This is a genomic window from Clostridium sp. ZS2-4 (assembly GCF_026719745.1).
GTDB lineage: Bacteria > Bacillota > Clostridia > Clostridiales > Clostridiaceae > Clostridium_H.
Genome location: NZ_JAPPRQ010000011.1, coordinates 1 through 57671 on the forward strand (window position 1 = coordinate 1; position 57671 = coordinate 57671).

The window sequence follows — 57671 nt, forward strand, 5'->3', positions numbered from 1 at the left end:
ATATTACTTGGTCTTCCAGAATTTTCTCTTCGGGTATCTCTTAATCCTACAATCCCATTTTTCCTATACGCTTTTATCCACCTGGCTGCCGCCTGTTCATAGCGCCTCACACCTAGTATTTCAACATTAAATCCAGCATTTATGAAAATAACTCGTGGAGTAATTCCTCTTAAATATTCTTCGATAAATATTCTTTTAAACTCGTCAGAGTATGTTATTGACTTCTCGCTAACGCGTTTTACATAAGGGTTACGATTTAATCTTTCAATAGATTCTTTTGAGAATGTAATTTTACTCATATTAAAGACCTCCATATTTAATGATAATTATACATAAAAAAGCACCTATAAACTAGACACTTTTTTTAGTGTCCAATCTATAGGTACCATTTTAGTTATTTATTAACTTTTTAGTATTTTTTTATTTTGCGATAATAATAATTTTTTTATACACATATATATAATAAAATTTACCAATTAAAGTGGAGGGTAAAATGAATATTATTGTAACAGGTGGAGCAGGGTTTATTGGATCAAATATAGTTGATAGATTAGTTCAACTAAATCATAATGTTGCTATTATTGATAATTTGTCAACAGGAAAAGAAGAAAACATAAATATCAAGGCTAAATTTTATAAAGTAGATATTAGAGATAATAAAAAGATACTTAAAGTTTTTGAGGATTTTAAGCCAGAAATATGTATACATCATGCAGCTCAAATAGATATTCAAACATCTATTAGAAATCCCAGATTTGATGCTGAAGTAAATATAATTGGAACTATAAATGTATTAGAAGCATGCAGGATAAATAAAGTTAAAAAAATTATATATGCATGTTCAGCAGCTGTTTATGGGAATCCTAAGTATCTTCCTATTGATGAAAGACATAAAACAAATCCCATTTCATATTATGGCATTTCAAAGCTTACACCAGAGTATTATATGAAAGTTTTTAGTGAATTTTATGGTATTAAATATTCAATATTAAGATATGCAAATGCATATGGAATAAGACAAGCTTTTAAAGGAGAAGGAGGTGTTATAGCGATATTTTTAAATAAAATAATAAAAAAAGAAATTCCTGTGATTTATGGAGATGGAGAACAAACAAGAGATTTTATATATGTAAAGGATATTGTAAATGCTAATATTGCTGCATTAACTAGAGGAAATAATGAAGTGATAAATATTTCTACTAATAATAAAATTAGTATAAATGAGTTAGTAAACTATATAAGGATTATATCCAAAAGAGATTTAAATCATATATATGCCAGTAAAAGAGATGGAGATATACTGCATAGCTATATTAATAATGAAAAAGCTAAAACGCTGCTTAATTGGGAACCGGAGTATTCCATAGAAGAAGGATTAAAAGAAACGTATGAATATTACAAGGGTTTATATAATGGAGGAAAACAACCCCCTTATATATAAAAAATATATGTTTTTTATAAACCGACTAATCACATAAATACTTTAGTATGAATATAATATATTTGTATGACACAATACAAATTGTAAAAAAATATGAAGAAATGGGGGAGTCCATGAAGATTGTTTCGGTTTTGTTAAAATATGATTATGGAATACCAGAACGAGGAGAATCAGGAGAAAAAAGAGTTTTTATACCTGCACTAAGAGAAGTTTGTGATAATTTGGTTCCATTTTGGTTAGAAGAGCATAGTTTTTTTACAGATCGAAATATTTTACAAAAAGAAATAATTGATTTTGTAGATAAAGAAAACCCTGATGTAGTTTGTTTTTGTTTGTTGAGAGATGAGGTTAGTCTTGAAACTATTTCAAAGCTTTCAAAAAAATATATAACAATAAATTGGTTTGGAGATGACCAGTGGAGATTTGATGATTTTACAAAATACGTAGCACCTAAATTTACTTATTCTGTTACAATAGATAAATTTTGTTTAGAAAAATATAAAAAAATAGGATATAAAAATGTGATATTCACTCATATGGCGATTTGTGATTATGTTAAAGATTTAGACTTAAAAAATGTAGATTATAAATATGATATTTCTTTTGTAGGCGGTAAAAATACTGTTAGAGAGTGGATAGTAAATTGTTTAAGAAGAAAATATAATGTAGAATGTTTTGGTGCAGGATGGCAAAATGGAAGAGTTAGTTATGATGAGTTTAAAGATATTGTGGTACATTCTAAAATAAATTTAAATTTATCAAATTCGGTTTGTCATGATATAAGATATATAACAGCTTCTGAAAAGAATAAACAAGAATATGTGAGAAGTAGAAAAAGAGTAGAACAGATTAAAGGAAGAAATTTTGAGATACCTTGTTTTGGAGGATTTCAATTATCTAAATATGCACCTAGTATTGAAGATTATTTCGATATAGGTAAAGAAATTGTAGTGTATAATAATATAGATGACTTAGAATTATATATTGAATATTATTTAAACCATGATTTAGAAAGAAGAAAGATACTAGAAGCAGGATATAAAAGAGCTAAAAATTATACGCATATTGAATCATTTAAAAAAGTATTTAAAAAAATCAAAGAAACATATAAGGACGAAAATTAATTTAGAAAAGAAAAAGAATAATATTAAAAACACTTAAAAAACAATAGCTTATAAGGTTATTGTTTTTTTATGCACACTTATTTACAACAATTAATATAATTATTATGAAAACAAATTTAAAATATTTGACTATAAAGTTAAGTATATGGAGAACTTTATGAAGATTGTGTATTCATTTTAGGAGTGATTTTATGTTATGTGCGTTAATTATGGCAGGAGGTAAAGGGACTAGATTTTGGCCTATTTCAACTGAAGCCAGGCCCAAACAATTTTTAAAGCTTTTTGGAGAAGACACAATGATTCAAATGACTGTAAAAAGATTGAGAAAATTAATTCCTATAGAAAGGATTTTTATAATAACGGAAAAGATATATATACATTTAGTAAAAGAGCAATTACCAGAATTACCACAAAGAAATATAATCATGGAACCGATTGGGAAAAATACAGCACCGTGTATAGCTCTTTCAGCTTTTTATATTAAGAAAATATGTAAGAATTCAACTATAGCTGTATTACCTGCTGACCATCTTATAGTAAATGAAGAAGAGTTTATACAAACATTAAAGGCTGCTGATGAATTTGTAGAGAGAAGAAAGGATGCCATAGTAACTATAGGGATGAAGCCTAATAGAGCAGAGACAGGATATGGATATATAAATTATAGTGACATACACTGTGCAATTAATGGATATGAAATAAGAAGTGTAAAGAGATTCGAGGAAAAACCTAATAAAGAAAAGGCAGAACAATATTTAATGGAAGGACATTACCTTTGGAATGGGGGAATGTTTATATGGAAAACATCAAACATTATAAGATTAACAAAATTATATTTAGAGAATACTTATAAAATTTTAAAAGAAATATCAGAGTTATCAGATGAAGATTATCAAAAAGCTTTGGAAGAAAAATATACTGAAGTTGACAGCGTATCCGTAGATTATGGAATTATGGAAAAGGCAGATAATATTTATGTTATTCCAAGTGCATTTGGTTGGGATGATGTAGGAAGTTGGAGTGCATTAGAAAGATGTAAAAAAAAGGATTGTGATGGGAATATAACTATAGGGAATGTAAAAAGTATAGATGGAAGAAATAATATAGTAGTTTCTAATAGCAAATCTATTATTATTGATGGAGCAAATGATATTTATGTAGTTGAAAATGATGGAGTAATAATAATTGGTAAAAAGAATAGACTGGTTAATATAAAAGAATTAAAAGAAACAGTAGGTTAGAATGGGGGATAAGGCTGTGAAAAAAGCTTTAATAACAGGTATAACAGGACAAGACGGTTCATATTTGACAGAGCTTTTATTAAAAAAAGGTTATGAAGTTCATGGAATAATTAGAAGAGCAAGTATATTTAATACAAAAAGAATAGATTATTTATTTGAAAATCCTAAAATAGGAAATGTAAAATTATTTCTTCATTATGGTGATTTAACAGATTCAAGTAATTTGAATAGATTAATTGAAAAAATAAGACCAGATGAAATTTATAATTTAGGGGCTCAAAGTCATGTTAAGGTTTCTTTTGATGTTCCAGAATATACAGCTGAGGTTGATGCATTAGGTACACTAAGAATATTAGATGCTATAAAAGAATGTGGAGGTAAGTGTAAGTTTTATCAAGCTTCTACATCTGAACTTTTTGGGGGGATTCCAGGAACAGCTCCTCAAAATGAAAATACTTCTTTTTATCCCAAAAGTCCATATGCTGCTGCAAAGTTGTATTCATATTGGATAACAGTAAATTATAGAGAGGCTTATGGTCTTTTTGCTTGCAATGGAATATTGTTTAATCATGAATCAACAAGAAGAGGCAAAACTTTTGTTACAAGAAAGATTACAAGAGCAGTAGCTAGTATTATTGCAGGCAAACAAGATGTTCTTTTACTTGGTAACTTAGATGCTAAAAGAGATTGGGGTTTTGCTGGTGATTATGTAGAAGGTATGTGGTTAATGCTTCAAAAAGAAAAGCCAGGAGATTATGTTCTAGCAACGAATGAAACTCATACAGTAAGAGAGTTTGTTGAAGCTGTATTTAAAGAAGTTGGAATAGATATAATGTGGAAAGGAAGTGGAATAGAAGAAAAAGGTTATGATAAGAAAACAGGTAAAATTTTAGTTGAAGTTAATCTAAATTATTTTAGACCTTCTGAGGTTGAAGTGCTGTTAGGAGACCCTTCAAAAGCTGAAAAAGAATTGGGGTGGAAGAGAAAAGTAGATTTTAAAGAATTAGTTCATATGATGATTGAAGCTGATTGTGAAGAAATAACAGGAAAAGGGTTAGATTATATAAGACGGAAATTTGAGTAAAAAATAAAATTTCATATTTTAGGGGAGTGTGGCTTTTATGATTAATTTACCATTAGCTACAACAACATGTGAAATTTTTATATTGGATGAAACTAATAAAAATTGTGAAATTGCTCTTGTTGATGAGTTATTTAAAAAGTACAACGTTAAAGTAGTTAAGATGGTATGTAGCGAGAATCTCATTCCCTTAATAGAAAGAAATCCTGACACAGCTTCGCTAGAAGCTATATCTATATTGAGGTTATGATATTGAACAATTACATGATTACACTTTTTATCGCCACATTTGTATCGATTATAGTGCTTATATTCATGGTGAAGATAAGTTGATTTACCACATTTAGGACACTTTGGATATTTACTTTTCAACTTATTGGTGACGGAGTCAGGTGCAAACTGACGTTTATATTTTTTACATTGATATTTTTGATTAGCCTGCTTATCCAATCCGAACTTATATAGTTTATCCGAATGGCAACGAGGGCATTTTACATTTGTTTTGTTCATTGTTCTTCTCTCCTTTTCATGGGGGATATTTGGTTGTTAGCAAACTTATTATATTTTCTAGGATTGAGAAGAGCAATGTTCATATAACTTAACAGATCGAGAATTTTTATAAGGAGATGTAGTATGAAGAAAAATAGTAAAATTTATGTTGCGGGACATAAAGGTCTTGTTGGTTCAGCTATAATAAGAAATTTAAAAGAAAATGGTTATACAAGTATAATAGGTAAAACTCATGCTGAACTTGATTTAATAGATCAAGCAGCGGTTAGAAACTTTTTTAAAGAAGAAAAACCTGAGTATATATTTTTAGCTGCAGCTAAAGTTGGAGGAATACATGCTAATAATATGTATCCAGCTGATTTTATATATGAAAATTTACAAATTCAAAATAATATAATAAAAGCGGCTCATGATTTTAAAGCTAAAAAGTTAATATTTTTAGGAAGTTCATGTATATATCCCAAAATGTGTCCTCAACCAATAAAAGAAGAATATTTGCTTTCAGGATATTTAGAATTTACGAATGAAGCTTATGCTCTTGCAAAAATTTCAGGACTTAAAATGTGTCAATTTTTCAAAAGGCAATATGGAGAAAATTTTATAAGTGTTATGCCTACAAATCTATACGGCCCTAATGACAAATTTGATTTAGAAACTTCACATGTTGTGCCAGCACTTATAAGAAAATTTCACGAAGCTAAAATGAATAATAAATCTTATGTTGAAATATGGGGTACTGGTAAACCATTAAGAGAATTTTTATATGTAGATGATATGGCAGATGCTTGTGTGTATTTAATGGAGAATTATGATGGTGAAGAACATATAAACATAGGAACTGGTAAGGATATGAGTATAAAAGAACTCGCAGAAATTATAAAAGAAATAGTAGGATTTGACGGTGAATTGAGATTTAATAGAGATAAGCCTGATGGAACACCTAAAAAATTGCTAGATGTATCAAGATTAGAGAAGTTAGGATGGAAATATAAAACGGAACTGTATGATGGATTAGTGAAAACTTATAGTTGGTACTTGGATAAAATTTAAAGTACTAAAAGTCATAAATAAAATAATTGTATTAAAGAAATCATTAAGAATACCTTAATTAGGTATTCTTTTTTGAATGATTATGTAAGTAGAAGAATAATATATTTTAATCACATAAATTTTAATACAATAATATACTGTAATGGAGAAATGTAAGCATAAAAATTTATTTAAAGAAACATTAATTTTGAAAAATATTAAATAAAATTGTAGGTGATATTATGAAAGTTGTAATACTTTGTGGAGGTAAGGGTACAAGAATGCGTGAAGAAACAGAGTATCGTCCAAAACCTCTTGTTAATGTAGGGGGCAAACCGATTATATGGCATATAATGAAACTATATTCACACTTTGGATTTAATGATTTTATACTATGTTTAGGGTATAAAGGTGAAATGATAAAACAATATTTTATGGAAATGTATTGGAGAAATAATGATATTACATTAAATACTGTTAATAATAATTTAATATGTCATAACTCTAAAGAGGAACAGTGGAATATAACAATGTTAGATACAGGGTTTGAAACTTTTACTGGAGGTAGAATAAAAAAGATAAAAGATTATATAGAAGAGGATGAATTTATGTTAACATATGGAGATGGATTAAGTAATATTAATATACTTTTAAATTATCACAAGAAAAAAGGAAAAATTGCAACTCTGACAGGTGTGCATCCTACTTAGCCTTTTGGAATACTAAAAGTAAAAGATGGTATAGTAACCTCCTTTAGTGAAAAGCCTGTATTAAAAGATGTTATAAATGGAGGGTTTATGGTTCTAAATAGAAAAATCTTTAATTATTTTCCAAAAGATGACTGTGCTTTTGAAGAAGTACCATTAAAAAATTTAAGCAAGGCTAATGAACTTGCTGTATATGAACACAAAGGTTTTTGGACTGCAATAGATACTTTTAAGGATGTAAAGCGAGTAGATAAACTTTGGGAATTTGGGAAAGCTATAAATTTAATTGATGGAAAAGATATTACTATTATAACCACAGGTAATATGCTTGAAGAAGGTATAGAAATAGCTAATAAACTAATGGAAAAACAAATATCAGTAAACTTAGTAAGTATACACACAATAAAACCTTTAGATGAAGAGAACATTAAAATATGGATTAGTAACAAATTCAGGTTCATCAGCTAATTTAATAGCCTTGAGTGCTCTCTGTTCTCCTAATATTGAAAATCCAATCAAACCTGGTGACGAAGTAATAACTACAGCAATGACATTTCCAACAACATTTAATCCAATTATTCAAAATAATTTAATTCCTGTAGTAATTGATATTGAAGAAGGAACTTATAATATAGATGCTTCAAAAATAGAAAGTGCTATTTCAAATAAAACTAAAGCTATAATATTTGCTCATACTTTAGGTAATCCAGCAGAAATGGATAAGATAATGGAGGTAGCTAAAAAATATAATCTTTATGTAATAGAAGATACTTGTGATGCTTTAGATTCTAAATATGATAATCAACTTTGTGGAACATTTGGTGATTTTTCCACCTACAGCTTTTATGCTGCTCATCATATGACTATGGGAGAGGGAGGAGCAGTTCTTACTAATAATATAAACTTATATAAACAAGCTTTGTCCATAAGAGACTGGGGAAGAGCTTGTTATTGTCAGACTGGAGAACCAAATCCAAATGGTGCCTGCGGTAAACGCTTTAAGCATAAATATGAAAATTTATCGTATGGATATGATCATAAATATGTTTATAGCAATAAAGGATGTTATTTACAGGTAATATATTAAAACATCCAGCTTATAAAAATATAAACTATAGAGTTACAGATAAATTAGATAATACAAATAATGTATTGACAAACACATTATTTGTAGGCGTTTATCCTGGATTAACGGATGAAATGCTTCAATATATAATTGAAGTTGTTGACAGATTTATGATTAATTTAATTAATTAAAATTTTATATAGAAGAATTTTCATTTCTAACATTTGTTAAAGCACTTCATATATGAATATTAACAAATTTAATATATTATCATACTATATACTAATAAATAAGAAGTACTTGAAATGTACAAAGGGAGTGCTTAAGTTGTCAAACAAAGAAAAATTATTAGAAAAAATACAGAATAAGATTGCAGTAATAGGTGTTGTAGGTTTAGGCTATGTTGGATTACCCCTTTCGGTTGAAAATGCCAAATCTGGATATAAAGTTGTAGGATTTGATGTTCAAGAAAAAAAAGTGAATATGGTGAATGAAGGGCACAATTATATAGGGGACATAGTAGATGCAGAACTTGAAAAATTGGTACTTGAAGGAAAGTTAAGAGCAACCACAGATTTTGATTTTGCAAAAGGTGTAGATGTAGTTTTAATATGTGTTCCTACTCCCTTAGATAAGTATCAACAACCAGATATAAGTTATGTAAAATCATCTACTGAGGCTGTTGGAAAATATATACATGAGGGGATGTTAGTGGTTCTTGAAAGTACTACTTATCCTGGTACAACAGAAGAATTGATATTACCTATATTAGAAGAAAAATCAGGATTGAAATGTGGAAGAGATTTTTATTTGGCTTTTTCACCAGAAAGAGTAGATCCTGGTAACTTAATATATAAGACAAGAAATACTCCTAAAGTAGTAGGAGGAGTAGGAAAAGATAGCACAGAAATAGCTGCTGCTTTATATAGAAATGTACTTGAAGGTGAAGTGCTTGAAGTGTCTAGTCCAAAGGTAGCAGAAATGGAAAAAATCCTTGAAAATACTTATAGAAATATAAATATTGGTTTAATAAATGAAATGGCAATTATTTGTAATAAAATGAATATAAACATATGGGAAGTTATTGAAGCTGCAAAAACAAAACCTTATGGTTTCCAAGCATTTTATCCTGGACCAGGATTAGGAGGACACTGCATACCGCTTGATCCATATTATTTAACATGGAAGGCTAGAGAATATGATTATCATACAAGACTTATAGAAACTTCAGGAGAAATAAATAATTACATGCCTCAATATATATTACAAAGGGCTTCAAAAATATTAAATAAATTTAAAAAGCCTTTAAATGGTTCAAAAATTTTAATATTAGGAATTGCATATAAAAATGATATAGATGATTATAGAGAAAGTCCTGCACTTAAAGTTATTGAAAACTTTAAAAAGGAAGGAGCATATGTTGAATTTAATGATCCATATATACCTTCTTATAGATACAAGGGAGAAGAGTATAATGGAGTAGAATTAACACAGGAAGTATTAAATAATGCAGATTTGGTTGTTATAACAACTGCACATAAAAAGTATGATTATAATTTTATACAAAAAAACTCTGAATTTATATTTGATACAAGAAATGCAACTAAGGATGTTGAAAATAAACAGAATATTGAATTGTTATAAGATATGAAAAAGCTAGGTTTATCCTGGCTTTTTATTGTATAAAAGAAAACTATAGATAAAAGAACTTGTATGGCTTCATAGCACATTTTATATTATTACTCATATTATAAATATTGAAGTAAGAATATTTTACTTTAATACAAAATAGGAAGTGAGAGACTTTGGCTAATAGTATAGTATTCCAGCATTCAGCCGAGCAGTTGAAAACATCAGTCTATGGTTATGATGGAACTAGTTATCATGCAATTAGAGTTAATTCTAATGGTGAATTAGATATAAATGTAGGAACCTTAACTAAGGTAGAAACAATTGGAACCTTAAATAAGATAACAGCAGTAGGAACAATAACTAAAGTAGCAACAGTAGGAACCTTAAATAAGGTAACAGCAGTAGGAACAATAACTAAAGTAGCAACAGTAGGAACCTTAAATAAGGTAACAGCAGTAGGAACAATAACTAAAGTAGCAACAGTAGGAACCTTAAATAAGATAACAGCAGTAGGAACAATAACTAAAGTAGCAACAGTAGGAACCTTAAATAAGGTAACAGCAGTAGGAACAATAACTAAAGTAGCAACAGTAGGAACCTTAAATAAGGTAACAACAGTAGGAACAATAACTAAAGTAGCAACAGTAGGAACCTTAAATAAGGTAACAGCAGTAGGAACAATAACTAAAGTAGCAACAGTAGGAACCTTAAATAAGGTAACAACAGTAGGAACAATAACTAAAGTAGCAACAGTAGGAACCTTAAATAAGGTAACAGCAGTAGGAACAATAACTAAAGTAGCGACAGTAGGAACCTTAAATAAGGTAACAGCAGTAGGAACAATAACTAAAGTAGCAACAGTAGGAACCTTAAATAAGATAACAGCAGTAGGAACAATAACTAAAGTAGCAACAGTAGGAACAATAAATGAATTAACTTCAATATCACATGGAACAGTTTTAATCCAAGGTTATGATGGTTCATCTAATAGAACAGTTCAAGTTGATACTAGTGGACTATTAAAGGTTAATCTTTATGATAGAAGATTTGTAGAAGTTTCTGAAACAGTAGCAGCTATAACAGCAACTGCAAAATATGGAACTGTTATAGATACTTCAAAATATCAAGATACTACTTGGTATATTAAGAGACTTGAAGGAGCAAGTGATACAGTAAATGTACAAATTTCAGTAGCACCAACTCATACTGCTACTTATGTAGATATTCAAGAAACAGCTACAGTAGTAAGTAGTACACCAAAAGTTATCACTGCGGATTATTATATGCATTATACAAAGATTAAATGTACTACTGGATCAGCAACGGACACTCATGGTGCAACTATACAGATTTGGTTCAACGGAAGATATTAAAGTTAATAGCTGAGAAGTACCATATGGTACTCCTTAGCTTTTTCATAAATTTGAGGAAAACTATGAGGTGATTTGTCAATGGTTAATGAAATTAGCCTTTGTATGATAGTTAAAAATGAAGAAGAAAATCTTCCAAGATGTCTTGAAAGTGTGAAAGATTTAGTTGATGAAATTATAGTAGTTGATACAGGTTCTACTGATAAAACAGTTGAAATTGCAAAAAGCTATGGAGCAAAGGTATATTATTTTCAGTGGTGTAATGATTTTAGTGCTGCAAGAAATGAATCTTTAAAGTATGCTACTAAAGATTGGATTTTAATTATGGATGCAGATGATGAATTTTGTAGAGAGGATAAATGTAAATTTAAAGAACTAATTAAAAATCTTGAGCTGGGTATTGTATATTATTTTGAAACATTAAGTTATTTAGGGTATGAAAAAAGTTCAAATATAAATGTAAATATAAATCCTCGTCTTTTTAAAAATAATTATGGATATCATTATGAAGGTGAAGTACACAATCAACTAGTAAATTCCAATATTTCAATGAAAGGAAAAATAGAACCAATAAGAATATATCATTATGGGTATTTGACAAAAAATATGATAGCTCAAAACAAACGAAAAAGAAATATTTCAAGTATTAAAGAACAAATAAAAAAAGAACCACAAAATAAATACCATCATTTTAATCTAGGAAATGAATATAATTGTTTAAATGAAAAGGAAAAAGCATTGGAATGTTATTATAAAGCTTATGATGAGTTCAAACCATATTTAGGTTATTCGCCTAAGCTGTTAGAAAGAATAATTGTTACAAATTATAATTTAAAATATTTTGAGAAAGCCTTAGAATTTATAAATATTGGACTTGACTATTATCCAGATTTTACAGATTTGTATTATTTAAGAGGGATTATATATAATGAACAAAATAAATCTTTGTTAGCAATAAAAGCTTTTGAAAAATGTATAGAACTAGGTGAAGCACCTGTTCTTCTAAAATCTATTTATGGAACAGAAGGTTTTAGATCATTAGATGAATTATCAAGAATATATATACGCCTTAAGGACTATGATACTGCATATAAATACTGTATTGAAACAATAAAGTCAAAACCTGATTATCTAGCACCATTATATAGTATTGCACATATATTAAAAGAAAAAAACACGCCAATAGATGAATTTAAAAACAAAATAGAAGGATTTTTTAGCGATTTTCCAAGGGAGTATTCTTTTATTGCGGATCTATTTTATAATGTAGGACATTATGAAACAGCTTTAAAATATATAGAAAAGCTTGAAGCTAAAATAGAGCTTCCACAAGAGCTTATGTTTTTTAAAGCTAAATGTCTTATAAGGACAGCTAAATTTGATGAATGTATTAAAATAGATACTATACCTAGAAACAGTTTGCTTTATGTACAACTTTTTATGTATAAAGTTATATGTTTTATTATGACTAATAAATATGATTCAGCTTCAATTAAGATTGATAGCTTTAATGATAGTAATTTATTTGATTATGATAAGAAAATGGTACAGGTATATAAACAGTTAGTAAATTTATTTATAAACAAGGCAACCTCTATTTTGGCGGATGATGAAAATGAAAAAGATTATACATCAACTATATTTGAAATTTGTGAGATATTTCTCATAGATAAAAAATTTGATGAATTTGAGAAAGCTTTAGATTTACTGAATTTGATAAGCGACAAATCAGTGCTACTTCAGTTAGGAAAATTGTATTATAAATATGGATATATTGATATGGCAAAAAAAGAGATAATAAGATCCATAAAATTGTTTGAGGTAATGGATGCAGAGGGATTAGATATTCTTAAAACAAATTTATAAGTTAGATTGAATTGTTGTAATGTATAGAACACTTTCTATTTATTATTCATAGTATATATATGGAGGTATACATGAAGTGAAATAGAAGATAGAAAGAGGTGATTCTATAGGTGTCTAATAAAATTAGCCTTTGTATGATAGTAAAAAATGAAGAAAAAGACCTTCCAAGATGTTTGGGAAGCGTTAAAGATTTAGTTGATGAAATGATAATAGTTGATACAGGTTCTACTGATAAAACAGTAGAAATAGCCAAAAGCTATGGAGCTAAGGTATACTATTTTAAGTGGTGTAATAATTTTAGTGCTGCAAGAAATGAATCATTGAAATATGCTACAAAAGATTGGATTTTAATTATGGATGCAGATGATGAATTAAGCAGTGAAGATAAAGATAAATTTAAAGCTTTAGTTAATTATAATCTAAATGAAAATACTGTATGTTTTTTTGAAACATTAAATTATTTAGGAAGTGCTGTAAACACTAGTAATATAACTATAAATTTAAATCCACGAGTTTTCAAAAATAATTATGGATATTGTTATGAAGGTGAAGTACACAATCAATTAGTAAATCACAAACATGATTTTTTAGGAGAATCTTATCCAATAAGAATATATCATTATGGATATTTAGAACAAAATCTTGTTTCTAAAGATAAGAGAAAAAGAAATATTACACTTTTGGAAAAACAAATAAAAGAACAACCCGAAAATAAATATGCTTATTTTAATTTAGCAAATGAATATTTTTCAATAGGAGATAAGAAAAAAGCTCTCCAAAATTATTACAAAGCATATGAAGATTTTAATCCAAATACAGGTTATGCTTCTAATCTAATAGAAAGAATAGTTCTTTCAAATTATGATTTAAAATATTATGATAAAGCTCTGGAATTTATAGATATAGGAACAGAGTATTATCCTGATTTTACTAATTTATATCATATAAAAGGTCTTGTATTAAATGAACAAAACAAGCCTACTTTAGCAATAAAAGCTTTTGAAAAATGTATAGAATTAGGAGATCCTCCTCCTGAATTAAAATCTATCTATGGAATTGGAGATTTTAGATCATTTTATGAGTTATCACAAATATATCTCCAGCTTAAAGATTATGATACTGCATATAAATACTGCATTGAAACTATAAAATCAAACTCTGAGTTTTTAGTACCCTTATATAATATTGCCCATATACTAAAGTTAAAGAAAACATCATTAGATGAATTTAAGAGGATTATAGAGAACTTTTTTACAGATTTTCCAAGGGAGTACTCTATAGTTGCAGATTTATTTTATAGGGAAGGATATTATGAAACAGCATTAGAATATATAGAAAAATGTGAAGCAGGAGGAATGGTTATAGAAGACATTGAGATTTTTAAAGTCAAGTGTCTTATATATTCCTCAAAATTTGATGAATGTATAAAGTATATAAACAATATACCTGAAGATAGTTTGTATTATTTCCAAATTTCAATGTACAAAGTTATATGTCTTATTACTATAAATAATTATGATTTAGCTTTACTTACAGTAAACCAATTCAATGATAGTAATTTATCTGATAATAATAAGAAAACATTACAAGTTTACAAAGAGTTAGTAAATGTATTTATAAATAAAACAGTTTCTATTTTGTCTGAAGAGGAAAATAATAAAGATTTTACAAGTACTATTTTTGAAATTTGTGAAATATTCCTTGTAAATAAACAATTTGATAAATTTGAAAAAGTACTAAGCTTGCTTAATTTAATAAGCGACAAATCTGTACTGCTTCAGTTAGGAAAATTGTATTATAAATATGGATATATTGATATGGCAAAAAAAGAGATAATAAGATCCATAAAACTGTTTGAAGTAATGGATGCAGAAGGAATAGATATTCTTAAAATAAGTTAGGTTAATTGTGTTGTTATAATGTATAAAAAGGCAGGGTTACCCTGGCTTTTTATTTTTAGAGAACATTTTCTAATTTTTATTCATAATATATATTGATTATACATGAAATCAAGTAGTGTAAGTGTTTATAAATGAAATAAACCTCTTAATATGTTAATAAGGAATAAGTTATAAAAATAGAAAAAAGGTGAATGAATAAATGCCTGATGAAATTACTGATTTATATTATTTAAAAGGTTTAATATTAAAAGAACAAAACAAACCTATTTTAGCAATAAAAGCTTTTGAAAAATGTATAGAATTAGGCGAATCATCTTCAACAGTACAATTCTTAAATGGAACAGTAGACTTTAGAGCATTTCATGAGTTAGCAAATGTATATATGAAGCTTAAAGATTATGATAATGCATATAGATATTGTGTTGAAACGATAAAGTTAAAACCTGATTTTTTAGTACCACTATATAATATTGCTCATATATTAAAATTAAAGAAAACACCATTGGATGAATTTAAGAAGAATATAGAAAGTCTTTTTACTGATTTCCCAAGGGATTATACTATAATTGCAGATTTATTTTATATGGAAAAATATTATGAAACTGCATTAGAATATATAGAAAAATATGAAGTAGAAAAAGAACTTTCCGAAAATCTTAAAGTTTTTAAAGTTAAGTGTCTTATAAGAACATCCAAATTTAATGAATGTATTAAATATATAGATACTATATATAGGAAAAGTCTATATTACTTCCAAATATCAATGTATAAGGTTATATGTTTTATTATAATTAATAAATATGATTTAGCTTTATTTACAGTTAATCAATTTAATGATAGCAATTTATCTAATTATAACAAAAAAGTGGTACAAGTTTACAAAGAGTTATTAAACTTGTTTATAAATAGATCAATTTCGGTTTTATCTGAAGATGAAAATAATAAGGATTATACAGAGACTATTTTTGAAATTTGTGATTTGTTTCTTATAAATAAGGAATTTGAAAAATTTGAAAAAGCTTTAAGTTTATTTAATTTAATAAGTGATAAATCGGTATTACTGCAGCTTGGAAAATTATATTATAAATATGGATATGTTGATATGGCAAAAAAAGAGATAATAAGATCAGTAAAAATGTTTGAGGTAATAGATGCAGAAGGATTAGATATTCTTAAGTTAGGGCTATCCTAACTTTTTTCTTGAAATCAGTGAATAATAGATACTTGATTTTTTAGTAGCATTATATAATATTTTCCATATACTAAAAGTAGGGAAAAATTATATGTTTTTAAAATTGAGCTATAGATTAGGGGAGATTTAATATGCTTACTAATCCGACAAATGTTTATACGAAGGATGAAGAATTAATTCAATTAAATAATGATATTTTTGATTGGATAAAAACACATACTCCGGTACCTCCAGCAGCTAATGTGAATTTAGGGGGAAGAACTTTCACTGAAAGTTCCAGTACTGTTTCAACTTCGGGTACTTTTCAACATACCTCAGGATTGAATATTTCACAGCAATCTACTGTTACATTTTTTGTGAAGAATACAGGGAGTTATGATGCCATAGTTAAACTAGAGATAAGTCCTGACGATTCAACTTATATAGATGATGGTTTGAATATTACTGTTCAAGCTGGAGAGATGAAAGCTTTAGTTCCAATGATCTTTGCAAAACATATTCGTGTAGGTTATAAATCAAGTGGTTCGAATCCTACCAATTTGGACATAATTATGCAAGGTCACATATAAAGTAACTTAAAAAAAGCTGTATTAGGAGGTACCAAAACCCATATTTTAATATGGGTTTTAATGTTTTAAGCTGTTGATACTTTATCAACAATCTAAGCCCCTAAATTAATAGGGGCTTTATATATAATGGATAATTGTTAATATTTAATGGTTTTATATATTCTTATTGTAGCATGATCACCAGGATTTACACAATCGAGAGCTATACATCTTAAGCGAGTATAAAGCAAATATCCATTTGTAGTTAAAGTTAAATTATCACCAGCATTAAGTTGACATAAACTAAGAGATGATGAGTGGTCGTCAATCCAAATACTGTTATCAGGACTGAGCTGTAAAATTATGCATGCTTCTTTAGGACCCAAATTTTCGATGCCAAAGGTTGCAGTTCTACCACCTAAAGGGATAGCTGTTGAATAAGCCCAAGTACCTGTACTTGTAACATCTTCAGGAACATATTCAATAATACCTGTATCTTCACTATAACTAATTTCAAGTATAGGATGTTTAGCAGGATTAAAATAGTCTTTACTGGTGAAACCAGTGAAAGAATATGCAGATTCTAAGCCTCTTAATATTAATCCATAGTTTGGAATATTACCTATATGCCAATCTCTTACTAAAGATGTTATATCCCATTCTAAATAGGCATTTATTTGAGAAACAATATCTAATGAAGCAGCAGGAGTAGGATCAAAAGCAGGTTGGGTTGTATAAGTTATAGTATTCTCATTAAAGCTGCTTAAAAGATTATATACTTTTGTTGGTTTTACAAGACTAGGTACATTGTTTTGTGTTATATATAATTTTAAAGTTGCACTTTCAATAGTGGCTATATCAGGAATAGAAGAAATATCGAATTTTATTAAGTCTCTATATATACTTGCTCCAGTTGTTAGTTTACCGCAAAAAAGCATACTGTCATGTCCAAAATTCATGTCGGGAAATAATTGAGAAATATAAGCATCCTGTACTGTCGATAATGTTAAGTTAGGCATAATGTTCACTCCTTATTATTTTCAAAATTAATACTTATCTGATGTCTACCTCTGTTAATAACCTTGAAATGGAGTAAAAACTCCACCTTAAGCTAAGAATTCTTGTTATATGATTCAATGAAAGTAGTTAAAGAAATCCTCATATAATCATAATATGTATAAAAAAACAGTATGTGATATTTATAGATAACATTATATTTTTCACATTTAATTATAATGCACACAAATTTAGCATAGAAATATTTTAAAAGAGAGGAATTTGTAAATCATAGGGGGATAATTTAATTATGAAGATACTTTTATGCACAAGACAAGATTGTTATAAAAATTTTGCAGGAGATACTACATTAGTGTTAAAAACTGCACAGTATTTGAAAAAAATAGGAGTAGAAGTTTACGTAAATAATGGCTGTATATATGATTTTTCGGAATATGATGTAATTCATTTGTTTAATTTAAATAAGGTAGGTGAGACGTACAAGTATTACAAAATGGCTCGTCAGCATAAAAAGAAAATACTTCTTTCGCCAGAATATTTTAATTTAAGTAAGTATTATAAGCATATGAATTATACAGAGAAGTTAAAGTGGTGGGAAAGAAGTAATGTTTACAGAAAAGAAATATTAAAAGGTGCTGCAAAAATAATTGTAAATAGTAAAATAGAACAGGAAAATATAAAAAAAGATTTTAGAATACAAAAGTTATCCAGTGTAATTTATAAAGGAGTAGAAGTAGAGGATGAAGAAGTGCCTTTATATAATTTCAGAGAAAGATATAAATTAAATACTTATGTATTATGTGTAGGAAATATTTGTCCTAAAAAAAATCAGTTAACTTTGGCTAACGTGTGCAGTGAACTTGGTGTACAATTAGTACTTATTGGAAAAGTAACGGACAAGGAGTATTTTAAACAATGTATAAAGTTTGATAACGTTTTATATCTTGGATTTATGGATAGTTACAACATATACAATGCCTATAGATTTGCTAAAGTGCATATACTTCCAAGCTATGTTGAAATTCCAGGTCTTTCATCTTTGGAGGCGGCAGCAAGTGGATGTAATATTATTTCTACAGTTGAAGGTACAGCGAAAGAATATCTTAAGGATATGGCTGTATATTGTAATCCATATGATGATAACAGTATATATGAGGAGGTAGAAAGAGGATTAGCTATACGTAAAAATAATAAGTTGAAAAATTATGTTAATGAGAACTACACATGGGAGAAATACAGTAAAGAATTGTATAAGAATTATAATGAGTTGATAATAAGTCTTTAATAAAACATACTGCATGATTTCATAGATAAAACTATATAGTCTATATTTAATAAAAACATACTATATTTTATGGAGATATAGTATGTTTTTATTTTGGATTTGTTTTAAACAAAGGTTCATTTTGAAACTTCTTTATATTAGTAGATTCAATAAAATAATGTAAGAAGTAGAACCAAAAAAAAATTAGAATCATATAATAAATTAGCTGCATTAAGTGGCAGTTTAATGTACATTTGAGAAAATTATTTTATAATATTTGAAGGATGTGATGATAGTGAGTGATTTAGCTATATGTACTTCACCGTGTGTTGGGCCAACAGGACCAACAGGGCCAACAGGGCCAACAGGGCCAACAGGACCAACAGGACCAACAGGACCAACAGGACCAACAGGGCCAACAGGGCCAACAGGACCAACAGGACCAACAGGACCAACAGGACCAACAGGACCAACAGGACCAACAGGACCAACAGGACCAACAGGACCAACAGGACCAACAGGACCAACAGGACCAACAGGACCAACAGGACCAACAGGGCCAACAGGGCCAACGGGACCAACAGGACCAACAGGGCCAACAGGGCCAACAGGGCCAACAGGACCAACAGGACCAACAGGGCCAACAGGGCCAACAGGGCCAACAGGGCCAACAGGGCCAACAGGGCCAACAGGACCAACAGGACCAACAGGACCAACAGGACCATCAGGAGGACCAATAGGACCAACAGGACCAACAGGACCAACAGGGCCAACAGGGCCAACAGGGCCAACAGGGCCAACAGGACCAACAGGACCAACAGGACCAACAGGACCAACAGGACCATCAGGAGGACCAATAGGACCAATAGGACCAACAGGGCCAACAGGACCAACAGGACCAACAGGACCAACAGGACCAACAGGACCAACAGGACCAACAGGACCAACAGGACCAACAGGACCAACAGGACCAACAGGACCAACAGGACCAACAGGGCCAACAGGGCCAACAGGGCCAACAGGGCCAACAGGGCCAACAGGACCAACAGGACCAACAGGACCAACAGGGCCAACAGGACCAACAGGACCAACAGGACCAACAGGGCCAACAGGGCCAACAGGGCTAACAGGGCTAACAGGGCCAACAGGGCCAACAGGACCAACAGGAACAACAGGGCCAACAGGAGCATCAGGACCATCAGGGTTAACAGATTACGCATATATTTATAACATCGGTGCACAATCTGTAACAGAAGGAACAGATGTTAACTTCAGTAATAACGAAATATTATCAGGAGGTATTAGTCATACTACAAGCACAGCACCAATAACTATATCTAAAACAGGAGTTTACAATATATCATATTATATATATGCTGTTCAACCAAATCAAATTGCATTGTATTTTGGTGGATCTTTAATATCAGTATCTACAGCATATGGTCAAGGTAATGCAGCTTCTGCAAATAGAGGAAGTGTAATTGTTAGAATAAACAGTACAGGAAATCTTACATTAAGACTTATTGCTACTACAGGCTTTAGTACGACGTTAGTAGTAAATCCAGGTGGAACTGAAACAACTGTAAATGCATCAATAGTTATTAAGAGAATAGCAGATTAAGTTTTGTTTTTGGTTCAACTAAAATTCAGGTGGAGTAAAAACTCCATCTGAATTAAGTTTTACTTTATTTAATATTATATCTTAAGTAATTTTAATGAAGGTGATGAATTTGACAACTATCAGCCTGTGTATGATAGTCAAAAATGAAGAGAAAATTTTGGAACGATGTTTAGCTTCAATCTATGATTTGGTTGATGAAATCATAATTGTGGATACAGGATCTACAGATAATACAAAAGAAAGTGCTTATAAATTTAATGCTAAGGTTTTTGATTTTGAATGGTGTGATGATTTTTCAGCTGCAAGAAATTTTTCTTTTAGCAAGGCAGAAAAGGAGTATATACTTTGGTTAGATGCTGATGATATTTTATTAGAAGAAGATAGAGAGAAACTTAGAGATTTGAAAAAAACAATAGATAATTCAGTAGACTCTGTGAGCATGATATATAATTATGCTTTTGATAAGGACGGTAATGTAATATTAAGCTTTAGGAGAAATAGACTGGTTAAGAGAATAAATAATTTTAAATGGCATAGTGCAGTACATGAGTACTTAGAAGTAAGCGGTAAAGTAATGGATAGTGATATTTGCATTACTCATAAAAGAGAAAAACTTTCCGGTGATCGTAATTTAAAGATTTATCAATCAAGATTAGAAAAAGGAGAAGAGTTTAGTTCAAGAGAGATATATTATTATGCTAATGAATTATATGATCATAAGTTGTATGAAGAAGCTGTTAAATACTACAAAAAGTTTTTGCAGAGTAAGGATGGATGGTATGAAGATAAAATAGCTGCCTGTGCTAAGGGTTCTGATTGTTGTTATTTTATTAAGGCGATTGATAAAGCAAAAGAGTATTGCTTTAAGTCTTTTCAATATGATACACCAAGGGCAGAATTATGCTGTAAATTAGGTCTATATTTTTTTACAGAAAAGAAGTTTAATCAAGCTATATTCTGGTATGATTTAGCTACTAAATTAAAGAAACCAGATAATTCTTGGGGATTTTTAGATGACACATGTTGGACGTGGCTTCCTCATGTACAGCTGTGTGTATGTTATTATAAATTAGGAAATAATAAACTGGCTTATGAGCATAATGAGATTGCAAGAAATTATAATTCTAATAATAAATATATTCTCCATAATAAACGATACTTTGAACAGCTGGGATATAAATAATGAAAAAGCATATTATAGATTTAAAACTTGTGATGTGCGTAATAATATTATGAAAATTAGTTAAAAAATCTTATAGATTAGAACAAAAAAAAATTAGAATCATATAATAAATTAGCTATACTTAGTGATAGTCTAATAATTTTAGTTAAAGCATTATCTTAAAAGATATAAAGGATGTGAGGTTAGTGGGAATATATGATTATGATAATAAACCTTTAACAATATGTACTGCACCATGTAAATCAGGAGTAACAGGACCAACAGGACCAACAGGACCAACAGGACCAACAGGACCAACAGGACCAACAGGACCAACAGGACCAACAGGGCCAACAGGGCCAACAGGGCCAACAGGGCCAACAGGGCCATCAGGAGGACCAATAGGACCAACGGGACCGACAGGACCAACAGGACCGACAGGACCGACAGGACCGACAGGACCGACAGGACCAACAGGACCGACAGGACCGACAGGACCAACGGGACCATCAGGAGGACCAATAGGACCAACAGGACCGACAGGACCAGCAGGATCGGCTACTTTAACAGCTTATGGATATATTTACAACTCGTCAGCACAAAATTTAACTGCAGGCATACCTGTTACATTTGATAGTAATGGTGTATTATCACCGATTATTAGTCATACTCCAGGAACAGCCGATATTTCTATACCACTTATGGGTATTTATGATATAACATTTTATGTTTATGTTCAGAATTATTCTCCGGCTTCTGTTCCTAGTAAGTTTGAATTATATTATAATGCTGTACCAATAGCACCAATACCACCAGCAGTTAATCCACCTACAGTTTATGGGGATAATAATGGAGATGTGGGATATTCTGGTCATGTAATTGTTGAATTACCAGGTGGAGCAAATCTTACTTTAGTACCTCTAATTTCAGGAGCATTGGCATTAAATCCAGGTGATACGCCAGGTACTAATACAGCTATAAATGCATCTATAGTTATCAAGAGGATAGCATAATATATGTTCTATAGATAATACAAAAGAAGCTATATGCAAATATAATGGTAAAGTTTTTGATTTTTAATAGTGGGATGATTCTTTAGTAGGAACAAATAATAAAAAAGCACATTACAGTTTTTAAGATTTGTAATGTGCTTTTTAAATTATGAATTATTGGTCAGAGACTATATTATCAAATACTTTACTTAGTTTATATGTCAAAAATTTTCTGTCGAATTTTTTAAGTTCTTCTTCATTTATGTGGATATTAAGGTTATCTTGGGTCCAATTAATATATAACTCTCTAATATAATTTTCAATGGATGTTATATCATTAAATTCGAAGTTTTTACCACAACTGGTTATATTCAGAAGATCCTCTACAACACTATTTTCAGGGGATAATGAGAGTATAGGTGTTTTTAGTCTCAAATATTCGAATATTTTTCCAGTATAAGCCGATTTTAGTTTTGGGTTTTTCCCTACAATAAGTAACAGCAAATCAGCTTTTGAGGCTTCTATTAAACTTTGAGCATGTGGCAGGTATTGTATATATTTTATTGTATTATATTGATTATTTTCAAAAATGCTTTTGTATATGTCAGGATTACAAGTTCCTATAAATTTTATTTCAATCTTTTCTTTATCTAATATACCTTTATCAATAAGGTTGTTTATTGCTTTTAATATTGAATTTGGATCTCTCTCTAAATATAAACTTCCATTATGGATTATAGTAAATTTATTATTTTTATTAGAACGTGGTATGTCATTAAAATCTGATTCATCATAGCCATTTGTTATAATAGAAATTTTAGAATCATCAATATTAAAATTTCGTATATAATTTAGTTTTGATATGGGAGATATAGTTATTACTTTATCACAAAAACTTAGAATCTTAGTCTCCATTTCACGTTGAATTTTAAAGAAAATGTTATTTTTATCTAAAGTATAATATGGATAATTTGTCCATTCATCTCTAAAATCTGTAACCCAAGGAATAGCATGCTTTTTCTTTAAGGTGTGACCTATAAAATGTGCAGAATAAGGACCAGAAGTTGTATAAATTAAATCTATATCATTAAGATTTACTGCAGATTCTATTTGTCTTAAAACACTACAAGTCCATAATACTTCATCATCAGGAAGTGCTAACATTGTTCTTGTATTATTAAATCCCTGATAAATATAATCTTCATAGAATTTGCAGTAATCATTTGGAAGAACATTTAGTATAGGAGCAATGCTTTTTTTTATTTCATTTACAATTTTATCTGTATACTGCTTTGAAGTAGAAGATTCAATTCGTATTATTTTTAAGTTTTTGGGAATTTCTTCAAGCAATGTATTATCTTTAATACAGAAAGGTGAATTTTTAACAGTAACAACAATAGGTTCCCAATCAAAGCATCTTAAGTATTTTACAAACTTTAAACTTCTTTGAACACCTGACCATCCTAAAGGAGGAAAATAATACGATATAAACAATACTTTTTTCAAGAAATCACTTCCTTAATATTTATAATACATATGTAATGTATATTATAAATGGAATAGATAATAGTACACCTAATAAGAAAAGTGCGAAGCACTTTTCAGTAGCCAGTGACCAGTAACCAGTAGCCAGAAAGAAAAAAGAATTAAAGAATTTAAATTGATAAAAATAGACATAAAAAAGAGCAAAAATATAGAAAACATCTATGTTCTTGCTCTTTTCCTTATTTAAATTTAGGTTTTGCCTTAGCAAAACTTCCTTCACTGGTTACTGGTATCTGGGTACTGGTTACTAGAATAAAATTGTTACACAATTTTATTCTAGGTTGTTTCAACAGTATACTTCAATTATGTGGCAGGCAAGCCTTTTCTAAAATAGAAGTTCTCATAAAATCGTGCATAGGTATATAAATTAGGATAATAGGACAATATTCTATAATTAAAGTACATATTAAACCTCCAGTTAATTTATAGATACTGCATTTTATGATTATAATGCTTCAAATGTTAGTTGAATTGTTTAATATGTAAAAATATAAATTTAAATATGTAATATATATATTAAAATTATCAATACTCATTGTTCAATGATCAATTTATGAAAAAATCTTGGATGAAACTTTAATACAATGAATAGTATTTATTGTAACTTATATATATGAAGTGAAATTTTATCCATATATAGTATTAGAATTTTGGGGAATGGGATAAATTTTGAATTACGTAATTTCCTCAATTGGCAATGATAACTTTAATTTGCTATAATGTATAATTAGGTGTAAGAATGGGTTAAGGAGAGATAAATTATGAAAAAAATTGAGCTATTGGCTCCAGCAGGAAGTATGGAAAGCTTGTATGCGGCAGTACAAAATGGAGCAGATGCGGTTTACCTTGGAGGGGCAAAGTTTTCAGCAAGAGCTTATGCCTCAAATTTTGATGAAGAAAATATGATTAAAGCAGTAGAATACTGTCATTTATATAATGTGAAAATTTATGTTACAGTTAATACTTTAATAAAAGAAGCCGAGATTAAGGAAGCTATAGAGTATATAAAATTTTTATATGAAATAGGAGTTGATGCTTTAATAATTCAAGATACAGGATTGGCAGAGCTTATACAAAGAAATTTTCCCGACTTTGAAATTCATGCTTCAACTCAAATGACTGTACATAATGGAGAAGGGGCGCTGCTTCTAAAAAAGTTAGGATTTTCAAGAATAGTACTTTCCAGAGAATTATCTTTAGAAGAAATTAAGCATATTTCAAAGGATTTAGATATTGAGACTGAAATATTTGTTCATGGAGCTCTTTGTATTTCCTATTCAGGGCAGTGCCTTATGAGCAGTTTAATTGGTGGAAGAAGTGGTAATAGAGGGCGCTGTGCTCAACCATGCAGACTGCCTTATGAAATAATAAATAGAACTACTGGTAAAATGGGAAAAGGATATCTTTTAAGTCCTAAGGATATATGTACCATAGAAAATATACAAAATTTAATTGACAGTGGAACTAGTTCATTAAAGATTGAAGGAAGAATGAAAAGATCGGAATATGTGGCGGGAGTTGTGTCTGCTTATAGAAAGGCTATAGATGAAGCCTATGACAGTGGACAATTGACAATGGATAATGAACAATTAAAATCAGAAAGATTTGAGCTAGAGAAAGAAAAGAAAAAATTACTTCAATTATTTAATAGAGAAGGCTTTTCTAAGGCTTATCTGTTTGGTAATACTGGTAGAGATATGATGGCTTATAAATTTCCTAAGAATACAGGAATTGAAATAGGTAAAGTAAATAGAGACATGACTATTGAACTAAAGGAAAATATAAGTCTCCAGGATGGAATCAGATTTGGAGATGATGGCTTTACTATTTTTAAAATAGTAAAGGGTTCAAAAAATGTAGAAGAAGCTTTTGTTGGAGATAGGGTTAAATTAAAACCTGCTAAGTATAAACAAGGAGATATATTATATAAAACTTCTGATGTCAAGCTTTTAGAGGTTTTAAGTGAATCCTACAGAAACATATATGGAAGAAAAATTAATTTAAAGCTAAAGGTTAAATTTAAGGTTGGAGAGCCTTTTACTATAAAAACTAAATATAAGGATAAAGATTTTGTAGTAGAAGGAGAAGCAGTTCAAAAAGCTTTGAAAAAACCAATGGAAAAAGAGCAAGTTATTAATAAGCTTAATAAAACAGGGGATACTGCTTTTAATTTTGAAGAAATCAGTTTTGAAAATTTTGAAGAAGGATTTATAGCAGTTTCTTCAATTAATGCTGTGCGCAGAGAGTTAATTGACAGTATAAGTAATCATATAAAAAGAGAATGTAAGAAAAGCTTAAACAAAGGTTTGGACTTTAATATTAACTATAAAAAAGAATTAAAAAATGAAATAGATAGTCCATTAGTTATTGTAACTACAAATAACCAATTAAACGCAGCAAAAGAATGTAATATTGATAATATTGCCGTAGAAATCTTTATGAGAGATTGTGATATTGATCTTAAAAATATAAAATGCAGTAATTTATTTATAAAGACTCCAAGTATAATTAAAGAAGAATTTAATACTGTATGCAGAAAAATTGAAGAAAGCCTTCCGCATATAAAGGGAATAATTACTTCTAACTTAGGAATAATCAATAAATTTAAAGAAAAAACTTTAATAATAGGAGACTACAAGCTGAATAATTTTAACAGCTACAGTTTAGAATTCTATAAGGATATGTTAAATATTGCAACTGTCAGCGTTGAGTTAAATAAAAAAGAAATAAGTAATTTGGTAAAAAAAGCATCACTTCCTTGTGCATTTGTAGTTTATGGGAAAACTGAGCTTATGGTAAGTGAATATTGTCCAATTGGAAGTGTATTTGGAGGAAAAAATAATAAAGACGGATGCAGCGGTGAATGCAAAAATGGGAACTTTGTTCTAAAGGATAGAATGGGAGAAGAGTTTCCAATTAAGACTGATAAGTACTGCAAAAGCCATGTATATAATGGTGCTGCTATAAATTTAATTCCTAATTTGGATGAGATTAAAACCTTAAATGTAGATTTACTAAGACTTGATTTTGTAGATGAGAGTTATGAGGAAACTTTGGAAATTTTAAATAGCTATAAAAATAAAGCATTTAAAGGAGAGTTTAAAGGCTTTACCAGAGGTCATTTTAAAAGAGGGGTTGAATAGAAACAGTTGAGAAGTGAAAGTGGAAAGTTGAGAGTTAAAAAGAAAAGGGTTAGATAAAACAAGTATTAAAGGGGTTGTGAAATACGTGAATGATAAGGCTTTGAGAGTTTTAGAATTTAATAAGATAAAAGAAGAACTTAAGAAATATACAACTACATCTGCGGGAAAGGACATTATTGAGGAGCTTGTTCCTTATGATAATGCTTTTGAAGTAAGAGAACACGTAGAAGAGACAAGAGAGGCTTTTGAGCTTCTTATAAAGAAAAGTGCGCCTCCTTTCGAAGGATTATATGATGTAAGAGAAGGAATTGGAAGAGCACAAAAGGGATTTTTACTTTTGCCTGTGCAGCTTCTTAGAATTGCAAATTTGTTAAGATGTGCAAGAAGGTTTAAAGATTACATAAGTCATAAAGATGAAGAACAGTCCTATAGAGTTATAGAAGATATTTGTGCTGGATTAGTTCCTTTAAAGAAATTGGAGGAGGATATATTTGCAGCGATAGTTTCAGAAGAAGAAATATCTGACAGAGCCAGTGCTGCATTGTTTAACATAAGAAGAACCTTAAGAGATAAAACTACTTCAATTAAATCAAAGGTAAATTCTTTGGTTAGAACCTATTCTCAATATCTTCAAGAGAGTATATATACTGTGAGAGGGGATAGATATGTACTTCCTGTAAAGATAGAACATAAAGGCTCTGTTCCAGGACTTGTGCATGACCAGAGTTCTTCAGGGGCTACTCTTTTTATAGAACCAATGAGTTTGGTTACGTTAAATAATGAAATAAAGGAATTAAGACTTAAAGAAAAAGCTGAAATAGAAAGAATACTTCAGGAATTATCAGAGCAGGTATATGAAAATATAGTGCCTGTAAAAAATAATGCAGATATACTTTGGGAGCTTGATTTCATATTTGCAAAAGCTAAGTATGGTGGAAGCTTAAATGGTATATGTCCTAATATTAATGAAGATGGATATTTTGATATTATACAGGCAAGACATCCTTTAATTGATCCAAAAGTGGTTGTTCCTAATGATATTTATTTAAATAAGGGAGTTACTTCTATTGTAGTTACGGGTCCTAATACTGGAGGAAAAACTGTTACTTTAAAAACAGTAGGACTTTTACATATTATGGCTATGAGTGGGCTTATGATTCCTGCCAAACAAGGTTCAAAACTAAGCTTTTTTAAAGAAGTTTTTGCTGACATAGGTGATGAACAAAGTATAGAACAAAGTTTATCTACATTTTCGTCTCATATGACTAATATTGTAAATATAATAGATAATGCTGATGAGAAGTCTTTAGCTTTATTTGATGAGTTGGGAGCAGGTACAGATCCAACAGAAGGAGCTGCTCTTGCAGTATCAATATTAGAAAATTTAAGAAGTAGAGGGACTAAAGTAGTTGCAACAACTCATTACAGTGAACTAAAAGCTTATGCTTTAAGAGTTGAGGGTGTAGAAAATGCATCGGTTGAATTTGATGTAGAAACTTTAAGACCTACTTATAGATTGCTAATTGGTATTCCAGGTAAGTCAAATGCTTTTGAAATTTCTAAAAGACTTGGTCTTCCAAATTATATTATAGAAGATGCTAAACAAGGAATATCTAAGGATACTCTTAAATTTGAAGATTTAATACAAAGCCTGCAAGATAAAAACATAAAAGCACAAAAAGATGTTAGAGAGGCAGAAATAGCTAAAGAAGAAGCATTAAAAATCAAGAAGAAGTATGAAGAAAAATTAAATAAATTCCAAAATATTAGAGAGAAAGCTACTTTGGATGCACAAAAAGAAGCAAAATATATTATAAAGGAAGCTAAGGAAGAAGCTGATAGAATATTAAAGGATATTAGAGAACTTGAAAGAATGGGATATTCTTCAGATGTGCGTCAAAAACTAGAAGAGAATAGAAAGAAATTAAAAGAAAAATTAGAAACTGTAGAAAGTGATATAAACAAACCTAAGGATGAAGGAAAAGAACTTAAAACTGTATCTGAAGGTCAAGAAGTATATCTTCCTAAATTTGATACCAAGGTTATAGTTTTAACTAAGCCTGACAGTAAGGGAGAAGTGCAGGTACAGGCTGGTATTATGAAAATAAATGTAAAACTTAAAGATCTTAGAGAAAGTAAAGAGAGTAAGGTTGAGAAAAAACAGCGTAAAAAGAAGACTGTTAATTTAAATTTAAAGCAGGTATCCTCATCAGTGGATTTAAGAGGAATGGATGCAGAAGAAGCTATTTATACAGTTGATAAATATTTAGACGATGCTTATATTGGAGGACTTGGAGAAGTTACCATAATTCATGGTAAAGGTACAGGTGTGTTAAGAAAAGCAATACATGATATGCTTAGAACTCATGCTCACGTTAAAAGTTACAGATTAGGTGAGTATGGAGAAGGTGGAAGTGGAGCTACTGTGGCAGTGCTGAAGTAGGAAAAAGTAAAGAGAACAAGAGTTAAAAGAATATAAAATAATAGAAAAGAGAATAAAGAAGGGATAAAAGTGATAGTAATCAGTGCTTGTCTTTGTGGAGTGAATTGCAAATATAATGGAGAAAACAATTTAAATAATGAGGCTTTAACCCTCTTAAAAGAAGGAAAAGCAGTGCTTGTTTGTCCGGAACAACTTGGAGGATTAAATACTCCAAGAGTCCCTCATGAAATAGTTGGAGGGGATGGAGCTGATGTACTTGATGGGAAAGCTAAAGTTGTAAATGCACAGGGAGGAGATTCTACTGAAGAATTTGTTAAAGGTGCTTATGAAGCTTTAAAAATTGCAAAAGCTGTTGGGGCAAAGTCTGCAATTTTTAAAGCTAAAAGTCCTTCCTGTGGATTTGGTGAAATATATGATGGAAGTTTTAATGGGAAAAAGATAGTAGGCAATGGTATAACAGCAGAATTATTTATGAGAAATGGAATTAAAGTATATACTGAGAAGAGCAGTATATAAGAATGTTGCGACACAACATTCTTTTAGTCCCCAGTCGCCAGTAACCAGTCCCCAGTAAAAGAGGATTTTCTTCCTTAGGTCAGAAAACCTTTCAATTAGATAATAAAAGCTAGTGAAATTTTAATTTTTCACTAGCTTTTGATATTATCTATTCAAGTAAAGAGCTGTTAAGCTCCGAAAGCGATAGTTCAAGCGAAATATTACTTGATCTAAGGCTAAATGCCTTTATAAAAAAACTGTTAAATAAAACTCTTTCACCCGAAAGAGTGTCAAATTTTTTCAAAAGTTTTATTTAATCTTAACGCCCTTGGAACCACATAAAGCGTGAAAAAGATATTTTAAATTCAAAGATTTTCTGACACTAGGAAGAAAATCAACATTTCCTGGGGACTGGGGATTGGCGACTGGTTACTAGAATAAAAATATAAAGTCCATTTACTGGAATAGTTAAAATGATTGTCTTATAATTAAAATTGTAAGCAAAGAACACAAAATGTAAAATGATGAAAAACATAAGAAAGGGTGGGATTTGTTATGGATTATAAGACAATGTTAAAAAATGCTAAGGAAAACTTAAATGGAAGCTGTAGAGTATGCTCTGTGTGCAATGGTGTTGTTTGTTCCGGTGAAGTACCAGGTATGGGAGGCAAAGGAACGGGGGCATCTTTTAAAGAAAATATAGAGGCGTTAAGCGCTTATAAACTAAATATGAGAGTTATACATGATGCAAAAGACCCTGATACATCAATAGAGTTATTTGGTAAAAAGATGGATATACCTGTATTTGCAGCACCAGTTTCAGGTACTACTTTGAATATGGGTGGAAAATTTTCAGAAGAAGAATACATATCATGGGTAATAGAAGGATGTTTGGATTCAGGAATATATCCTATGGTAGGGGATACTGCAGTTGATTCCTTTCTTATAACAAATTTAGAACAATTAAAAAGATTTAATGGAGAGGGTATTGTTTTTATAAAACCATGGGAAAATACTAATGTAATAAAGAAAATTAAAATGGCAGAAGAGGCAGGAGCTTTTGCAGTTGGAATGGATATAGATGCTTGCGGGCTTATTACCTTAGCGCTGCATGGAAAACCAGTTATGCCTAAAACCGTAGAGGAAATTAAAGAGATAGTTAAAAGCACTAAACTTCCGTTTATTCTAAAGGGCATAATGACTCCTGATGAAGCTGAACTGGCAGTTGAAGCTGGAGTAGATGCCATAGTAGTATCAAATCACGGAGGCAGAGTACTTGATGAAACTCCTGGAGTTGCTGATGTACTTCCTGAAATAGCAGAAAGAGTTAAGGGTAAGATTACAATTTTAGCTGATGGTGGAGTAAGAAGTGGTGTTGATATTTTAAAAATGCTTGCTTTAGGAGCTGATGCTGTTTTAATAGGAAGACCTTTTGTTACAGCGTCTTTTGGAGGAAAAAATGAAGGTGTTAACCTTTATGTTGAAAGTCTAAAGGGTGAATTAAAGTCAGCGATGGTACTTACAGGTTGTAAGGACATAAAAAGCATAGATAATAGGATTATATATTATTAAATCAAACAATGTGTTGAGGCATAAAGAAGATAACTAATAATTTATCTTCTTTATCAAATTTGTGCTGTAGATGATAAATTTGCAGCATAATTTTTTTGCAAAGCTACACATACTAATTATGCGTTAAGTTATTAAATATCAAGAAAGAGATAAGGGGGAATTAGATGGAGGTTTATTCATCAATTACAAAAGAAATTTTAGATAAGATTAAAGATTATTTAGATAAAGGAGAAAAAGCTAGTATATCACAGGATATATTATTAAGAAACAAGGTATATAGACAAATATTTTTGGTTAAAAAAAGTATAAAAGGTGGAAATATTTCTTATCTGTTTGTAGATGAAAACTATGAAGTAATCAAGGATAAAGAAATTAATAAAGAACTTTCTAGATGTTTTTATTTCTTAAATATTCTTTTTAATAGTGAAAGTGAACTTAGTATAAAAAAAGCATTAAAAACAAATGAAGTCAAAGAAAGAGAAGTTAAAGATTTAGAAGATGTAAGTGAAAGCTTAGAGGTTTTATATAAAAGTGGAATACAAGAGGCAATGAAAGTAAAAAAAATCACTAATAATATGAAAGATATTATTCAAAAGTATAATAGTAAAGTAGAAGAACTAAATATGAAATCAGATAAAATTGCTGAAAAAGCAGAAATGTTTAGTGAAGATATCATATCATTACTGAATCCAATGTATAAAGAAATATTATTAATTAATTTTGAAAAAGTAAAGCTTTTATCTGAAGGCAGAGAACAATTTGATATTATTAAAAATATATCTAGTAAGAAAAAGAGGCACAGTTTATTTAATAAAAATGCTTTTGCTGCTTATACAAAAATAATATATACTATGGAGTATTTTAAGAGATTAATAAGTAAATATGATAATGTGCTTCATATGGATTTAAGAGAGTATAGAAAATATGTTGATGAAGTGGAAAAAGACTACATTAATAAGCAAAATGCATTAATAAAGAAAAGTACTAAGTAAATTTTTTCTATTAAATTTGAAAAAAAGTGTATATTATTATGTCTTCTGTAAATAATAAAAAAAGTATAGGAGGGATAATAATGGAAATTTTAAAAGGTGAAATAAGAGAAAAAAATAGAACACATTATCCAAAAACAAAAAGGCATCAAGGAAAAATTCCAGGAATATTGTATGGTGCAACAATTCAGAATACTTTGTTTGAAATAGGAGAAATGGAGTTAAATAAAGAAATCAACAATATTGGTGAACATGGAACTATTGATTTGGAAATTAATAACCAAATGCATACGACTTTGATAAAAGAAGTTCAAAGAGAACCTGTAACTCATAGAATAATACATATTGACTTGGAAGAAGTTAATAAGGGGAAAGTTGTTCAAACTGAAGTGCCAATAGTGTTTACTGGAGAAAATATGGTTATTAAAAATGGAGGAATTCTTCAAAAAGAAAGAAGTAGTGTAAAGGTACAAGGTAAGTATGAAGAAATTCCCAAATCGATAGAAATAGATGTTTCTAAAATGAATCTTGGAGGAATATGCAGAGTGGCCGATTTGGAAATAGCAAATGAGCTCTCAATTGTTGATGATCTTAATACTGTTGTAGCTGCAGTTAGTCGTTATAATACTAGTGCAGTATCAGAAGATGAGGAAGAAGAAAATAATACAATAGAAAATAAGGAATAAAAATAAGGTTGCTATAAGGCAGCCTTATTTTTAGATGAAATTCTATTTGAAAAATAATGGTAAATGTTCTAATGGTGGTATTTATAGCATAATATTTCTATAAACCTGAAGAGGGGGGAATAATATGCAGTACATGGGGAAATATAATAATTGGTTGGAATCGAAGCTAATAGATAATAATACTAAAGAAGAATTAAAAAATATTAAGGATGAAAAGGAATTACAAGATAGATTCTATAAAGAATTGGAATTTGGCACTGGGGGACTTAGGGGGATTATTGGAGCTGGGACTAATAGAATGAATATTTATACAGTGAAAAAAGCTACTCAAGGACTTGCATATTTTTTGTTAAGTAAATATGAAGAGGAAGAAATTTCAGTTAGCATTGCTTATGATTCTAGGATAATGTCACATGAGTTTGCTAAGGAAGCAGCTTTAACTTTATGTGCAAATGGAATAAAGGTTAATTTTTTTGAATCTTTAAGACCTACTCCAATGCTTTCATATGCTGTTAGATATTTAAACTCTAAAGCTGGTATTGTTATAACAGCATCACATAATCCAAAAGAATATAATGGATATAAGGTTTATGGAGAAGATGGTGGACAGGTTACAGATAATACTGCAAAAGAAATAACCTCTTTCATTGAAAAAGTAGACGATTTTTCAAAAGTTAAAACTATAAATATGAAGAATGCTAAGGAAGCAGGATATCTAAAGCTAATAGGAGAAGATGTTGACAGAAGTTATATAGAAAAGGTTAAAAGTTTAGTTATAAGAGAAGATTTGGTTAAAGAAAGTGCAAAGGAATTAAAAATAATATATACTCCTATACATGGTTCTGGTAACATTCCAGTTAGAAGAGTTTTAAATGAATTAGGATATGAAAAGGTATATGTAGTAAAAGAACAGGAAATGCCAAATGGAGAATTTCCTACAGCACACTACCCTAATCCAGAAGAATCTGAGGTATTTAACTTGGCTTTAAAAATGGCAAATGAAATAAAACCGGATATAATTTTTGGAACAGACCCTGACTGTGACAGGATAGGAGTTGTCGTGAAGGATGATATGGGAAAATATAGAGTTCTAAGTGGAAATATGATGGGAACACTTCTTTCACATTATATTCTTTTATCTTTAAAGGAAAAAGATAAATTACCTAAGCAGGGTGTAATAATAAAAACAATAGTTACAACAGAAATTACATCTAAAATTGCTGAAAAATTTGGAATTGAAATTATTAATGTATTAACTGGTTTTAAATATATAGGAGAAAAAATAAAAGAATTTGAAGAAAAAGGTGACAAGAATTATTTATTTGGATTTGAAGAGAGTTATGGATGTTTAGCTGGAACTTTTGTAAGAGATAAGGATGCTGTTATAGCTTCTATGCTTATATGTGAAATGGCACTGTATTATAAAAAGAAAGGTTTGAATTTATATAATGCTTTAATGGATTTATATAAACAATATGGATATTATAAAGAGGAGCTTGTTTCAATAAAACTGGAGGGCAAAGAAGGAGTAAAAAAAATAGCAAGAGTTTTACAACATTTGAGACATTCAATGAAATTAGATATTAATAATATAAAGATATCAAAAAAATTGGATTATACCACAAGGATTGAAAAAGATTTAATGAATTTAACACAAAAGCAAATAAACCTTCCTAAATCAAATGTATTAAAATTTATTTTGGAAGATGGTTCATCATTTGTTGTAAGACCGTCTGGTACAGAACCTAAAATGAAGGTATATCTGTCTATCGTAGGAAATAGTATTCAGGAGGCTGATGAAAAAATGAAGAATTTTAAAAATCATGTTATGGATATAATCAATACTGCATGTAATTTATAAAAAACTGCGGCATATTTATGCTGCAGTTAATTTTTTTATCTGATGACTAACAATTCTAATACTCTATATGAATTAAGTTCCATTTTATAAATTATAGATAGAGGTTTACAAAAAACACTATTATTTATTATAATGAAGTTTGCATGGAAATTAAGAATTATTTAATAAATTTAATTAAGGTTGGTGACTGTTATAAATATGGATATTAATGCAAGATTTAAGAGTAAGCTGGCAAATTTATTATTTTTAGAAATTGAAAAGAAAAGAGGAATGTCAATTTTTAAAACTAATATAAATGAAGATATTTATATGCCTGTTGCAACAGAAAACATAATACAGAAAATAAATAATGGAGAAAAAGTTGAAAATATTCCAATAGCGTTTTTTATTGAAGGAATGTTTTTTGTGCTAGGTGCTGATGAGGAGTTTAGATTTAATGAAGTATATAAACAATTGATAAACACTGTTCCTAAAAGTGTAGAATTTATTAAAGGGAGAATAGCAGAAAAAGTAAAGAATAATAATTATGAAGATGCTTATATATTGCTTAAAGGTTTAAATACTGTTAAAAATAGTACAGAGACTTATGATAAGCTTATTATGCTCCTGGAAAATTTAAAACTATCTGATAAAGATTATGAAAAGGAAGAATTGAAAATTATTGCAGAAGCTAAACAAATAGAAGATTATGCAAATCCGTATTTATATGAGGCTTTCATAAAAAGGGATAAAGGGGATTATGATGGAGCATTATTTTGTATAAATACTTATACCTCAAAAGGTGGAAAAGAAACTGTTGAAATTACAGAATTAAAAAATTCTTTGAAAATTATAGTAAATTATGATGAAGCTAAAAAATTGGTGTATGAGGAACCAGCGAAAGCGTTAGCAACATTGATTCCGTTAATCAATGAACTTGGGAATGATTCGGAGATATATTATTATATTGCTATAGGATATAGAATTTTAGAAAACCATGACAAGGCAATATATTACTTGGAAAAATCTTTAGAAATAGACAATTCTTATCCTGAAGTCTTAAATGAATTAGGTATAAATTATGCATCTCTTGAAAACTTTGAAAGCGCCATACTTTATTTTAGAAAAGTATTTGAAGTTACTAAGTCTATAGAAGTATGTACCAACTTAATTATGTGTTATTTAAATATAGGGAACTATGAACAGGCAAAAGTACATTTAGAAATAGCTAAAAAATTAAATTCAAAGGATGAAATAGTAATGCAATTAGAAAACATGATGAAAGATATTTAGAGAGAAGCATTAATTTTAACTATTTGAGGCATAATACATACTGCATGTGCAATAAATGGGATGAAAAATGCATTAAATTATGTATTTGAAGGGAGAAATTCTTATTATGAAGGTAAAGAAAGCAATTATACCTGCTGCTGGGTTGGGAACAAGATTTTTACCAGCAACAAAGGCGCAGCCTAAGGAAATGCTTCCTATTGTTGATAAACCGACTATTCAATACATTATAGAAGAAGCAGTGGCTTCAGGAATTGAAGAAATACTTATTATAACTGGTAGAAATAAAAGAGCGATAGAAGATCATTTTGATAAATCTATTGAGCTTGAAAATCAACTGGAAGCTAAAGGCAAGAAAGAATTGTTGAATATGGTTACGGATATTTCTAATTTAGTTGATATATATTATGTAAGACAAAAAGAACCAAAAGGGTTAGGGCATGCAATAAACTGTGCCAGAACCTTTGTGGGGGATGAACCTTTTGCTGTTATGTTAGGTGATGATGTTGTTGATAGTGACGTTCCATGCTTAAAGCAATTGATAGACTGTTTTAATGAGTATAAGACATCTATTTTAGGAGTACAGGAAGTACCAGCCAATGATGTAAGCAAATATGGAATTGTAAAGGGTATGCACATAGAAGATAGAATTTATAAAGTTAAAGACCTTGTTGAAAAGCCTAAAGTAGAAGAAGCACCTTCAAATGTTGCCATTTTAGGAAGATATATTATAACACCTCAAATTTTTAAGATATTAGATGAAACAAAGCCAGGAAAATCAGGGGAAATTCAACTTACAGATGCATTGAGGACATTAATTAAACAAGAAGCAATGTATGCCTATGATTTTGAAGGAAGAAGATATGATGTGGGAGATAAGTTAGGATTTTTAAAAGCTACTGTTGAATTTGCTTTAAAAAGACAAGAACTAAAGGAAGAATTCATGAAATATTTGAGTACATTGAAGGATAACACGAAATTTCAGGAATTATACAAAGAAATAAATAATAATTAAAAAGGTATTTGTGATATAATAGACATATCTTGACATAAAATATATTTATATGTGAAGGATATGTCTATTTGTTTGTAATTATAACACTTAAAAATATATTAGCAAAAAAGATTGAATAATTTTTAAAATGATGTAAAATGGTTTAGGACGGATAAAATAAATAACATTAAGGATGTGAGGGCTTGAAGGGTAACAGAAGGTTTTGGATATTAGATATAATTTTAGTTGCAATTTCCTTGTATCTTGCGCTAATATTAAGATTTGATTTTAAAATACCTACAGAATATATAACATTTTTCAATGTTTCAATTATTCCGGTAATACTGATAATAGTACTGTGCAATAAAATCTTTAATTTGTATGATTTTATTTGGAAATATGCATCTATTGATGAGTTGATTTCAATAATATATTCTGTTTCAATATCAAATATAATTTTTATTTTATATAGTTATTTTGTTAGTTATAAACTGTTTAGAAATATACATTATAGATTCCCATTCACTGTTCATATTATATTTTGGCTTTTATGCGTAATTGCTCTAGGGGGCACTAGATTCGTATATAGGATAATAGCAGGGCGTGATGAAGGTACAGCATCAAGTGTTGAAAATAAAAAAGTTTTAATAGTTGGTGCTGGAGATGCAGGAGCAATGCTTATAAAGGAAGTAAAAAAGCACAAAGCTCTCAATTATGACATTGTAGGACTTATAGATGACGATGTATCTAAAATAGGTCAGGTTATTAATGGGATAAAAGTATTAGGAAACAGAAAAGAGATAATTAAAACATGTGAAAAAAAAGAAATAGAAGACATATTTATTGCAGTACCTTCTATTCCATTTCAAGAAAGAAAGGAACTATATAATATTTGCAAAAAGACAAATTGCAAGCTAAAAACTCTTCCAGGAATATATGAGATAATAAGTGGAGATGTTAATATAAGTCAGTTAAGAGATGTAGAGATTAATGACTTGCTTGGAAGGAATCCAATAAAGCTAAATAATAATAATATAAATCAATATATAAAAGACAAAGTTGTTCTTGTAACTGGTGGTGGTGGTTCCATAGGGTCTGAACTTTGCAGACAGATTGTTAGATTTTCTCCTGAAAAACTAATAATATTGGATATTTACGAAAACAACGCATATGATCTTCAAATGGAACTAAAACAAAAGTATCCGGAATTAGATTTGGAAGTAGTTATTGCTTCTATTAGGGACTTTGAAAGATTGAAAGAAATCTTTCAAAAATATAGACCTTATGTTGTATTTCATGCTGCAGCACATAAGCATGTACCACTTATGGAGAGTAATCCAGCAGAAGCAATCAAAAATAATATAATAGGTACTTATAATGTAGTAAAATGTAGTCATCTTTATAAGGTTAGAAGATTTGTACAAATAAGCACAGATAAGGCTGTAAATCCAACCAATATTATGGGTGCTACTAAAAGATTCTGTGAAAAGATAATTCAAGCTTTTGACAGGGAGAGTGAAACAGAATATGTAGCAGTAAGATTTGGAAATGTACTTGGAAGCAATGGGTCAGTAATACCTTTATTCAAAAAGCAAATTAAGCAAGGGGGACCTGTTACAGTAACTCATCCAGATATAAATAGATTTTTTATGACTATACCGGAGGCTGCACAGCTTGTAATACAAGCAGGAGCTATGGCAAAAGGGGGAGAAATTTTTGTCCTGGATATGGGAGAACCAGTTAAAATAGTAGATTTAGCCAGAGACTTAATAAGGTTATCAGGATTAAAGCCTGATGAGGATATTAATATAGAATTTACTGGTTTAAGACCAGGCGAAAAATTATATGAAGAATTATTAATGGATGAAATAGCTTTGACTTCAACAGAACATGAAAAGATATTTGTAGAAAAGCCAATGGATTTTAATATTGAATATATTGAAAAATCAATTGAAGAGTTTAGAAACGTAATCGATAAGGATAAAGAAGAAATATTTAAGCTAGTTGAAGGGAAAGTTCCAACTTATATAAGAAAAAATTAAATTGATAAAAAAGACAAGGAGAGATTTTTGTGAAGGTTAATTTATTAGATTTAAAAGCTCAATACCGTACAATAGAAGATGAAGTTAATAAAGTTATAAAAGAAGTTTTGGAATCTACACATTTCATAATGGGACCAAATGTAAAAAAAATAGAAGAAGAAATTGCAGAGTATACTGGAGTAAAGTATGGGATAGGTGTTGCAAATGGAACTGATGCATTAATGCTTACTTTAAGAGCATTAGGAATAGGAGAAGGAGATGAAGTTATAACTACTCCATTTACTTTCTTTGCATCAGCAGAAACTACATCGGTTGTTGGAGCTACTCCTGTTTTTGCAGATATTGAAAAAGATACTTTATGTATAGATCCTGAAAGTATTGAAAAAAACATAAATAGCAAGACTAAGGCAATAATCCCAGTTCATATATTCGGTCAAATGTGTGATATGGACAGAATTATGGAAATTGCAAATAAACATAATTTAATAGTTATAGAAGATGCTTGTCAAGCTATTGGTGCTGAATATAAAGGAAAAAGAGCAGGAGCAATAGGGCATGTTGGGTGCTATTCATTCTTTCCAACTAAAAATTTAGGTGGATACGGGGATGGAGGAATGATAGTAACAGATGATAAAGAACTAGCAGATAAGATAAAACTTTTAAGAGTTCATGGAAGCAAAGTTAAATATCATCATGAAGCTATAGGGTATAACAGTAGACTTGATGAAATTCAGGCAGCTATACTTAGAGTTAAACTAAAATATATAGATAAGTGGAATAATTTAAGATATGAGCATTCACACACTTATAATGAACTATTGAAGGATTTGGATGTTGTATTGCCAACAGAGAGAGAAGCATGCAAGCATGTTTATCATTTATATACTATTCAAAGTACAAAAAGAGATGAAATTATTGAATATTTGAAAGAAAATGAAATTGCATCTGGAATTTATTATCCTATACCAGTTCATCTTCAAGAAGTATATAAGCATTTAGGATATAAACAAGGTGACATTCCAAATGCAGAGGATGCATGTGCTAAGACTTTTGCTCTTCCATTGTATCCAGAAATGACAAAAGAACAACAAGAATATGTAGTAACAAAAATAAAAGATTTTTTCAAAATAAATAAATTAATATAAAACTATATTAAGTAGGAGTATTAGGAGGAAATATTATGTCACAAATAAAAGAGGAACTTTTATTAAAATTTGAAAATAAAAGAGCAAAATTAGGTGTTGTTGGGTTAGGATATGTTGGACTGCCTCTAGCAGTAGAAAAAGCAAAAGCAGGATATGAAGTTATAGGATTTGATGTTCAAGATGAAAAAGTAGAAATGGTTAATGAAGGACATAATTACATAGGAGATATAGTTGACAGCGACTTAGAAGAGTTGGTTAAAGCAGGAAAATTAAACGCAACTACTGATTTCTCTTTTGTAAAGGATGTAGATGCAGTTGCAATAGCTGTTCCAACTCCACTTGATAAATTTAAACAGCCAGATGTATCTTATGTAATAGCTTCTACAAAAAGTATTGCAGAGTACTTGCATAAAGGAATGCTGGTAGTTCTTGAAAGTACAACATATCCAGGAACTACTGAAGAAATAGTTAAACCTATTCTTGAAGAATCAGGCTTAAAATGTGGAAAAGATTTTTTCCTTGCTTTCTCACCTGAAAGAGTTGATCCAGGTAATAAGCAGTTTAAAACAAAAAATACTCCAAAGGTAGTTGGAGGATGTACGCCAGAATGTACAGAAGTTGCAGCAGCATTATATAAAACTGTATTAGAAGGAGAAATTCATCCGGTTTCTTCACCAGCAGTTGCTGAAATGGAAAAAATACTTGAAAATACATTCAGACATATAAATATAGGTCTTGCAAATGAAATGGCTATACTATGTAAAAAAATGGGTATAGATATATGGGAAGTAATAGATGCTGCAAAGACAAAACCATATGGATTTATGGCATTCTATCCAGGTCCAGGTCTTGGAGGACACTGTATACCATTAGATCCTTTTTATCTAACATACAAAGCTAGAGAATTTGATTATCATACAAGACTTATCGAAACAGCAGGAGAAATCAATGATTTCATGCCAGAATTCGTAGTCGACAATGCAATGAAGCTTTTAAACGGACATAAAAAATCATTAAATGGATCTAAGGTTCTTTTAATGGGAGTAGCATATAAAAAAGATATAGATGACATGAGAGAGTCACCAGCTTTAAAGGTAATTGAGCACTTAGAGCAAAATGGTGCAGAAGTAGTATATAATGATCCATATGTACCTAAATTTAAGCATAATGGTAAAGAATATATATCAGTAGAATGGGAAACTGCAATAAAAGAAGCAGATATAGTTTTAATTACTACTGATCACACTGACTATGATTATGAAGGAATAGTTGAAAGTGCTAAGCTGTTATATGATACTAGAAATGCCACAATAAATGTTAAGAACAACAGACAAAAAATAAACAAACTTTAAAGTTAAATAGGATAGACCTTAGGGTTTATCCTTTATTATGATTAAGGAGTGATTGAGATGAAAAAATTAAAATTTGCTATAATAGGTTGCGGAAGAATTTCTTATAAGCATGTTGAAGGATTAATACATAATAGAGAAGAGGCAGTACTTTCAGCTACTTGCGATGTTGACATAAATAAGGCAATAGCTAAGAAAGAAGAATATTTGTCAAAGATAAATGAAGACATTCAAGTAAATACATATACCGATTATAAAGAGATGCTTGAAAAAGAGGAAATAGATGTGGTTACTATAGCTACAGAAAGTGGATATCATCCAGAGATAGCTATATATTGTATGAAAAAAGGATTGCATGCAGTAGTTGAAAAGCCAATGGCTCTTTCAATGAAAGATGCTGATGAAATGATAAAAGTGGCTAAAGAGAATGGAGTTAAATTATCAATTTGCCATCAAAACAGATTCAACAAACCAATTCAACAGCTAAGAACAGCTATTGAAGAAGACAGATTTGGAAAACTTGTTAATGGAACAGCAAGAATTCTTTGGAATAGAAATATGGGATACTATGAGCAAGCACCGTGGAGAGGAACATGGAAGCTTGATGGTGGAACTCTTATGAATCAATGTATACACAATATTGATCTTCTTCAATGGATGATGGGAGGAGAAATTGATACAGTATATGCACAATGTGATAATTTTCTAAGAGATATAGAAGCTGAAGATTTTGGTGCTATACTTATACGTTTCAAGAATGGTTCAATAGGAATGGTAGAAGGAACTGCCTGCGTATTCCCTAAAAACTTAGAAGAAACTTTAAGTATCTTTGGTGAAAAGGGAACAGTATGCATAGGAGGACTTGCTGTTAATAGAATAGAAAATTGGAGATTTGAAGATAATAGAGACAGCGAAGATGATATATTGAAGGCTCAAGAAGGAGATCCAGACAGCGTATACGGAAGTGGACATGTACCGCTATTTAAAAATGTAATAGATTCAATTAATAATGATATAGAACCATTGATAAATGGTGAAGAGGGTAAAAAAGCAATGTCAATAATTCTTGCAGCATATAAATCAAGAATTACTGAAATGCCTGTAAAGTTCCCATTAGAAGATTTTTCTACTATAGATATGGAAAAAGCATTATCCGACAAATAGAAGCTATCATTTTAATGGATATGAAAATGGAGGAAAAAATATGAACTATATTTCTGAAACTTCTAAGATAGGCAATAATGTAAAAATAGGACATTTTGCTGTTATTGAAGATAATGTTCAAATAGGAGATAACTGCATTATTGGAAATAATGTAGTAATACATGAAGGCAGCAGGATAGGAAATAATATTAGAATAGATGATAATACTGTAATAGGGAAAACACCAATGAGATCCGTTAACAGTATATTTAAAGATGATAAAAAATATACACCTTGTGAGATAGAAAATGAATGCTTAATTGGTGCAGGAGTAATAATTTACTGCGGATGTACTATAGGAGAAAAAACTCTTATTGCAGATGTAGCTACAATAAGAGAAGATGTTACTATAGGCACGAAAACAATAATTGGAAGAGGCGCTACAGTTGAAAATTTCTGTAAAGTAGGTTCTAATTGCAAAATACAAACCAATGTTTATATTACTGCTTATTCAGAAATTGAAGATTATGTATTCATCGCCCCATGTGCTGTTACATCAAATGATAATTATGCGGCTCGCTCCAAGGAAAGATTTAATCACTTCAAAGGAGTAACTATAAAAAAGGGTGGAAGAATTGGTGCTGGTGCAGTAGTGCTTCCAGGAAAAGTTATACATGAAGATGGATTTGCGGCAGCAGGAAGTGTTGTAACAAGAAATATACAAAATGCAGAAATTGTTGTAGGAAATCCTGCTAAAAAGTTCAAAGATGTACCGGAAGATCAATTGTTAAAAAATCAATAGCCCAATTATAGAAGGGAAGACTATTATTATGTATAAGGATAAAAAAATTCTAGCTGTAATTCCAGCTAGAGGAGGGTCAAAAGGAATACCTTATAAGAATATAATGGATATCTGTGGTAAACCATTGATAGCATATTCTATAGAAGCGGCAAAAAAATCAAAATATATTGATTATACATTAGTTTCAACAGATGACACTAAAATAAAAGAGGCTTCTTTAAAGTATGGAGCCAATGTTCCTTTTTTAAGACCAGAAGAAATTTCAAATGATGCTGCTAAGTCAATAGATGTAGTTTTACATGCAATAAATTTTTTGAAGGAAAAGGGAGAAGAGTTTGATTATGTGGTTTTACTTCAACCAACTTCTCCTCTTAGAACACAAAGTCATATTGATGAGGCAATAGAAGTACTTATGAAGAGTAAAGAAAATTCTTTAATAAGTATATGTGAAGTAGATGAAAATCCTGTTATTATGAGAACAATTCAAGATAATAGATTAGAACCTGTAATGGAATTTAACGGAGATAATTTAAGAAGACAAGAATTACCTAAAGTATATATTTTTAATGGAGCACTGTATATAAACAGAGTAAGTATGTTATTAGAAGAAAAAGCTTTTGTGAATAAACAAACCTTGCCTTATATAATGGAAGGAGAAAAATCTGTTGACATAGACAATATGCTTGATGCAAAACTTGTAGAACTTATTTTAAAGGAGAATGGCAATGATTAAAATAGGAAATAGAATTGTTGACAGTAAATCATCTTGTTTTATAATAGCTGAAGCTGGAGTTAATCATAATGGAGATATAAATCTTGCAAAAAAACTTGTGGACATGGCTGTGTATGCAGGAGTAGATGCTGTGAAATTTCAAACCTTTAAAAGTGAAAAGCTAGTAACAGGATATGCTCAAATGGCTAAATATCAAAAGGACAATATAGGTGCTGAAGATAGTCAATTTAATATGTTGAAAAAATTAGAACTATCTTATGGTGAATTTAAAGAACTTAAGAAGTATTGTGAAGATAAAGGAATAATTTTCTTATCAACACCTTTTGATTTTGAGAGTGCAGATTTTTTAAACTCTATAGGGATTGAAGCTTTCAAGATAAGTTCGGGAGATTTGACCAATATTCCATTACTGGAGCACATAGCAGAATTTAACAAGCCAGTTATTTTATCTTCAGGTATGGCTGTGCTAGGTGAAATTGAGGAAGCAGTTATGGCTTTAAAAAATAAAGGGATAAATGATATTGCAGTACTTCACTGTACATCAAATTATCCAGCGGCATTGGAATCAGTAAATTTGAAAGCTATGAATACTATAAAGACTGCTTTCAATATAATAGGCGGGTATTCAGACCATACGGAAGGAATTACAATACCTATTGCTGCAGCTGCTTTAGGAGCAAATATTATTGAAAAACATTTTACACTGGATAAAAGTATGGAAGGACCTGATCATAAAGCTTCTTTAGAACCAGAGGAACTTAAAAAAATGATTGAGGGAATTAGAAATGTAGAAATTTCTTTAGGCAGCGGAATAAAGATGTTTAGTGAAAGTGAAATTAGTACAATGCAGGTTGCACGTAAAAGTATAGTAGTTTGCAGAGATATAAAAAAAGGTGAAACAATAGGGTTGGAGGATTTAGATTATAAAAGACCAGGAAATGGACTAAGTCCTAAATACTATAAAGATTTAATTGGTAAAAAAGCTGCAAAAAATATTAATAAAGATGAGCAAATAACATTTACATCAGTAACCAATGATTAGCAGCCAGTGACCAGGTAATGGCGAATAATTTATGAAATAGAGAGGTTTAGAAGTTATGAAGAGAAAGATTGCAGTTTTAACTGGAACTAGAGCAGATTATGGAATATATTATTCGGTACTTAAAGAGATAGAAAAAAATCCTAAGTTGGAATTACAATTAATTGTTTGTGGAATGCATTTATGTCCTGAATTTGGGATGACAGTAAATGAAATAGAAAAAGACGGTTTTGAAATAGCTGAAAGAATTGAAACTATTTTAGCGTCAGATACGGGAGCTGCTATGGCAAAATCTATAGGTCTGACTCTTATGAACTTAACTCAAACATTAGAAAGATTAAAACCGGACATTTTAGTTGTATTAGGAGACAGAGGTGAAATGATGGCAGCTTCTCTTGCTGCTGCTCATATGAATCTTCCAGTTGCACATATACATGGTGGAGAAGTTACAGGAACAGTTGATGAATCTATAAGACATGCAATTACTAAGCTTTCACATATACATTTCCCAGCAACAGAAGATAGTAAAGAGAGAATTGTAAAAATGGGTGAGAAAGAAGAAAATGTATACGTAGTAGGAGCGCCAGGTCTTGACTATATCAGAAATACTGAGTACATATCAAGAGATGAAATGTTGAAAAAGTTTGATTTGGAAGATGATAAAATTTTTGTTATGACCCTACATCCGGTTACTACAGAGAGAGACTTAGTGAAATGGCAGATAGAGCAAACATTAGATGCTGTAGTTGAGTGTGGAGTACAGACAATAATTTCATATCCTAACAGCGATAATGGTGGAAGAGAAATAATAAAGGTAATAGAAGAATATAGAGCGAAATATAACTTTTTAAAGGTGTTTAAAAACCTTACTCAGGTTGAATATTTGAGTCTTCTTAACATAGCTGATATAATGATAGGAAATTCTTCTTCGGGAATAATAGAAGCACCGAGCTTTAAACTTCCGGTTATAAATATTGGTACAAGGCAAGAAGGTAGACTGAGAGCTTGCAATGTAATAGATGTTGGATATGAGAAAGAGGAAGTGCTTGGAGGAATTAATAAAGCATTATATGAGGACAATTACAGAGAAGAATTAAAGTCTTGTGTTAATCCTTATGGAGATGGTAAAGCCGGCGAAAGTATAAGTAAGCATTTAAGTGAAATTGAAATTACAAGAGAACTAATACAAAAGAGAATAACTTATTAAAAAGAGGTGTCTATATGGAAAAAATTGTCCTTGTGGGTGGAGGAGGACATTGTAAGGTTATAATAGATATAATAAAAAGTATGAGAAAATATGAAATAATAGCTATTACTGATACTAAAGGAATTGGAGATAAGATATTTGATATTCCAATAATAGGAACTGATGAAGTGCTGCCGCAGGTTTTTAAAGGCGGTGTAAGAAATGCCTTTGTAAGTTTAGGTGGATTAAATGATATGAGTCTTAGAGACAAAATATATTATAACTTAAGAAACATTGGTTATGAAATACCCAAATTAATACATAACAAAGCTGTAGTATCTCCCTATGCAAAGGTGGAAGACGGAACGTGTGTAATGGCAGGAGCTATTATAAATGCAGGGGCTGTTGTACAAGAAAATTGTATTGTAAATACTTCCTCAGTTATTGAACATGATTGTTTTGTAGGAAGGAATTCACATATTTCTCCTGGTGCATGCATAGCAGGAGGAGTTAAAATAGGCAACGGTTCTCATATAGGAATAGGAGCTTCTGTAATTGAAGGGATAAATATTGGAAACAATGTAGTAATAGGGGCAGGATCTGTTGTATTGAACGACATAGAGGATAATGTTACAGCAGTAGGAAGTCCAGCAAAAATAATAAAGTGTAGGTGATTTGGTGAGATTTTCAAATGATATATACTGTATAGAAGTTTGTTCCACAATAAAAGATGCCATGGAATCTATAGATAAAAATTTAACGGGTGCAGCTTTAGTAGTTGATGAAGAAAACCATGTTAAAGGAATTATTACAGATGGTATTATAAGAAGAGCCATACTTAAAGGACATGAAATTCATGACAGTATTGAAGGAATTTACAGCAGTGAATTTAGGTCAGTAAGTAAGCTTGAGTCAAAGAAAAAAGTTAAGGAGTTAATGCTTAAATATAAAATAAGGCAGCTCCCACTTTTGGATGATGATGGAAAATTAATCGATTTATATTTTTTAGATGATATAATATCATATGATAAAAAAGATAACTTTGTATTTATTCTTGCAGGAGGACTTGGTACCAGACTTAGACCTCTTACAGAGAAAATCCCAAAGCCAATGCTTAAAATAGGCGAAAAACCTATATTGCAGCGTATTATAGAGCAATTCAAAGAATATGGATTTAGAAATTTTATAATTTCTCTTAACTATAAAGGAGAAATTATAGAGGAATATTTTAAGGATGGTAAGGAATTTGATATAAATATTGAGTACGTAAGAGAAACTAAAAAGCTAGGTACAGCTGGTTCGATAAAGCTGGCAGAAGACAAACTAAACAAACCGTTTATTGTTATAAATGGAGACATATTAACAGGAATAGATTTTGATGCTTTTTTAAATCATCATATTAAAAATGAATTTAATGTTACTGTTGGAGCAAGGAACTATGAAATGAAGGTTCCATATGGTGTAATGATTACGGATAATCTTTTAATAAAGTCATTAGAAGAAAAACCAGTATATAATTTTTACATAAACAGTGGAGTATATGTATTAAACGAAAAAACAATTGGATATATTCCAGAAGATGAGTTTTATAATATGACGGATTTAATAGAAGATGTAATAAAGGAAAATGGAAAATCAGGAGTATATCAGATTACAGAATATTGGTCAGACATAGGACAGATGGATGACTTTAAAAAAGCAAATGAAGATGTAGAAAAATTTTTTTAAGCAAGATTTTATTATGACTAACTGAAGATTAGATAAAAAATAATAAATTGTATGGAGGAATGAGCAGCTATGAATTGGAAGGGTAAAAAAGTTTTAGTAACAGGTGCGGAAGGCTTTATTGGAAGTCATTTAACTGAAAGATTAGTAGAATTAGGAGCTGACGTAACAGCACTTGTTCAATATAATTCTTTTAATAACTGGGGATGGATAGACTCATTTGATAAAAATGTTAAAGACAGTCTAAATGTTATTACAGGAGATATCAGAGAATATGACAATGTAAAGAGAATGGTAAAAGGACAGGAAGTTATAATGCATCTTGCTGCACTTATTGCTATACCATATTCATATTTATCACCAATGGCTTATGTAAGAACCAATGTAGAAGGAACTACAAATGTATTAGAAGCATGCAGAGATGAAGAAAATATAGAGAAGATTATACATACTTCAACAAGTGAAACGTATGGTACTGCATTATATGTTCCAATTGATGAAAAACACCCTATGCAGGGGCAGTCACCTTATTCAGCTTCAAAGATAGGTGCTGATAAAATGGCGGAGAGTTTTTACAAATCTTTCAATTTACCAATTGCTACATTAAGACCATTTAACACATATGGTCCAAGACAATCGGCAAGAGCTGTAATACCAACAATAATTTCACAAATACTTGCTGGTAAAACAGAAATAAAATTAGGAAGTCTAACTCCAACAAGAGATTTCAACTATGTAAAAGATACAGCAGAAGCATTTATAAAAGTTGCTGAAAGTGAAAAAACTATAGGAGAAGTGATAAATGCTGGATCTAATTATGAAATAAGCATTGGGGATTTAGTTAAAAAAATAATAGAATTAACAAACAATGAAGTTAAGATAATATGTGACGATGAAAGAATAAGACCAGAAAAGAGTGAAGTTAACAGATTGTGGGCGGATAACACAAAAATTAAGGAATTGACTGATTGGACTCCAAAATATACACTTGATGAGGGACTAAAAGAAACAATTGAATGGATTAAAAATAATATCCAACATTTTAAGACTGATATTTATAATGTGTAATAGAATAAAATTGTGAAGCAATTTTATTCTAATCCCCAGTAACCAATCCCAAGTCACCAGAAAATCTTCTTTCACTGGGGATTGGTTACTGGCGATTGGGGAATATAAGAATGTTGTCTGGCAACATTCTTATATTGTGTAAAACAATTTTTATGATGGGAGTGTATAAAATGATACCTTTATGTATACCTGAAATCCAAGGGAATGAATGGAAATATGTTAAAGAATGTATAGATACAAATTGGGTTTCTTCTGTGGGAAGCTATGTAAATTTATTTGAAGAACGATTTGAGCAATATTTAAATGTAAAAAAGGCTGTTGTTACAATGAATGGTACAGCTGCTCTTCAACTGGCACTTGTAACTTTAGGAATAGGAGAAGGAGATGAAGTAATTGTTCCTTCCATGACTTTTATTTCACCTGTAAATACTATTAAATATGTAGGGGCATCTCCTGTTTTTTGTGATTGCTGCAGAGATACTTTTGTAATGGATGCAGAAAAAATTGAAGAACTTATTACTCCAAAAACTAAGGCAATTATGCCAGTACATATTTATGGGCATCCTGTGGACATGGATAGAGTTATGGAAATAGCAGATAAACATAATTTGTTTGTTATAGAGGATGCGACAGAAGCATTAGGATCTACATATAAGGGAAAAAAATTGGGAACTATAGGACATATAGGTGCTTTTAGCTTTAATGGTAATAAGCTTATAACAACTGGAGCAGGCGGAATGTTTGTAACTAACAATGAAGAATATGGCGAAAGAGCTAAATTCTTATCGACTCAAACAAAGGTCGTTTTAGAGAATAAAGCTTTTTATCATCCAGAAGTGGGATATAATTTTAGAATGCCAAATCTTTTAGCTGCTTTTGGAGTTGCACAGTTGGAAAATGTAGAGGAGTATTTAAAGATAAAAAGAGAGAATGCAGAATATTATAATGAACTCCTACAAGATGTAAAAGGAATAACAATTTCAATAGAAAAAGAATGGGCTGGGAATTGTTATTGGCTATATTCAATATTGGTTGAAGAGGACTATGGAATTAGCAGAGACGAGTTAATTACAAGATTAAAAGAGGAAGGTATTGAATCCAGACCATTCTTTATGGCTGTACATGAAATGCCGCCGTATAAAGATTGTAAGCATGGAGATATGAGTATTACTGAGGAGATTTGCAATAGAGGAATTAATCTTCCAAGTTCAGTTGGATTGAAAAAGGAAGAAATAAAATTTGTATGTGATATTATAAAAAAATATGCTAGATAATAAAAAAGATTGCAATTAAAAGATACAGTGATTTTAGGAGAGGTATAATATGGATATATCTATAATGAAAAAAATGTACAAAAATAAATTGGTTAAAAGTGGTATATGGTATACAATTGGAACTTTATTTGTTCAAGGCCTTTCTTTTATTACTGTACCTATATTTGTAAGACTTCTTAAAGAAAGTGATTTTGGTATTGTTTCAGTTTATGGAAGTTACCTATCTATATTTACAACTATTATAAGTATAAGTTTGGTTTCTTCTATACAAAATGCCAGATTCGATTTTGAAGAAGATTATGATGGATTTTTATCATCTATTTTCTTTTTGGGGACTGTTTCTGCAAGTTTATGGCTTATAATCGGGATTGTGTTTAAAAATTCTTTAGCACAGATTTTGGGTTTGAGTTCTAATCTGGTTATTTTGCTTATAGTTCAATCTTTTTTTGGTTTCGTAGTAGATTGCTCAAGTCGTAAATTCACTGTGCAGTATGAATACAAAAAATATTTGTTTGTTTCTATAAGCAGTGCCATATTTAATATTATTTTATCTATTATAATGATACAAAGATTCACACAAGACAAATATTATGGGAGAATTGAAGCAGGAGCAATTGTTACAATATGTTATGGAACTATACTGTATCTATTTACCATAATTAAAGGAAAAAGAATAGTGTCCCAAAAGTATTGGAAATATGCTTTGGTTATTTCAATACCTTTAATACTCCATACTCTTTCAGGAATAGTTTTAACATCAATGGATTCTATTATGATAAAGAAATTTTTAGGAAATGCTGAAGCTGGTATCTATAGTTTTGCCTATAAAATAGGCATGATTTTGCAAATCGTTTGGATGGCAGCTAATAAGGCATGGGTACCCTGGTTTTTTGAGAATATGACCAAAAAAAACTATAAAGAAATACAGCAGAAGGTTAAGTATTATATTGGATTATTTTCATTAATGAGTTTTATATTGATTTATATATCTCCAGAGGTAGCAAAACTAATGGGTACTAAAGCTTACTTAAGAGGCGTTGGCTTCGTTCCGTTGATTATGCTTGGATATTATTTTGTATTCCTATATAGTATACCTAGTAATATAGAGTTTTATTTTAAAAAAACACAGTATACTTCTTTAGGAACATTTATGGCGGCAATGGTAAATGTAATTCTAAATTATATTTTAATACCAAGATATGGAGCGGTAGCAGCTGCATGGACAACAATAATATCTTATATATTATTATTTATATATCATTATATAATATCTTTACATATAACGGAGATAAGAGTTTTTAAATTAAAATATTTTTTATATTGTAGCTTATTTATGTTGATGATAAGCATAGTGTTCTATATTATTCAAGATATGATAATTATTAGATATGCATTTGTTATAATGGTTTTATTTATATTACTGTATAAATTAAGAGAGAATTTAAAAAATAGGTAAACAAACAAGTGGGAGAAGATAATCATGTATAAGCTTATTTATACTAATTCAGAAAAGAGTGTACTTTATGATGGGAGAAAAATTGATACAGATACCTATATTAAACATATAAGTATGGATAAAGAGGTTTTTGAATATCTTCAATTTCTTGAAAAGCAAGAAATTGAAGATATGAATTTAGAAGATTTATATACATATAATGGTGTAGGTATGTACTGTTTTGAAAGACATGCAATATATGAAAAATTAAAGAGTATTTTCTTTTGCTTTTTTACTGTGAAAAGTGTAATAGATGATGTTGGAAAAAACATTATCATAGAGACAGACAATCAAATAATGACTGATATATGTACAAAAGTATTTGGTTTAGAGGTTCATAAGGTTGATGACATTAAAAAGCAAATAAATAATCACAGAAAATTAGATGCTAAAAAAGTACTTAAATTTATTTTAAGAAGTTTAAAGGGAATAAAAAGTTATATAAAATTTAGAGTTAATTGTAATAAAAGTAAAAATAATTTTCTTTCAATAAGTAATACTATGAATATAAACACAATAAAGGTTCATGGAAAAGAAGACTTAATCGATACTCAGTTGGGCATTGTTACGGAAGCTTTGAGCAAAAAATATAATATGTTTAATATTCAGTGTTTATTAAATTTTAAAATAATAGATAAATCTTTAAAATATAAAAAAGATTATATACCTTTTGAGTTTTTTGTTTTATATAAAAAATTCAGTAAAGACAAATATATGGAGAAAAATTTAATAAACGATAATCTGTCTAAATTAGATAAGCTTAACTATAAATATGAAGATTATGATTTGAAAAAAATTATTATGAAGTATATTTTTGAAAACATAAAAGATAGATATATGGAAGACATAAGGGAATTAATCTGTGCAAGGGATTTAATAAAAAAGCACAATATAAAGGGCTGCATTGCAGTAGATGAAGGTGATAGACCTAGAGAATTTATAATGGCTGGAAATATGGAAAATATAAAGACTTATGCAGTACAACACGGTATAATAAATTCAATGTCTCCAGCATATATAATAAATTCTAAGTATAAAGAAAAAATAATTCCTAACCATACTTTTGTATGGGGAAAGAAATATAAAGATATTTTAGTGAAAAATACAAATATTTATGACGATAATAATGTTAAAGTTGTAGGGCAGAGTAGAACGGATCTTCTAAAAAATTATATAAGAAATAAAGAGAATAACAGTAATAAAATTAAAATATTATATGCTACCCAGTATTATATGGATATATTGGAGCCTGCAACACATATTCTATTTAAAGCATTATGCATGATGGAAAAAGAATATGAAATTTGTATAAAACTTCATCCTGCGGATACTTATTATGAAATTTATGAGTCTCTTATAGAAAAGTATAACATCAAAAATGTAAAAATAGTTAAAGAAGGAGATTTATATGATTTAATAAACTGGTGTGATGTAGTAGTTAGTGTACATTCAACTGTTGTTGTTGAAGGAGCTTTACTAGATAAGCCATCTGTGTGTATACTTTTACCTAAGTATAACGATGCTGGTGGATTTGTAAGAGATGGAGTATCTATGGGAGCAAAAAATGAGTATGATTTAAAAGATTGTTTGAATAATATATTGGAATATAAATTTGACGATAAATTTAATAAATACATAGAGTATAACTTTTATAAGCTTGACGGCAGAATAACAGAACGAATTGTGTCAATGATTGATGAAACTATAAGATAAAAACACTATTCAATGGAGGACAAATATGGATTTTTTATATGAGTGTAAGGAATATTTGGAGTATTTAAAAAGATATAAACTTTTTATACTGTTTCTTTATCTGAGTGTAGAGGTAGGTATATTTTTAAAAATAGGACATACTAATATACTTATGTTTACAAGTAGTTTATTTGTTACAATATTTATTATTTGCAGTATGTTTTTAATGTTTAAAGATATTAAAACCAATATTTTAGTATACATATTTTCAATGCCTTTAATTCCAATGATTTTATATTTATTAGCACGATTGAATATGAAATGGATTGGAAGCGGAATTTATTGGGTATATTTCATTGTTTTCCTCATAAACATATTTAGATTTAAACAAAAAGTTGATTTTTCTTTAATAGCTGATAGGAAAAAGTATAAATATGTATTGTTTACATATTCTTTAATTATAGTATTAGCCTTAATCTCGGCATTTGTAAATGTAAATAAGCTTGAATCAATTAATTTAGTGGCACTTGCAGTGATTTCTACCATTATTTTAAGTGTAATACTTTTGAGCTATAAAGAATTAAATGATTATTTCAGTAAACAAATAGTTACTTACTTATGTATGGGTGCTGCTTTGTCTTCTATACCAGATATAATTGTAACACTTTATAATCTTATTTTCAGAGGTAATAATCAACATCTATATGGAGTACTTGGAAGTAATTTTATGCTAGGGTATACATTAATGATTTTACCTTTTATATTATTGTTTGCTGTGAATAAAGAAATTTTTCCAGAATATAGAGAGTTGTATAAGCTTTTATTATTTGTTGAAGTAGTTAATCTTTGTACTCAAAAATCAAGAGGAATAATGGTAGCTGTTGGGCTATGTATATTTTTGGTGATACTTATTGATAGAAAAAATTACAAAAAATATATTATTATTTTCGTAGTTGTTTTTGTGTGCTTAGGATTCAATATAACCCATAGATGGGAGTTTAATGAACTTAGAGAAGAACTAAAAATTGAAGGAATAGAAGTAATTACAAAAAGTAAAGGTATAATCCATGAAATGTTACAGCAGTGCAAGAGCAGAAGACCAATATGGATTGTAGCATATGGAATGATATATGATCATCCTTATTTTGGAGTAGGACCTGGTCAGTTTAAAAATTTCTATTTAACTTATGGTGGAAATAAAAACAAAATGTATATAGATGCACATAATATATTTTTAGATGTTGCAACAGAGTTTGGTTTGATTTTTACTTTTGTATTGTTTATTTCTATAATAATAGTTTTAGTAAAATCAATTATTTATGCTATTAAGCACAAGGATGATAAAAAATTCATATTATCAGCAGTAATAGGAATGCTATGTTTATTGGCATACGGAAATATTACAGGTCAAGCGTTTATGACATCTACATATCCAATAAGTATTATTCCCGCATTTGTATTTATGGTTATTATTACATTAATGTTAAAAATTATTCATAAAGGTGAAAGGGATTAGTATGAAAAATATATTGATTATTGCCTATTATTATCCACCTAAAGGTGGGGCTGGAGTTCAGAGAACTACAAAATTTGCAAATTACTTAAGTAATATGGGATATAATGTTAGTGTCTTAACTGTTAAAGAAGAATCCAATGGAATTGTTGATAAATCACTTAGTAAAGAAATTGACAAAAACATATCTGTTTATAGGGCTGATATAAAAGAATCAGACATAATAAATAAGTTAACCCGTTTATTAAGCAATAAAGGAGCAAGTAACACTCAATCTGACAGCAATGGTGTTGTAAGTACTGGTTTGCATTTAAATGGTATAAAGAGCAAGTTGAAAAAAAGTGTTAGGAATATAGGGAAAAAAGTATTTTTAAACGTATATAATCTAGTTTACATACCTGATGATAAAAAGGGGTGGATAGATTTTGCGGTGGAAAAAGGCAGAAAGATTATGAAAGAAAAAAATATAGAAGTGATTTTTACAACTTCAGGACCGTATTCTTCTCATTTAATAGGATATGAACTTGCAAAAGAAGCTTCTGTAAAGTGGATTGCTGATTTTAGAGACCCATGGGTGGAAAATCCATTTGTGAACAATGGTATTGCAATAGAGAGCGTGTATGCTCATTTAGAAAAAAAGGTTGTAAAAAAAGCTGATAAAGTTATAAGTGTAAGTAAACCTATAATCGATAATTTTATTAAAAGATATAAAAATGAAAGTATTGATAAGTTTAGAATAATAACAAATGGATATGATGAGAAAGATTTCAGCAACCTGAATCTTTCTTTAGCAGAAAAAAATGAAAGGTTTTCTATATTATATAATGGAACTTTATATGGTAAGCGTTCACCAGAAAAGATATTAAAATCAATTGAGAATTTGATAGAAACTAATAAAATAGATCAGTATAGAATAAAAATTAAATTCTCAGGTCAAATAGGAAATGAACATATGGAAACTGTAAATTATTATATGAACAAGTATCCAGAAGTAGTAGAACATCAAAATTATGTACCTCATGAAGAAAGTTTAAAGCAGCTGTGCATGGCTAATTCACTTCTACTTATAATAGATGAAGGTGTAGGCAGTGAAGGCATATACACAGGTAAGATATTTGAATATATAAGAACTGGAAAGCCTATATTGGGAATTGTTCCAGAGGGAGTGGCAAAAGAACTGATTTTAGAAACAAATACAGGATATATAGCCAATCCATCTAAACAAAATGAAATTGAAAATATAATTTATTCAGCATATTTGGATTTTATAAATACAAATAAATATATTAAGCCTGATTGGAATAAAATAAAACAATACAGTAGAGAAAATCTTACAAGACAGCTTATTGATGTTATAGCTGAAATAAAATAATACAGAGGTGAGAGAAAAATGAAAATAGTTACTATAATAGGAGCGAGACCGCAGTTTATTAAAGCAGCTGCTGTTTCAAAAAAAATAAGAGAGAAAAATCAGGAGATAATTGTTCATACTGGACAGCATTATGATGATAATATGTCAAAAATATTTTTTGAAGAGCTTGATATACCATTTCCTGATTATAATTTAAGTGTAGGTTCAGGAAATCACGGAGCTCAAACTGGAAGAATGCTGGAAAAAATTGAAGAAATACTTTTAAAAGAAAAACCTGACTGTGTTCTAGTATATGGAGATACTAATTCAACAATTGCAGGAGCACTTGCTGC

49 protein-coding genes and 1 pseudogene (1 of these 50 running past the window's edge) are annotated in these 57671 nt (G+C 29.7%); 45 read left to right on the forward strand and 5 right to left on the reverse strand.

Annotation, left to right across the window (positions count from 1 at the left end; translation table 11 throughout):
- Positions 1 to 299, reverse strand: a 299-nt coding sequence (locus OIO11_RS01175) for an HTH domain-containing protein (RefSeq protein ID WP_326497906.1), incomplete at its 3' end; no start/stop codon positions are given.
- A gap of 194 nt (positions 300 to 493) precedes the next feature.
- On the opposite strand from OIO11_RS01175, the gene OIO11_RS01180 reads away from it, so the two are divergent.
- The 4 genes from OIO11_RS01180 to gmd all read left to right on the forward strand — a co-directional run bounded on the left by OIO11_RS01180 (position 494) and on the right by gmd (position 4890).
- Entirely contained in the window at positions 494 to 1441 is a 948-nt protein-coding gene (locus OIO11_RS01180) for a GDP-mannose 4,6-dehydratase (protein WP_268069506.1), read from the forward strand.
- A 113-nt stretch (positions 1442 to 1554) separates the two neighbouring features.
- Positions 1555 to 2565, forward strand: coding sequence for a CgeB family protein (locus OIO11_RS01185; protein WP_268069507.1), 1011 nt, complete (start codon positions 1555 to 1557; stop codon positions 2563 to 2565).
- 191 nt (positions 2566 to 2756) lie between these two features.
- Entirely contained in the window at positions 2757 to 3806 is a 1050-nt protein-coding gene (locus OIO11_RS01190) for a mannose-1-phosphate guanylyltransferase (protein ID WP_268069508.1), read from the forward strand.
- Positions 3807 to 3822: 16 nt separating this feature from the next.
- A complete protein-coding gene (gene gmd / locus OIO11_RS01195) occupies positions 3823 to 4890 on the forward strand; it encodes a GDP-mannose 4,6-dehydratase (RefSeq protein WP_268069509.1) in 1068 nt (355 codons plus the stop codon).
- Positions 4891 to 4941: 51 nt separating this feature from the next.
- On the opposite strand, the pseudogene OIO11_RS01200 reads toward gmd, so the two are convergent.
- Positions 4942 to 5397 (reverse strand): annotated as a pseudogene (locus tag OIO11_RS01200) (IS1/IS1595 family N-terminal zinc-binding domain-containing protein); the annotation flags it as partial.
- Positions 5398 to 5505: 108 nt separating this feature from the next.
- On the opposite strand from OIO11_RS01200, the gene OIO11_RS01205 reads away from it, so the two are divergent.
- The 11 genes from OIO11_RS01205 (at position 5506) to OIO11_RS01255 (ending at position 16729) form a co-directional block, all read left to right on the forward strand.
- Positions 5506 to 6447 (forward strand): GDP-L-fucose synthase family protein, encoded by a 942-nt coding sequence (locus OIO11_RS01205; RefSeq protein ID WP_268069763.1) that lies wholly within the window; start codon positions 5506 to 5508, stop codon positions 6445 to 6447.
- A gap of 221 nt (positions 6448 to 6668) precedes the next feature.
- Positions 6669 to 7136, forward strand: coding sequence for a sugar phosphate nucleotidyltransferase (locus OIO11_RS17095; RefSeq protein WP_326497907.1), 468 nt, complete (start codon positions 6669 to 6671; stop codon positions 7134 to 7136).
- Between the two features lie 87 nt (positions 7137 to 7223).
- Positions 7224 to 7601: a transketolase C-terminal domain-containing protein gene (locus OIO11_RS17100; protein WP_326497908.1), complete on the forward strand. Its 378-nt coding sequence runs from the start codon at positions 7224 to 7226 to the stop codon at positions 7599 to 7601.
- Positions 7549 to 8220: an aminotransferase class I/II-fold pyridoxal phosphate-dependent enzyme gene (locus tag OIO11_RS01220; protein ID WP_268069510.1), complete on the forward strand. Its 672-nt coding sequence runs from the start codon at positions 7549 to 7551 to the stop codon at positions 8218 to 8220. Before OIO11_RS17100 ends, OIO11_RS01220 begins: the two co-directional genes overlap by 53 nt.
- Positions 8196 to 8390, forward strand: coding sequence for a DegT/DnrJ/EryC1/StrS family aminotransferase (locus OIO11_RS01225; protein WP_268069511.1), 195 nt, complete (start codon positions 8196 to 8198; stop codon positions 8388 to 8390). The genes OIO11_RS01220 and OIO11_RS01225 overlap by 25 nt, the downstream gene beginning before the upstream one ends.
- Positions 8391 to 8526: 136 nt before the next feature.
- Complete coding sequence (locus tag OIO11_RS01230; protein ID WP_268069512.1) at positions 8527 to 9843, forward strand: nucleotide sugar dehydrogenase; 1317 nt, start codon at positions 8527 to 8529, stop codon at positions 9841 to 9843.
- Positions 9844 to 10004: 161 nt separating this feature from the next.
- Positions 10005 to 11204, forward strand: a complete 1200-nt coding sequence (locus tag OIO11_RS01235) for a DUF6385 domain-containing protein (RefSeq protein WP_268069513.1) — start codon at positions 10005 to 10007, stop codon at positions 11202 to 11204.
- Positions 11205 to 11282: 78 nt separating this feature from the next.
- On the forward strand, positions 11283 to 13067 hold the full coding sequence (locus OIO11_RS01240; protein ID WP_268069514.1) for a tetratricopeptide repeat-containing glycosyltransferase family 2 protein: 1785 nt from the start codon (positions 11283 to 11285) through the stop codon (positions 13065 to 13067).
- Positions 13068 to 13177: 110 nt separating this feature from the next.
- Positions 13178 to 14968 carry a tetratricopeptide repeat-containing glycosyltransferase family 2 protein gene (locus tag OIO11_RS01245; protein ID WP_268069515.1) on the forward strand — a complete coding sequence of 597 codons (1791 nt, stop codon included), beginning with the start codon at positions 13178 to 13180 and terminating at the stop codon, positions 14966 to 14968.
- Between the two features lie 199 nt (positions 14969 to 15167).
- Positions 15168 to 16160 (forward strand): tetratricopeptide repeat protein, encoded by a 993-nt coding sequence (locus OIO11_RS01250; RefSeq protein ID WP_268069516.1) that lies wholly within the window; start codon positions 15168 to 15170, stop codon positions 16158 to 16160.
- Positions 16161 to 16291: 131 nt separating this feature from the next.
- Positions 16292 to 16729, forward strand: a complete 438-nt coding sequence (locus tag OIO11_RS01255) for a DUF6385 domain-containing protein (RefSeq protein WP_268069517.1) — start codon at positions 16292 to 16294, stop codon at positions 16727 to 16729.
- A gap of 137 nt (positions 16730 to 16866) precedes the next feature.
- Here OIO11_RS01255 and OIO11_RS01260 read toward each other — a convergent pair whose 3' ends face one another.
- Entirely contained in the window at positions 16867 to 17727 is an 861-nt protein-coding gene (locus OIO11_RS01260) for a DNRLRE domain-containing protein (RefSeq protein WP_268069518.1), read from the reverse strand.
- A gap of 287 nt (positions 17728 to 18014) precedes the next feature.
- Here OIO11_RS01260 and OIO11_RS01265 point away from each other — a divergent pair, with 287 nt between their 5' ends.
- Positions 18015 to 19010, forward strand: coding sequence for a glycosyltransferase family 4 protein (locus OIO11_RS01265; protein WP_268069519.1), 996 nt, complete (start codon positions 18015 to 18017; stop codon positions 19008 to 19010).
- A 287-nt stretch (positions 19011 to 19297) separates the two neighbouring features.
- Here OIO11_RS01265 and OIO11_RS01270 read toward each other — a convergent pair whose 3' ends face one another.
- On the reverse strand, positions 19298 to 20209 hold the full coding sequence (locus tag OIO11_RS01270) for a hypothetical protein (RefSeq protein WP_268069520.1): 912 nt from the start codon (positions 20207 to 20209) through the stop codon (positions 19298 to 19300).
- Positions 20210 to 20388: 179 nt separating this feature from the next.
- On the opposite strand from OIO11_RS01270, the gene OIO11_RS01275 reads away from it, so the two are divergent.
- The 3 genes from OIO11_RS01275 (at position 20389) to OIO11_RS01285 (ending at position 22785) form a co-directional block, all read left to right on the forward strand.
- Complete coding sequence (locus OIO11_RS01275) at positions 20389 to 20610, forward strand: hypothetical protein (protein ID WP_268069521.1); 222 nt, start codon at positions 20389 to 20391, stop codon at positions 20608 to 20610.
- Positions 20611 to 20740: 130 nt separating this feature from the next.
- Entirely contained in the window at positions 20741 to 21793 is a 1053-nt protein-coding gene (locus OIO11_RS01280; protein WP_268069522.1) for a tetratricopeptide repeat-containing glycosyltransferase family 2 protein, read from the forward strand.
- A gap of 185 nt (positions 21794 to 21978) precedes the next feature.
- Complete coding sequence (locus OIO11_RS01285) at positions 21979 to 22785, forward strand: hypothetical protein (protein ID WP_268069523.1); 807 nt, start codon at positions 21979 to 21981, stop codon at positions 22783 to 22785.
- Positions 22786 to 22938: 153 nt separating this feature from the next.
- Here OIO11_RS01285 and OIO11_RS01290 read toward each other — a convergent pair whose 3' ends face one another.
- Positions 22939 to 24270: a glycosyltransferase gene (locus OIO11_RS01290; RefSeq protein WP_268069524.1), complete on the reverse strand. Its 1332-nt coding sequence runs from the start codon at positions 24268 to 24270 to the stop codon at positions 22939 to 22941.
- A gap of 800 nt (positions 24271 to 25070) precedes the next feature.
- On the opposite strand from OIO11_RS01290, the gene OIO11_RS01295 reads away from it, so the two are divergent.
- The 26 genes from OIO11_RS01295 to wecB all read left to right on the forward strand — a co-directional run.
- The gene (locus tag OIO11_RS01295; protein ID WP_268069526.1) at positions 25071 to 27452 is read left to right on the forward strand and encodes a U32 family peptidase; all 2382 of its coding nucleotides are present in this window, start codon (positions 25071 to 25073) and stop codon (positions 27450 to 27452) included.
- A gap of 85 nt (positions 27453 to 27537) precedes the next feature.
- The gene (locus OIO11_RS01300; protein WP_268069765.1) at positions 27538 to 29895 is read left to right on the forward strand and encodes an endonuclease MutS2; all 2358 of its coding nucleotides are present in this window, start codon (positions 27538 to 27540) and stop codon (positions 29893 to 29895) included.
- Positions 29896 to 29964: 69 nt separating this feature from the next.
- A complete protein-coding gene (locus OIO11_RS01305; RefSeq protein WP_268069527.1) occupies positions 29965 to 30411 on the forward strand; it encodes a DUF523 domain-containing protein in 447 nt (148 codons plus the stop codon).
- A gap of 534 nt (positions 30412 to 30945) precedes the next feature.
- Complete coding sequence (locus OIO11_RS01310; protein ID WP_268069528.1) at positions 30946 to 31962, forward strand: alpha-hydroxy-acid oxidizing protein; 1017 nt, start codon at positions 30946 to 30948, stop codon at positions 31960 to 31962.
- 164 nt (positions 31963 to 32126) lie between these two features.
- Entirely contained in the window at positions 32127 to 32954 is an 828-nt protein-coding gene (locus OIO11_RS01315) for a hypothetical protein (protein WP_268069529.1), read from the forward strand.
- A gap of 80 nt (positions 32955 to 33034) precedes the next feature.
- Positions 33035 to 33637: a 50S ribosomal protein L25 gene (locus OIO11_RS01320; protein WP_268069530.1), complete on the forward strand. Its 603-nt coding sequence runs from the start codon at positions 33035 to 33037 to the stop codon at positions 33635 to 33637.
- A 124-nt stretch (positions 33638 to 33761) separates the two neighbouring features.
- Entirely contained in the window at positions 33762 to 35498 is a 1737-nt protein-coding gene (locus OIO11_RS01325; protein WP_268069531.1) for a phospho-sugar mutase, read from the forward strand.
- Positions 35499 to 35696: 198 nt separating this feature from the next.
- Complete coding sequence (locus OIO11_RS01330; protein WP_268069532.1) at positions 35697 to 36770, forward strand: tetratricopeptide repeat protein; 1074 nt, start codon at positions 35697 to 35699, stop codon at positions 36768 to 36770.
- Positions 36771 to 36876: 106 nt separating this feature from the next.
- On the forward strand, positions 36877 to 37782 hold the full coding sequence (gene galU, locus OIO11_RS01335) for a UTP--glucose-1-phosphate uridylyltransferase GalU (protein WP_326497909.1): 906 nt from the start codon (positions 36877 to 36879) through the stop codon (positions 37780 to 37782).
- Between the two features lie 182 nt (positions 37783 to 37964).
- Positions 37965 to 39803 carry a polysaccharide biosynthesis protein gene (locus tag OIO11_RS01340; RefSeq protein ID WP_268069533.1) on the forward strand — a complete coding sequence of 613 codons (1839 nt, stop codon included), beginning with the start codon at positions 37965 to 37967 and terminating at the stop codon, positions 39801 to 39803.
- Positions 39804 to 39832: 29 nt separating this feature from the next.
- Positions 39833 to 40948, forward strand: a complete 1116-nt coding sequence (locus tag OIO11_RS01345; protein WP_268069534.1) for a DegT/DnrJ/EryC1/StrS family aminotransferase — start codon at positions 39833 to 39835, stop codon at positions 40946 to 40948.
- A 35-nt stretch (positions 40949 to 40983) separates the two neighbouring features.
- Positions 40984 to 42300, forward strand: a complete 1317-nt coding sequence (locus tag OIO11_RS01350; RefSeq protein ID WP_268069535.1) for a nucleotide sugar dehydrogenase — start codon at positions 40984 to 40986, stop codon at positions 42298 to 42300.
- Between the two features lie 57 nt (positions 42301 to 42357).
- Positions 42358 to 43461, forward strand: a complete 1104-nt coding sequence (locus tag OIO11_RS01355) for a Gfo/Idh/MocA family protein (RefSeq protein WP_268069536.1) — start codon at positions 42358 to 42360, stop codon at positions 43459 to 43461.
- A 40-nt stretch (positions 43462 to 43501) separates the two neighbouring features.
- Complete coding sequence (locus tag OIO11_RS01360) at positions 43502 to 44242, forward strand: N-acetyltransferase (protein WP_268069537.1); 741 nt, start codon at positions 43502 to 43504, stop codon at positions 44240 to 44242.
- A 28-nt stretch (positions 44243 to 44270) separates the two neighbouring features.
- The gene (locus OIO11_RS01365) at positions 44271 to 44975 is read left to right on the forward strand and encodes an acylneuraminate cytidylyltransferase family protein (protein WP_268069538.1); all 705 of its coding nucleotides are present in this window, start codon (positions 44271 to 44273) and stop codon (positions 44973 to 44975) included.
- Positions 44968 to 46017, forward strand: a complete 1050-nt coding sequence (gene neuB / locus OIO11_RS01370; RefSeq protein ID WP_268069539.1) for an N-acetylneuraminate synthase — start codon at positions 44968 to 44970, stop codon at positions 46015 to 46017. Before OIO11_RS01365 ends, neuB begins: the two co-directional genes overlap by 8 nt.
- Before the next feature lie 55 nt (positions 46018 to 46072).
- On the forward strand, positions 46073 to 47221 hold the full coding sequence (neuC, locus tag OIO11_RS01375) for a UDP-N-acetylglucosamine 2-epimerase (RefSeq protein ID WP_268069540.1): 1149 nt from the start codon (positions 46073 to 46075) through the stop codon (positions 47219 to 47221).
- Positions 47222 to 47235: 14 nt separating this feature from the next.
- Entirely contained in the window at positions 47236 to 47874 is a 639-nt protein-coding gene (locus OIO11_RS01380; protein WP_268069541.1) for an acetyltransferase, read from the forward strand.
- 4 nt (positions 47875 to 47878) lie between these two features.
- The gene (locus tag OIO11_RS01385) at positions 47879 to 48928 is read left to right on the forward strand and encodes a nucleotidyltransferase family protein (RefSeq protein WP_268069542.1); all 1050 of its coding nucleotides are present in this window, start codon (positions 47879 to 47881) and stop codon (positions 48926 to 48928) included.
- A 69-nt stretch (positions 48929 to 48997) separates the two neighbouring features.
- Positions 48998 to 49993 carry an NAD-dependent 4,6-dehydratase LegB gene (locus OIO11_RS01390; protein ID WP_268069543.1) on the forward strand — a complete coding sequence of 332 codons (996 nt, stop codon included), beginning with the start codon at positions 48998 to 49000 and terminating at the stop codon, positions 49991 to 49993.
- 170 nt (positions 49994 to 50163) lie between these two features.
- The gene (locus tag OIO11_RS01395) at positions 50164 to 51267 is read left to right on the forward strand and encodes a LegC family aminotransferase (protein WP_268069544.1); all 1104 of its coding nucleotides are present in this window, start codon (positions 50164 to 50166) and stop codon (positions 51265 to 51267) included.
- A gap of 49 nt (positions 51268 to 51316) precedes the next feature.
- Complete coding sequence (locus OIO11_RS01400; RefSeq protein ID WP_268069545.1) at positions 51317 to 52723, forward strand: lipopolysaccharide biosynthesis protein; 1407 nt, start codon at positions 51317 to 51319, stop codon at positions 52721 to 52723.
- Between the two features lie 24 nt (positions 52724 to 52747).
- Positions 52748 to 54475 (forward strand): hypothetical protein, encoded by a 1728-nt coding sequence (locus OIO11_RS01405; protein ID WP_268069546.1) that lies wholly within the window; start codon positions 52748 to 52750, stop codon positions 54473 to 54475.
- Between the two features lie 25 nt (positions 54476 to 54500).
- Positions 54501 to 55970: an O-antigen ligase family protein gene (locus OIO11_RS01410; RefSeq protein WP_268069547.1), complete on the forward strand. Its 1470-nt coding sequence runs from the start codon at positions 54501 to 54503 to the stop codon at positions 55968 to 55970.
- A 1-nt stretch (position 55971) separates the two neighbouring features.
- A complete protein-coding gene (locus tag OIO11_RS01415; RefSeq protein WP_268069548.1) occupies positions 55972 to 57339 on the forward strand; it encodes a hypothetical protein in 1368 nt (455 codons plus the stop codon).
- 18 nt (positions 57340 to 57357) lie between these two features.
- On the forward strand, positions 57358 to 57671 hold the 5' end (the start) of the coding sequence (wecB, locus tag OIO11_RS01420; protein ID WP_268069549.1) for a non-hydrolyzing UDP-N-acetylglucosamine 2-epimerase. Its footprint extends 745 nt past the window's final position; 314 of the gene's 1059 nt are visible here — the first part of the coding sequence; its start codon is at positions 57358 to 57360; the stop codon falls past the right edge of the window.

Bases quoted from the DNA above. Each gene is read 5' to 3' on its own strand.
- OIO11_RS01180 (WP_268069506.1), top strand. From the start codon at position 494: ATGAATATTATTGTAACAGGTGGAGCAGGGTTTATTGGATCAAATATA.
- OIO11_RS01185 (WP_268069507.1), top strand. From the start codon at position 1,555: ATGAAGATTGTTTCGGTTTTGTTAAAATATGATTATGGAATACCAGAA.
- OIO11_RS01190 (WP_268069508.1), top strand. From the start codon at position 2,757: ATGTTATGTGCGTTAATTATGGCAGGAGGTAAAGGGACTAGATTTTGG.
- OIO11_RS17095 (WP_326497907.1), top strand. From the start codon at position 6,669: ATGAAAGTTGTAATACTTTGTGGAGGTAAGGGTACAAGAATGCGTGAA.
- OIO11_RS17100 (WP_326497908.1), top strand. From the start codon at position 7,224: ATGGTTCTAAATAGAAAAATCTTTAATTATTTTCCAAAAGATGACTGT.
- OIO11_RS01220 (WP_268069510.1), top strand. From the start codon at position 7,549: ATGAAGAGAACATTAAAATATGGATTAGTAACAAATTCAGGTTCATCA.
- OIO11_RS01225 (WP_268069511.1), top strand. From the start codon at position 8,196: ATGTTATTTACAGGTAATATATTAAAACATCCAGCTTATAAAAATATA.
- OIO11_RS01240 (WP_268069514.1), top strand. From the start codon at position 11,283: ATGGTTAATGAAATTAGCCTTTGTATGATAGTTAAAAATGAAGAAGAA.
- OIO11_RS01250 (WP_268069516.1), top strand. From the start codon at position 15,168: ATGCCTGATGAAATTACTGATTTATATTATTTAAAAGGTTTAATATTA.
- OIO11_RS01255 (WP_268069517.1), top strand. From the start codon at position 16,292: ATGCTTACTAATCCGACAAATGTTTATACGAAGGATGAAGAATTAATT.
- OIO11_RS01260 (WP_268069518.1), bottom strand. From the start codon at position 17,727: ATGCCTAACTTAACATTATCGACAGTACAGGATGCTTATATTTCTCAA.
- OIO11_RS01265 (WP_268069519.1), top strand. From the start codon at position 18,015: ATGAAGATACTTTTATGCACAAGACAAGATTGTTATAAAAATTTTGCA.
- OIO11_RS01270 (WP_268069520.1), bottom strand. From the start codon at position 20,209: ATGCGTAATCTGTTAACCCTGATGGTCCTGATGCTCCTGTTGGCCCTG.
- OIO11_RS01280 (WP_268069522.1), top strand. From the start codon at position 20,741: ATGATAGTCAAAAATGAAGAGAAAATTTTGGAACGATGTTTAGCTTCA.
- OIO11_RS01295 (WP_268069526.1), top strand. From the start codon at position 25,071: ATGAAAAAAATTGAGCTATTGGCTCCAGCAGGAAGTATGGAAAGCTTG.
- OIO11_RS01310 (WP_268069528.1), top strand. From the start codon at position 30,946: ATGGATTATAAGACAATGTTAAAAAATGCTAAGGAAAACTTAAATGGA.
- OIO11_RS01315 (WP_268069529.1), top strand. From the start codon at position 32,127: ATGGAGGTTTATTCATCAATTACAAAAGAAATTTTAGATAAGATTAAA.
- OIO11_RS01320 (WP_268069530.1), top strand. From the start codon at position 33,035: ATGGAAATTTTAAAAGGTGAAATAAGAGAAAAAAATAGAACACATTAT.
- OIO11_RS01325 (WP_268069531.1), top strand. From the start codon at position 33,762: ATGCAGTACATGGGGAAATATAATAATTGGTTGGAATCGAAGCTAATA.
- OIO11_RS01330 (WP_268069532.1), top strand. From the start codon at position 35,697: ATGGATATTAATGCAAGATTTAAGAGTAAGCTGGCAAATTTATTATTT.
- galU (WP_326497909.1), top strand. From the start codon at position 36,877: ATGAAGGTAAAGAAAGCAATTATACCTGCTGCTGGGTTGGGAACAAGA.
- OIO11_RS01350 (WP_268069535.1), top strand. From the start codon at position 40,984: ATGTCACAAATAAAAGAGGAACTTTTATTAAAATTTGAAAATAAAAGA.
- OIO11_RS01355 (WP_268069536.1), top strand. From the start codon at position 42,358: ATGAAAAAATTAAAATTTGCTATAATAGGTTGCGGAAGAATTTCTTAT.
- OIO11_RS01360 (WP_268069537.1), top strand. From the start codon at position 43,502: ATGAACTATATTTCTGAAACTTCTAAGATAGGCAATAATGTAAAAATA.
- OIO11_RS01365 (WP_268069538.1), top strand. From the start codon at position 44,271: ATGTATAAGGATAAAAAAATTCTAGCTGTAATTCCAGCTAGAGGAGGG.
- neuB (WP_268069539.1), top strand. From the start codon at position 44,968: ATGATTAAAATAGGAAATAGAATTGTTGACAGTAAATCATCTTGTTTT.
- neuC (WP_268069540.1), top strand. From the start codon at position 46,073: ATGAAGAGAAAGATTGCAGTTTTAACTGGAACTAGAGCAGATTATGGA.
- OIO11_RS01380 (WP_268069541.1), top strand. From the start codon at position 47,236: ATGGAAAAAATTGTCCTTGTGGGTGGAGGAGGACATTGTAAGGTTATA.
- OIO11_RS01390 (WP_268069543.1), top strand. From the start codon at position 48,998: ATGAATTGGAAGGGTAAAAAAGTTTTAGTAACAGGTGCGGAAGGCTTT.
- OIO11_RS01395 (WP_268069544.1), top strand. From the start codon at position 50,164: ATGATACCTTTATGTATACCTGAAATCCAAGGGAATGAATGGAAATAT.
- OIO11_RS01400 (WP_268069545.1), top strand. From the start codon at position 51,317: ATGGATATATCTATAATGAAAAAAATGTACAAAAATAAATTGGTTAAA.
- OIO11_RS01405 (WP_268069546.1), top strand. From the start codon at position 52,748: ATGTATAAGCTTATTTATACTAATTCAGAAAAGAGTGTACTTTATGAT.
- OIO11_RS01410 (WP_268069547.1), top strand. From the start codon at position 54,501: ATGGATTTTTTATATGAGTGTAAGGAATATTTGGAGTATTTAAAAAGA.
- OIO11_RS01415 (WP_268069548.1), top strand. From the start codon at position 55,972: ATGAAAAATATATTGATTATTGCCTATTATTATCCACCTAAAGGTGGG.